Consider the following 57,671-nt stretch of genomic DNA (forward strand, 5'->3'; position numbering starts at 1 on the left):
GTTCAATTCTAATCTTCCTACATCTGTATTAGCAAGCGCTGCAGCTTTTTTTACAACTGCGAACGCTCTAATTAAACTTTCATGAATTTTGTACCCTGTAATCGGGAAATTTTCAACAGCGCGTAAAGTTTGAATTCCGTAATATGCCTCAATAGGTAATTCCTTTCCTCCCAAAAAATCCCTCTCCACTCGCACGTTCTTGTTTGTCATTGCCATTTTAATTTCTCCCCCATATTAAATGTAAAACCTAAATAAATCATATGAAGTCATTCCCAATCCTTATCAGATTTTATTGTTAAATCGTAGGCTAAAGGCTCTTCAATAATTTTTTTAATCTCTTCTAATTTATTAGTTTTCCCAAGCGTCCACATCAATTTTGCTATGATGGCTTCCGTATTCATATCTCCAGATAATATTACTTGATGTTGCGCCACTTTCCGTCCTACTTCATAGAGAAGTATGTCTTCTCCTTCTTCCAGGCATTGAGTAGTAATCACTACAGCAATCCCCATTTCAGTCAACTCTTGAATTTTCGAAAGCAAGTTCCTTCCTTCAAAAGGTAATCCACCGTTACCAAAACTTTCAATAATAACCCCTTTATACAAACCTTTTAAACAATCAAATATCTCTGGCTTTGTACCTGGATACAATTTCATAAGAAAAACATCCGTACATAAATTAGTATTTATTGAAAGTTCATTATGGGAGGACGTTGGCTTCCAATGATATTTCACTTCATCTTCATTTACCTCAGCAACATATGGATAATTCACACTTTCAAATGCATCATAACTTTTTGTTCGCATTTTAACTGCTCTCGTCCCAATAATCACCCTACCATCAAAAACAATAAACACACCGCCAACATCCTCACAGGCAAATCTAAGAGCATCAGCTACATTTTTCTTTGCGTCTGTCTTTTTAAAACTAATAGGTACTTGTGAGCCTGTTAAAACAACTGGTTTTCTTAAACCTTGAAGCATATAAGATAACGCAGAAGATGTATAAGCTAACGTATCCGTTCCATGTGTAATCACAAACCCGTCATAGTCATCATAGTGATTAAAAACAGCATTAGCTATTTCTTTCCAGTGCTCAGGTTGCATATTGGTACTATCAATATTCATTAAGATTTTACAATCTATTTCTAAGTTTCGAGATGACTTCGAAAAATAATTCAATAATTCCTCAGCAGATAATCCTGGAACAAGCCCTTCATTCCCCTCCACAGATGCAATTGTCCCACCAGTTGCCAGTAATAAAATTCTCTTCATACACAACCCCTCCATAAAATAAACAACGATATATCGTTCGCGAAATGCGCACTTATACTTATCATTATAGAACTTAATTTGAATTAATCAAGATTTTGTATTCAATACGCATACTTTTTCTATTCTTGATTCTTTTTCTATGTTATAATTAATTTAATAAAATTAGATGGGATATGAGACGAATGTTGGAACGTTTATCTGAATTAAGAAAAAATCAAAGATGGTCCTTACAAGAGACAGCAGATCGACTTGGGATTGCGAAAAGCACCTATGCTGGTTATGAAAATGGTTATAGATTACCTTCATTACAATCTTTATCTAAAATAGCAGATTTATTTGATACGTCTGTAGATTATATATTAGGTCGAATTGAACATTCACATCAAAACAAAGATGTAATTGATATTACAAGACTCCTAAACAATCCAGATCCAACACTTTTAATAGATGGAGAAGTACTTTCAACAGAAGAGATAATTGATTTTATTGCTTTTGTGAGAAGTAAACGAGAACTAAGTTCCAAAAGAATAGAAAATATTGAACCAACATTTGAAAGTTGATTCAATAAAGAACGAAGACACTGCACTCTTTAAACTTAGACAATTAATTTGTAAACGGTTTATATAGGATTAACTTGGGAAATATTATTAATCCGAATTCATTTTATCAACTTTATATTCATAAATTACATTTTATTATTTTATATACAAAAAAATATCCTTCCTAAAAACTTCCATACCAAGGAAAATCGCGGAACTACAATGATTGATCTAGTACTTCTCTCCATGCAGTTCATGCTGGCAGCACGTGCACATGTATAATCCAAATCCACTCAGAGGGAATCACAAGGAAAATAGCAATGCATTCTTTGGTTTGGAAAAAGAGCGCTATGTGTCAGTTATACTTCTACCTATTGATATAGTAGCCGACGAAGGATATGCTTCATATCTTCTCCCTGTTGATAGAATTGCAAAATGGAAATAGTATAAAACTTATATTAAGGACTAAAGGAGGCAGAATAGTATGGAAATAATCGCAGCTATTTTCGGAGGTTTCACGTCCAATAAATCAATTATCGTAAAACAAGGACTTCCTGCTATTTTAGCATTGCTTGCCCTTTTATCTGTCATATAGAACCAAAGCTTTTCAATAAAGGAACTCATTTTTGAAAAATACGCTATTCTTTCTGTAGATTTATAAGAAAGGATGGCGTTTTTGTATGTCTATTTCTGTATCGAAAGAATTTGAAAGTATAACAGATTTCAAACAAGAATTATGTCATAAAACATAGTTTTTTAGCCCACTCATTTTACTAATTTATTCTTTAACTCCTCCCTTTTTTCTTTAGCTTCATCAATTTCTAATAACATGGATTTTTTATTTGTCTGCTTAATGAATTGAGTATATAACTCTGGGAATTCTTTTTGAACTTCTTTATTTAATACTGTTTTATATTTAATCATATAAATAACTTGTAACAAGGTGTAAGTGTAACCTTTAGTATTGGTGTAGATTATGAAATTATGCTTCATGGAATGCTAATATGGTTACTGTAAGTGATAAAGCTACAGGTATAAAAACTATTAACAAAGCATCTTAATGTTTATGAAATTCTTTGCTAATAGTTTCTCTTCTCCCTAATCTCCTGCGAGACTATATTTTTTTATTGAAATTTTCTATATCTTATTTGATTTATTCTGTAACACCAGATTGGGTTACTTTTACATCAGCCGTTACACGAAAACGTAAATGTTTATAGGATTCTTCCCATTCTTGACTGTTCCATTTTCTTACGTGAGTTCTACCAAGCTTTCTAAGTCCTATAGGATCTGTGCCTTTTTTAATAAATCTCTTTATCAATGTAGTTGCTTTTTTTTCTATTTCTGTTTCCATAATTCTTTCTAATTTTTTTATTTCTTTAGGGTTATCTAGATTTTTTGTTTTTGTAAATTCTTGAATTTCAGCTTTAACTTGAATATGAGCATTTACGAATGGATGCTTACTATTCCCCGCCATCTTATATTTTGTTCTAGCTTTTATATTCTCTATCGTGGCGTAAGTATTTGAAGAACCAGGTAGTTTGAAGTGGTATGTACCTTGTTTAAAATTATCTGTCAACAATTTAAATACAAATAAATCTTTAGGGTTCACTTTATCAACCATTTTACATCTTTTAAAAAGTGCTATTCCATCTAACTCCAACACGTTACCTTTTTTAGATATCATCGGTAAATATGAATCTCTCGCATCATCATTAAGTTGGTTTAAAAACATAAAAAAATTTGTTTTTGGCTGCGTTCCGTTGTCCATATTTTGCTCCAGTAAAGAGGATAGATAGGAAGCAATTTCTTTTTCTTTAGAATAGTTCCCCTTTAATAGTGATTCCCCTTTTACATTTGTAATTGCTAAATAAATTGCATTTCCTACACTAGGATTTCGGTTCAAAGTCTCTAAAATTTCCTGCATTCCCTTTTCAATTATTTTTTTATTAAATATAATAACACGCAATTGTCCCAACTCTAGAGGTCCAGAAGATTTTTCGGATGCTCTTGCAAGAACTTCTCTACCAGTCTGTCCTGATGCTGAATAGATTTTCGTTTCACCTTCCCCGCCTCCTTTATAAGCTGAAATCGCAAAGGTTCCTTTTAGCTTGCCTTCTGCTTCAGTATCATATGCCGCAACTTGAACTAAGTCAATGTCATCCACAATTTTCGTTTTAGCACAACCTATTAAGAAGACACTTACTATAAGGAAAAGTATCCATCGCTTCATGTTTATCTCCTTAACTTTATTTTGGCGGTTTGGATTAGCCATAGTACGGGTAGGTATACATATATATATATAAAGCCAATTTGACCTGTCCAAGTATTTAATAAGTTAATTTTATTACGGTTATTCAAGAAAAATGATAAAACAAAGATGAATACGATGATAACTGGCAAAACATATTTTTGCTTTATTCCCAGTGCCTCTTTTATACCACGACTTACTCCCCATAATGTAAAGGAAACATTGGGTAATATAAAAAAAGCCCAAACAGAAACAATAATGTATTCAAATCGCTCTATAAAGGGAAATTGTATAATTTTAATCATGCTTAAATATGCCCATATCGCGCTCGCTAGTTGTTTTTCACTAAAAAACGCAAGAGTTAAAATCATAAGGTATGTGTAGACAATAGTCGTTACTAAATTTGCATAGTGCGCATATTTCTGAGACGTTCTTGCCTTTTTAATAAATGGGTAGTACAACAATAACATTTCAAATCCAAAAAAACTAAACATATTTCCTTTCATTCCTTTCATAATTTCTAGGAATGAATGCTGTGCGATTGGAAATAAATTCTGAAAATCTGCATACTGCAAAGGATAAAAAAATGTGAAGATTAGAATGCTGGGGATAACGATTCCAAAGAAGCCGATTCCAGCAACTACACGAAATCCTCCAGTAACAATGTAATAACATAAGCCTAAAAAAGCCCCAGCTATAACCCAAGATGAAATGGAAGGAAACATCCAAACATGTACTACTTCGATATAAGTATGTAGTGTTGTTGCACCTAACAATACAATATAGGATAAAAAAATGAAGTTGAACAATCCACCAATCCATTTTCCAAGTACGTCTTGATTGATTGCAATGATGTCTCCATTACCCTGATTTAAAATCTGATATATGATCCAAATCATAAGATTAACAGATATTCCAAAAAGTAGCGTACTAATCCACGCATCATTTCCAACTAATTTTGCACTAATCCTTTCAAAACCAAGCATACCAACCCCCATCTGTATAGTAATAATTAAAAAAAATACCATATATGGAGAGACTTGATACTCAATTGGGACCTGTTTCATAATGCTCCTCCCTGTTAATTTCAATCATCAAAATCATTTCGTGATTTGATTTTATTTTTCTCTACCTCTTCTGGATTAAAACGAAAACGCTGTTTAGATCTTGAAAAAATTGGGCGTCGGAACATCGCTGAGATTGGCAAACGGATAATGCTGTCTTTCCAATCTGTAGGGCGTGTAGGATAAAAAGGAAACAAATAAGGACGTCTTAATGATTCTGTACGTAATAAACGTGCTAAAAGCAAAGAGCTTGTTAAAACAATTCCTAATAAGCCCAACAGGTGTGCAGATATTATAAAAGGAAAACGAATTACTCGAATTGTATTACCAATTCGATATATTGGTGCTGTAAATGAACTAAGAGCTGAAAGTGCAACAATGATAATAAGTACATTACTTGTAAGACTTGCCTCTACCGATGCCTGTCCAATTACAATACCACCTACGATACCGACAGTTAGACCCACTTTAGTTGGTAAACGTGCCCCCGCTTCTCTCAGTAATTCAATCGTTATTTCTAAAAAAAGTGCTTCGATGACTGGAGGAAAAGGCACTCTACTTCTCGATATGATTAACGTTTCAAGAAGTTCTTTCGGAATTAGCTCGTAATGATATGTTAAGATTGCAACATATAATGGAGTAGTTAAGACAGAAAAAATAAAAGCAAAAAGCCTTAGCAGTCGAAAAAAGGAGGAAATAATCCAAGGCATGGTGTAATCTTCTGTCGTAGAAAAAAAGTCAATTAATGTTGTTGGAAGAGTGATAGCATAAGGCGATCCATCTACAAAAAGTGCAATTTTCCCTTCTGCTAATACAGCTGCCACACGGTCAGGACGTTCTGTATTCAAAAATTGAGGGAATATAGAATTCGGGTTGTCTGCAATTAACTGAATTAAATAAGTACTATCCAAAACATGGTCTGTTTTTATTTGACTTACCCGTTTTATAATTTCTTGTAGATTTTGATCATTTACAATTCCCTCAATAAATACAATTGCAACAGTTGTGTTAGAGAGAGAGCCTACTTTCAATTCCTTCATTTGTAAATAAGGTGTTGGAAGCTTTCTACGTACTAAATTTAAATTTACATCTAAATCTTCGACAAATGCGATTTGCGGACCAACAATATTGTATTCAATTTCAGCTTTTGTAATATCCCTTTTTTCTTTCTTTGACACATTTACTAACAAACAATTTAATGTATCTGTATCGAACTGAATAAGTATATAGCCATTTAAAATACTATCCTGAATATCTTCCATTTGATTTGTTATTTTTGAATTCTCAAAGGGTAAGACAGACTGAATATCTTGTAACGAATCGAAGCTCTTCTCTTTTATATAAGTCAAAACCTCTTCATGAAATATATTTACATCGATTAATGTTCTAAAATATGAAATGACTATAGAGGAATTATTAGAAGCAATTTCCAACGTTATAAAATCTTTAGATTTTTTTAGTAATTTCATTAAATCCTGCAAAGATTCTATAGAGTAAACAGATATTCTTTCATGTGGTTTCAATTGATAATACCCTTCCTTTCAGAAAGAAACTATATATAGTTTTCAGGAAATTGCTATTTTTAAAATTAGGGATGGTGATATGTAAATATATTTATTGAATTAATAATAACGCCTTTGAAAATAACTTAACCAAGATTAGTTAAAAAATGTATTAAAAGTAAAAATAAGAAATGTTTTCAAGCATAATTACGATATTAAAAACACCCTTTCTTTTGGTTCTAAAGAAAGGATGTTTTTATAACAGGCTTTTTCGAAGGTTTTAATTTAATCCTAATTATATTTTTTATAAATCCTAAAAGTGCATTCCTTATTTTGGTATAATATGTAGAAATTGTTTTTTAGAACGGTAGATACCTACATAAGCTAAGTTAAAGTGTCGATTAAGTCCCTCCATGCTTAATAAAATCCCTGTTATGATTTCTAACTGACTACACCAGTTGAGTAAGAGCCGTAGTAGAGAATAGCATTACATTCTGTATGGTTTCTTAAAAAATTTCAGTAAAAGAATATATTAATTTTGAAGTGTACAAATAGGGAGAGTGACTTCAACTATAGTCCCCTTATTCACTTCACTCTCAATAAATACCTTTCCCTGATGTGTTTCAATAATTTTATAACAGATCATTAACCCTAAGCCAATCCCCTCTTCTTTAATACTATAAAAAGGTTCTCCGAGGTATGGTATACGTTCTTTTGGAATCCCACACCCTTGATCGATAAAACGAATGCTTAATTGATTATTATCAAGTATATTTAATTGAATCAGAATTTCCCCTCCCATCGGCATAGATTCAATGGCATTTTTTAATATATTAACAAATACTTGTTTTAATTGATTTCCTTCACATGAAATCAATGGAATACCAGGGTTACGATCGATTCTAATTTTTATATTATTCATAATTGCTTGAGGTTGTAGTAGCATTAAAACTTGATCCATTAGCACACTAATATCATTAGGTTTTATTTTTAGCACCTGTGGTTTGGCTACCACCATAAATTCAGTTGTAATACTCTCTATACGCTCAATCTCTGATGATACTATATTAATATAACCCTGATTATTCTCATTTTCCGTTGATTTTAGTAATTGCATGAACCCTTTCATTACAGTTAATGGATTATTAATCTCATGAGCCATTACAGTCGCTAATTGTCCTACAACAGCAAGTTTTTCAGATTTTCGTAATAATTCTTCTGTTTTTAGCCGTTCAGTAATATCACGAGAAATACTTAGGAAAACTTTTTTACCATTTAAGTTAAAAACACGAACACTAAACTCAGTTGTTATTACTTTTCCTGTTGGAAAAACATATTCATCTTGCAAAGTGAAGGAAGTTTGTCCCTTTTTAATTTTTTCTAATAACCTTACGATCATTTGAGAATCTTGTGGTACTATATTTGAAAATGATAATGAGAGCAACTCTTCTCTACTATATCCAAATCTTCTACACCCAACAGGATTTACCTCAATAAATCGACTTGGAGCATTATCTTCATTCAGCTCTACTACATATACCGCATCAGTCGCTTGTTCGATTAGTGCACGGTACTTCATTTCACTATCTCTTAATTGCTGGTGTAATCGATGCCGTTCTCTTTCTGCTTGTTTTCTTTCAGAGATGTCTCTACATATTGCTGATAAAGCTATCACATTTCCTCTTACATCTAGTATAGGAGAAACTGTCAGACTGACATCGAGAAGACTCCCATCGCTCCGTTGTCTAACAGTTTCTAATCTAGTAACCACAGATTCACCTGTTAGAATTTTCTGAATATTATTAAGCGATTCTTCCATTAAAAAATCTGGTACACAAGGTAATCTCTTACCTATGATTTCTTGTGATGACCACCCAAATATCTTTTCATAAGCTTTATTCGCTTGTAAAATATGCCCTTCTCGATCAGAAATGGTAATAGCATCTAGATTGTGCTTTATAAATGATTCTAATAATTCTTTGGTAGCGCTTAATTCTGATTCTACCTTTTTCCTTTCGGTTATATCAACTGTAGAACCAACAACTTCAATAACTTGTCCATTTCGTTTAATCGGCCTAAGCGCAATAAGAATAATAGTTTTATCATTTGGCCAAGGTAATTCAAATATAATTTCTTTTCCTTCCCATGCCTGAAGATAGTACTTCATCAATTGTGGAACTAAATGTGGAGGAATAATAGAAGCATCAATAGTACGTAAGCTTTTTCCTACCACCTGTTCAGAATAAAATCCGTTTTGATGATAAAACTGTCCATCACATAAAGTGTGTATAAAGTGCTTACCCACTTTTTTAAATTTAAAAATTCCTCCTTGAAGCTCATGTACGGTATCTGTAAGTTCTTGCTTCGATTTTTTTAATTCTCGATTCATTTTAGATAAGTCCTGTGTTAAATAATACAATCTCTGGTAGGCTTCCATAAGAAATAGCCCAATTAAAAGTCCTAACGCTATATATAATAAGCCTCCTGTGTAAAGTAATGTAGTATTAAATAATACGCCAACTAACCACTTTATTCCAATAAAAACAGAAAAATAGAAAGATGCACTTTTAAAAGGATGTAGTTTTTTAAAATAAGTTTTAAAAGTAGAAAATAGAATCCCCATACCTAAATAAGCAATCACAGGAGGTTCCCAATACCCTCCAATGTAAAAGACACGCATTAAAATTATGCTAATTAACGTAATCCAACCAGCAATACGACCAAAGTAAATAAAAGATAGAATAAGAGGAACAACTCGAAGATCGTAGGAAAATCCCATGTATGGAAAAGAAAAGAACATTAACGTAACTGCAATAATCCCTCCATAGAGCTTTTCGAAATATCGACTAGAATTAATTGTAAACACTTGAATAAATATTGCTGCGCTAACTAATAAAGAAAAAATAGAAAGATTGATGAAATAATCTTTAATAATCATGTAATGTCCCTCCTTGCATTAAGTGTATTCGACAAAAAAGCTAAAAATCCTACAAATAGTATAAACAGTTCAAATGCATAAAATTTAAACTAGGATAAAATCTAGAAAAGTAAATAAGGAGCACAGCAGATAAGATATTTTAGTGAAAAATAGTTTAAAAAAGATATTAGCAACCGTTGACTACTATTATCTTTTTTCTTTAAGTTATCGTAATATGTCTGAAACTCTAAAGGGACGTGGTATATCATTTCATCGAACGATCATTATGCGCTGAGTTCATGAATATAGAAATTTCATCTGTAATTTTTGAAAAATAACACAAAAAAACAAAACTATCTTTAAAAATGGAAAAAGCCTATATAAATGTCAACTAATCTATGTACAAAAAAGTTCACTTAATTTTGTATAAAATTACTCCACTTAGGAAGCTAAGTAGTTCTTCAAGGTTGATAAGAACACCTGTAGATGCTTCAGGATAACTACATAATTGTATGAGTAATGTACTTGAAATCTTTCGATAAAACCATACACATAATACAACTAACTCCTTAGTTCAATATTTACTTTTTCGTTGAACAAATTCTTTTGCTTGAGCAAAGTATTCTAGGATATAAGGAGATTTTTCAATTAACTTGGTGTCTAGTTTATTGTCCAGCTCCAATTACTTTGTTACTTTTCAGATTCAGTTCATTATATTTTGTACTTTGTCTTTATACACAACATATTCTTTGCCATCCACTACTGCTACTACCGCAAATTCATCATTTGGATTGAATGAAAGCCAATCAGCCCACATGTTAGTATTAGCCCCTCCACTCCACATATTATGAACAGTGTTTTTAGTTAAATTCATAAGTTTATAAGACGCATTTGGCGCATTTGTTCCAGTCTTTATTTCAAATGTGTAGGCGTTATGAATTTTTTTATAAAAGTAGAAAACGTTTGCTGGACGAAGCTGATTCAAAAAATCCTGTTCTTTTTTCTCTGCAATTTTTATCCCTTCTTGCAAAGTGACAACATCTGTTTTTAATGTTTTCCAACTGTTTTTCGCTGCATTCAAGCTAGGGGTTAAGAATTTATATTTATTTTGATCAGCTTTTTGATCAGCTTTATCAATATGTCCCAGTACACCCGAATATTGAGAATCTAAATCCTCCCATTGCGTAGACATATAAGTAAGAGCAGTGATAGCATTATCAAGCATACTATGCATATCACTAATATTATGAAATGCAACTCCAACTACACGATTCAATGTTATTTTATAATCTACAGTCTGACGCAATTTTGCTAATTCAGGTTCTAGCCAACCTAACTTACCTCTTGCATCACCTATCATTATGCCACCAGCAATCAAGGTTGGAATAAAGGGGATTTTCACCATGTCTAATCCCTTAGATTCTATGTCTTTTTGATATTTTACTTGTCCTAAAAGGTCCTCTAGACGCTTTTGATCAGCCTCCACATCAGCACCTTGGTTTTTTAAAATCGATTGCAATGTCTCTTTATGACTTCCAAATGTTCTAACATCTTCTCCAATAGCATTTTTTAATTGAATTAATTCTTCTATTAATGCTTTTGCAGACTTTTGATTTTGTTGAATTCCTCTTTGTAAATCTGTAATCCCTTTTTTTAAAGTATCTCCATTTCCAGTATTGATCGCCTCTACTAATGTTTCATAATGATTTTCAAATTTTGTATCGTATTCTATAATGCCTGTCAATGTATCAAAAAGATGTTTTTTTACTTGTGTATTCCATGTAACAGCATGTGCTCTTGCATTCTTTTGATCTTGTACAATTTTACTAGGTAAATCTGCATTTCCATTAATAGTTATTCCTTCAAAACTCACATCTGGATTATGAATTAGTAAATAAGAATATTCATTCATAGCTTTTGCAAATAAACCAGCATCTTGCAAAGCTTTTTTCATCTGTTCTTCATTTGCTGAAAGAGATATATTTTCATTGTTCGTTTGTTCAATTTCAATTGCAAAAGTTTCTAGTGGTATGACTGCATAAGTAGTTGTTATAGTTAAAAACGCTGATACAGCGAATAGTTTATTAGGGATTTTTTTCATCATTTCGTATTCCTCCTCTATAGGGTATGGTTTAAAGTTCTAATCTTATTAAAAAGCGATGTCTTTCAAAATGAGTTCTACATCTTTTATCAGTATCGTTTGAACTTTCTTTAGCAGCCTTCAAATCATTAAGTATTAAAGAAAATTTATATAATCTGCTTCAAATTAATCGATTCTGTTGCAAATTTTAAAAAAAAATAAACTACAAGGTTATTTTTTATTCGAATCATACTTATATATAATTGAAAGGCGAAGTCTTTAATGAGACTCCGCCTTTCTGTTATATAAGGATTTATTAATTATAACTTTTCTGTTTAACAGTGTAATCATAGACTTTCTATGTTTTAGTTCACCTTACAACAGAATTAATATTTCCCTATTTTTGTGGAGTAACAGTTTCCACTTTTAATTCCTTTATTCCTTCTTTTAATGTAACAGCATCTGTTCGTAATGTTTTCCAACTGTCTTTCGCTGCATTTAAATTAGGTTTTAAGAATTTAAATTTATTTTGATCGGCTTTTTGAGCTGCATTCTCAATATGCCCTAGAACACCCGAATATTGAGAATCTAAATCATGCCACTGCGTGGACATATAAGTAAGAGCGTTAATAGCATCATCAAGCGCCTTGTGCATTTCATTAATATTACTGTAAGCAACTCCAACTACACGATTTAAGGTTACTTTATAATCCACGGTCTGACGTAATTCTGCTAATAAAGGCTCTAACTTACCTAAATTATCTCTTGCTACTCCCACTATGATACCGCCAATTATTGGTAGACCCAAAATAGCACCCTTCATTACATTAAACCCATCAGATTCTAATTGTTTATAATAGTTTACTGATCCTAATACTTCTTCTAGACGCTTTTGATCGGCATCAACATCTGCACCTTGATTTTTTAAAATTGACTGCAAGAGCTCTTTATTACTTCCAAATGCTCTAACATCGTGTCCAATAGAGTCTCTTAATTTAGTTAATTCTTCTATTAGTTGTTGTGCATACTTTTGATTTTGTTGAATTTCACCTCGCAAATCTGTAATCCCTTCTTTTAAAGTTTCTCCATCCCCTGTATTAATCGCCTCAATCATTGTTTCATAATAATTGTCAAATGTTGTATCGTATTCAACAATACCATTCAATGTATCTAAAAGCTGTTTTTTTACTTTCGTATCCCAAGTAACAGCATGTGCCCTTGCATTCTTTTGATCTTGCACGATTCTACCAGGTAAATCTACATATCCATTAATGGTAATTCCCTCAAAATTCACATCAGGATTCTTAATTAACATATAAGAATAGGCATTCATAGATTTTGCAAATAATCCAGCCTTTTGCAAGGTCTCTTTCATTCTCGCTTCATTTGCAGAAAGAGCCGTATCTCCATTGTTCGTTTGTTCAATTTCACTTGCAAAAGTTGTTACTGGTGAAACTACATTAGCGGTTGTAATAGTTAATAACGTCGATACAGCTAGTAATTTGTAAGGGATTTTTTTTATCATTTCATTTTCCTCCAATTTAGGTTTTAAATTTCAGTTCTACTCCTGTTTAAAAGCAATATCTTTTGAAATGAATTCTGCATCTTTATGAATATCATTCCAACTTTCTTTAGCAGCTTTTAAATCATCTGGTATTAAAGAGAATTTGTGGTCTTGCATAGAATCGATATTATCCAGTAAATCTGTATAATTTGCGCCCATTGTATTCCATTGCTTTTGAATATTTGTTAGAGACAATATCGCTTGATCTACAGTCTGATATAAATATGCCAATGTTTCTTTCGCGTTAGTAAGCGAAAGAACTGCTTGATTAGCACGATCTGCTTTCATACTTAATTCTCCGATTTTGTTAGAAATTTCGTTATAGGAGTCCATATGCTTAGATGCTGTAACACCAGCCGCAGTTCCTAGACCGATACCAGCTGCTCCAAGAGCTGAAAGTCCACCAACAACAGCTGGTGTTGCTGTGCCGCCAGTTACAACAATAACTACCGCTCCTCCAATAGCTGCAATAACTAAAATAGCTGCTCCCAACCCACCACCAATTGACCAAGCTAATACATCATCAAAATGTTTTTTCTGAGTAGAACGAAGTTGCTCAATTTCAGCTTGAAGTTGTGGAATCGTTGCCTGTTGACCTGCTAATATTGCAGTTAATCCACCTTTCCCATCTGGACCACCAACATTATTTTTAAAATCTGTAGAATTTTGATATAGTTTCCCTTTGAAGTCTTGTAGCATCTTAATCACATCTGTAACTTCTTTTGAATTTGTATTGATTGTAGTAATTAAATCATTTATGCCCTCTTTTAGACCTGCCTTATCTTTCTTTTGTACCGTTTCTACTAATGTGTCGTAATAATTTTGAAATTGTTCATCGTAATTTACAATATTACGAGCAGTTTTTTGAATCTGTGGCTTCGCTGTATCTAACCAGTAATTCGCATTGATTCGTGACAGCTCTTGATTAAGGTGAATATTTTTGAGCAACTCTCCCCCCTCTGAGCCTAAATCGATATTAGATAAATTTACATTTGGTTGCTTAATCATTGTTTTTGCGTATAAATCCATTACTAGAATATGAGACCCTGTTTCAGCCAATGCTTTCTTCAGTCCTTCGGGGCCTAATGCATAATTGCCTACTTTTTGTTCTTGAGCGGTCGTTTCTTGTGCAAATGCATGAATACTGTTACCGGTAGTAGCAGTTATAACAGTTGCTAATGTAGCTAAAGTTAGTACTTTGAATGGAAATTTTTTCATGACTATTCTCCTTCTTTCGCTAAATGCTTATAATCTTTATGAATTCCCAAAAAACGCAATATTAAAATTTATATACTTGTTCTTCAAGGTAACTTATTACATTTTTTAATTGTCTTAATGTATCTTTTTGAGACTGCTCGTTAGTTGTATCAACATTAGTAGATAATTTTGTAATGCTATTTTTTATTAGATTTAAATCTTCTTTATAGCGCTTTAGTAGATCCAGTTCTACATCTACTTGATTTGCAAACGTATGCAAATCATTTTGTGTAAGAAGAAGCATTGATTTTTGTAAATCAGCTATTGATAATTTCGTTGTTAAATCATATATTTTTTGATTTTGTTTCTCTAAATCATCTAAATATGCTCGCTGTTCTGCTGTTAATTTATTTACTTCAGCAAAAACGCCAAATGTTTTCTTAATCTTTTCGGTATCAATGACCTTCATCAGGTCATACTCTTGTGTTTTTGCTGCGGCTGCGGCTGCTATTTCACCTTGTTTGCTTTTCTCAATTGCTTCACGAGCTGCTTTTTTTGCTGATTCAATCTCTAGAGCAGTTTTACCTTGCTCTGTTGCTTCTTGCACTGCTTTTTTCTCAGCTTCTAGAATAGAGTTGTTAATTTCTTTTCCTTTGTTATACGCTGCCACCCCTGCTTGAGCAGCTGGTTCAATAATTTCTTTTGAAAGACTATAAACTTCTTTGAATATAGCAAATCCCTGTTCATTTAAAGCCCCTGGTATTAATGCAATTTGCTGTAAATCATTTTGAATTGATTTTTTGGTATTTAATATTTCATTTTTTAACTGATCTATTTTTCCTGTTCCATCTGTACTTAATATGCCTTGCGCAGTTGCCACATCAGTGTCAAAATCTTTTAATTTTTTATCAAGCTGTAATTTAAGATCTGTTAATTCATTGATTTGCCGTTGCGTATTTTCTTGATTCGTCATAGCTATTTCTTGAAGTACTTCAAGTCTATCCGAAAACCCTTCTCTATCTTCTTTATTGTCTACAAACGATTTTAATGTCGGGTAATAGCTATTAAATTTTGTTACAAATCCTTTACTTTTTGAATTTAATAGAATTAACTGTGGATAGAGTTCCGATGACCATTCCTTCATATCTTGTTTGATTAGGAATTGATTTGTATTTAAAGCTGTGACTTCCTCTAACTGTACATTAGGACTCATTAAAGATTGATCAATATACGTTTGAATTAATTTAGATTGCGCACCTAATTTTCGTAATGAAGAGGAAATATCCATGCCTTCCTGTTGAGTTTCCGCTTGAACGATTGGTGTTGCGAGAGTATTGATAGGAATATTTCCTCCAGTTACAATGGATGTGACTAATAATCCTGTAATTATTTTAGTTTTCATTCCGTACACTCCTTTACCATTGTTTTTATAACTTAATTCATATAACTTGTACGATCTCTCTCTTTGTAAACTGGTTAGGAAGGAGAAATCTTTCAGATAGGGTAATATCGTTAGTTTTCACTTCTAATAGGATGTAAGGATTTTATTTATCTCTCATTCGATACTCTATTTTTCAAATATAAATAACAAAAATTTACTAAATATATTTGAATCAAGCACCCTATGAATAGTAAATTATTAATTCTTCCCTAGAATTGCGGTTTAACTTACAGAACCGCGAGAATTAATACACCAATGCTTACAGTTAATCTTGTCGTAACATTGTTTAATTTTAATTTCATAATATATCTCTTAGTTTTGTCCGCAAACTCCTTATTAGACTACAAAAGGTGAAATTATGCTGTACATCGCTTATACTTTTATTGCGGAATAACTTCACTTTTGTTATGCAGAAACTTAGAACACGTTTATTACAAATTTGATTCTTGACCTTTTGTTAATAAATTGACTATTTAGAAAATTATTAACGACATAATGTTAATTACAACTTCACTATAATTCCTATTAGCGTAACCTTCTCCTTTCTGTCTGGTCATACCAGTTATGTTGTTCATTAAAACATTAAATTTTTAATGCGTAAATAGAAAAATTTTGTCGATTAAGCTCGATAATTTACTGTTAAATAAAAATATGCCCTGAAAAAAATTATATAAATATAGTTATTCGTAAATTTCATTTCTGTAATTGCAATGATTACAAATTAATGTGTATACGGTTAAAAATAACTATTTTATCTCAACCAAGAAATTTTATTTTAGAAAAAATACTTATAGAATAATATTATAGGTCTTTTTATACTTTTTTACCTTTATTTAGTTATGTATAATTGCATAAAATGTAGATATATTTAGTAATATATGTTATATTTTTGATTTTTTCACAAAACATCCTAATATCATTATTATTAAATATTTAATATGAAGATATTAATCTATAAACTTATCTTCGTTATAAACGTAGGTTCTAAATTACAAAAAAGCTGCAAAGCCTCCTTGAAACACTTTGCAGCCTTCTATCTTTTTGTTTCCTTTAGCAAAATAATGGTTAGTGAATTTTTATTTTTTAGGATACTTATACCCATGTTTAAGTCTTTACATTGGAGACAGCAGATAACAAGCTTATATTATTGTATATTTTTCACGGTACTGCCTAGGAGTCATGCTAGTGTTTTTTTTGAAAACTCTTATAAAATAACTTTGGTCATTAAAGTTAAGCCAAGCACAGATATCTGATAACGAATAAGTAGTGAGTGTTAATAATTTTTTTGCTTCTTCCACTCGTTCCCTTTGAATATATTCGCTTAAAGTGATTCCCATTTCTTTCTTAAATAGTTTAGACAGATAAGTAGGCGTAATTTCTAAATGATTAGCAAGTTCATTCAGAGATATTCCATCGTAAACATTTTTATTAATATGTTTTATACATGTAGTAACCGCGTAAGAATACTTTTTTGCATTGTATTCTTTCACACGATCTGCAAAGGTACGTAAAGCGTCCCCTGACAAACGCTTTACAGATTCTACACTATCTAATTGTTCTAGGGTTTGTATATATAAAATACTATGAGCAAAAGCAATATCTGGTGGCAGATTTCCTTCTATTGCATATCGAGTGGCTAAGGTAATCGCAATAATTCCAAGGTTTTTTTGATTCCTGAGCGGATCCTCTATTAGCATAAGTTCAACATCTTCTTGCGAAACCGCATACATATACTGTACTAACTTTTTTTTATTTCCTTCTTTGATAGTCGAAAAGAAATCATTTACTAATGCCATATTGTGCGTTTTAGGTTTGTTTTGTCGGCGTTTTAAAATATATAAATCAGGTTTCACAATTTTATTAGGAATTTCCTCTAGTACTTTATTTTTTTCCAAGACAATATCTACATCTAACTTTTCATTGAAAATCATGTAATGTAATAAAATTCCCATATCAATTAATGTAGTTTTTTTAATCTCAGATAAACACTGATAATAGGCAAGTCTTTCTTGAATGTTATCATTTGATTTAAATTCTTTCTGAAATTTTATGATCATATCATCTGAATCTTTTGGATGTATAGTAGGACCGATTATAATAGTCCCTTTAATATCATCATGATTTTCTATATGAATTAGAACAAAATTTTCAAGATAGTTGTTACTTCGGAAAAGTGGCAAGTTAAAGGGATCGTTTTCTTGATAAATATCACTAAGATGTTCTTCTTTTGAAGAATAAAAAGGACTACAAACATTATCAGATGTAGAATGATATAAAATTTTTCTGTCTGCAGATAAAATATGTACAGGGGCATTAAATGCTTTATGTGCAAGATCACACAAGTGTTGTATATCGATGGAAGTATTCATTACATTCTCCTTTATAGATCCATAAAATATATTCTGTTAGATATAATTCACGACAAATAATACTATAAAATATCAAATTAGTACAATTCACAACAAAATATTACTATATCTTTTTTATAAAAATCATATATTATTTAATTGTAGTTAGCATCTAAATATCAGAGTAGATAAGTAAATGAAATACACTAAGTTCTTTTCTTAATTCTACAAGATATAATTATTGAACTTGAGAAAACAGTGAAGTACTACAAAATACAGTGGTAGTCAATGCGAGGACCAAGCTGGAAAAAGATTTAAAATGCAGCGAAAGTTACAGGAGATACTGTACCACCGCAAGAAACAACAGTCAAAGTTCCAATTCAATTACTTATACAAATTGAATTCCAAAAATAAATACTGCTAATTTAAATGTGAAACTGAAAAACCACTTCGTTCCAAATTTTAAAAAAAGATAATAACGAAGTCATAAAATTGGAAACAGCTGAAAGTGATAAGGCTATTTTTGAAGCACTATACTTTGAAAAATACAAGGTGGAGGAATTTCAAGTACTCAATTAAACATTTAATTGAGAGAAAGGTCTTTTCATCAACAAAGAATAAGAATAAAAAAACGAATGGAATATTCAAAAAATCGGCTATATAGTGGCAACTAGTTTTATCTAATTGGCACTATATTACTGGTCGCAACATTAGTTTTAATTTCCACAAAAGAGGAAAAAATATATATACTTTACAAATACTAAGAATAGCAAACTAGATAGTTTTATTACCGCATCACATAAAGTGAAACTTTAATCAGTGGGGGTTTTCTTCATCCCCCACTGATTATTAGCCCACACCAATCAGGCTTTTACGGACAGTTGATCCCCCACCTAACTTCTTTGCTTCCGCTGAATTTTGAGGTGGGGGTCTTACTGCCCACAAATAGCGGGATAAACTTATTATTAATTTCCAAATACAATAGTTGTTAATCAACAAAAAAACTTCAATAATTAAGGTGCACAGTAAATTGACCTCAAAACAATACTTACTACAATATCAGGTTTTACTTATTCTATAAAAAAAGAAATATCTCTTAATAATCATTACCTTATATCGATTTAGACATAAATATTTTATTATATTGGCTTAAGTATTATGGAATTAAAATTGTAAATAACAACAAAACTCTTTTAAGAGCTCATACATCGTTTGTATTGAATTAATCCTCTTTCGATACCTATTCCATTAACACGACTACAAAAGGTTATTAAAAAGGAATCTGAGGTGTTTTTTCAATTTCAAAATTTATTTTTTTGTAAATTAAAGGAAAAATAATCCGTATATATACGGATTATTTTCTTAGTGTAATCTGTATTGACCTGTTAACTGTTTTTCAGCCATTCGAACTAAGCGTTTTGTAATCTCTCCACCGATCGAACCATTTGCAGATGATGATGTATCAGGTCCCAGTGTGACTCCTAGTTCAAGAGCAATTTCATACTTCATTTGCTCAATAATACTTGTAGTAGCAGAAATAAGAATTTCATTTGTATTACTTTCGTATCTTTGAATATTTATAATTGCACTTCCACTATATTTATGCATGAGTAACCTAATTTCTTCTAGTATTTTTATGAGAACCCTTTCCCTCCCCATATTCCACCAATTAAATTTGAAATACAAATGTACATTGCATTTCAATATAACAATAAAAGCTACAAAAGCAACGAATTTACTACTTTAAAGTTAAGTGTTTAACCTTGACGTACTTAAATTCTTTTTTCCAGATAAAGCATACATTATATCTTGATGCTTTATTGTCCTCTTATAATTATGTGGTATCGGGAATTTGTTTCGGTGTTCTTTCATTATAATTAAAGTTTGAAGTTCTATGCTCAATACTTTTGCGAGAACATGATAGTTATACCCATTGTTTAACAGAGAAATTATGTCATAAAACATAGTTTTTCCACCCACTAATTTTACTAATCTATTCTTTAACTCATCCCTTTTTTCTTTAGCTTGATCAATTTCTAACAACATGGATTTTTTATTTGTTTGCTTAATGTATTGAGTATATAACTCTGGAAATTCTTTTTGAACTTCTTTGTTTAATACTGGTTTATATTTAATCATATAAGTAACTTGTAACAATGAGCGTTTTAATAAACTATCTTCAATGAGATACGCTACTTTATTAAATAAATGTACATATTCCTTAATATTGGAATAACTATTAAAATGAGCTAATACTCTACTTTTTATACTAAAAGCCTTGCCTACATAAATAATATTGTCATTATAATCTTTAATGAAATAAATACCACTGTCATCTTTTTCTAATTCATTATCCAGTTCTTCTAGACTCATAAAATGTAATTCACTCATACTTTCCTCTCCTTATTAGTTTTAAATCATGAAAAACAGGCAAGGTTTCTAAAAAAGGCACTCTGCTGTCCTAGAATTTTTCATTTTATTTCTTACTAAATGTCAAAAAACTGTTTCTATGTTGCTCAACTATCAATATGATTATTAATAAAATTTTCTATCGTTATTATCTCGCAATTTTATCATGTAATTTCGAGATCGTTTCCTCATTTAAATTACTGTGTTTTATCGAATAAAGGAAATATATTACTGCCCCAATAGTAATCCAAATACTAAAGTACACCCATGTCCTTAACGGTAAATTTAGCATTAAAACCACACAACATACAATTGAAACGCTTGGTAATATAGGTACAAAAGGTACCATAAATCCACGTTTTAAATTTGGGTGTGATTTACGGAGAATAATAACTGATAGACAAACTAACGCAAACGTCACCAAACTACCGATATTAACTAAATTAACCAATTCTTTTAAATCAATAAACCCAGCTATTATAGAGCTCCCTATTCCTGCCAATCCAGTTATAAAAGTGGGTGCTCCAGTTTTCTTATTAACTTTCGCAAATGATTTCGGTAACAATCCATCACGACTCATTGCAAAGAATACTCGTGTTGCCGCATACATATTGGAAAAAATAACAGCCATAAGGCCAATTACAGCACCTGCAGCAATTGCACCAGCGACTTTTCCTTGTCCTACCACTTCCATTACATAAGCCATTGCCTCAGGAACATTTAATTCTTTATAGGAAACCATTCCTGTCATAACAAGGCATACCATAACATAAATAATTGTACATATGATTAATGATGCAATAATACCGATGGGAAGATTACGTTTCGGATCTTTTACTTCTTCTGCTGAAGTTGCTAATATATCAAAACCCGTGAAAGCGAATAAAATAGCTGCTCCACCTGTAAAAACCCCACTTAAACCGTATGGTGCAATTGGTATCCAGTTCATTGGTTTTACATAGAATATACCAACCGTAATAAACAACAAAATCATACCAATTTTAATCAATACCATTATATTATTGATTCGTTTACTTTCCCTCGTACCACGGGATAACATCCATGCTAATATCAATGTAATGATTACTGCTGGTAGATTCACAATACCACCATGTGAAGGGATCGTTACTAGAGCTTTAGGTATCTCTAATCCAAACCCTTTTATTAAATTGTGGAAATAGCCTGTCCATCCAGCAGCGACAGCCGCTGTTGCCACAATATATATTAACAGTAAAGACCAACCTACTAGATGAGCAACAAACTCACCAATTGTTGCATATGAGTACGTATATACACTACCAGATGCCGGGAGTGTGGAAGCAATTTCTGCGTAACATAATGCTATGAATCCGCATATAATTGCTGCAAGTACAAATGAAAAAATAACTGCTGGACCAGCATCTCTTGCTGCCACTAATCCAGTTAACACAAGAACCCCTGTTCCAATTATTGAGCCTACCCCTAACATAATTAAATCAAATGCTCCTAATGTTTTCGTTAAGGTCTTGCTTTGATTATGCTCTAACAATTGTGCAACGGATTTCTTTTTTAATAACTTACTCATATTCTCTGTATCCCCTTTAAAATAAGGTTTGCTCTTCTCTTTATTGTTGTATGTAAATTTACTTAGTTATTAGATAGTCTTATAATATTTCTTTTACGTTAAATAAATTTGAAACATTCTATTTTTTCTCTTTCATCCACTGTTCAACAAACATCAGCTATAATGTGTTATAGCTGATTCACTTTACCTCCAAAGATATAAATAAAAGATTTTTTCATTCCAAAGAGATAATTAGTTTTGTATGCCCGATAATGGTATGATAAACAAAAATAATTTATTTATTTAATTGAGTTTCACTAGAACTTAAGGTATTTTTCTTCCGTAATACACTAACAATATACCCACATACACCGCCTATAATAGCCGGAAATCCCCACCCTAAACCTACACTATATAAAGGAAGAAAGTGCTCAACAAAATTATGGATTATTTCACTTTCTATTCCAGCAGCTTTTAATCCATCTAACGAACTAAAAATAAATGTCAATATCAAACTCCCTTGATATACTTCAAATCTACCATTGAATACAGAGTGTAAAAATGTTAGAAATATTAAGGTAATAGCAATTGGATACATAGTTATTAATACAGGGATTGAAATCTTAATTAATTGTGTTAACCCTATATTCGCAACTAGTGTACTGAAAACAGACAAAATAATAGCAAGTTTTTTGTAAGAAACCTTTGGAAATAATTTATGAAAAAAAGAAGAACAAGCAGTGATAAGTCCTACGCTTGTGATTAAACATGCTACTATAATCATTACACCTAAGAAAATTGCACCATACGAACCAAAGTAATAGTCCGAAACTTTTGCTAAAACTTCAGCCCCATTATTTAAACGACCTAGTTTTTCTACACTAGAAGCGCCCATATAGGAAAGGGCAGTATAAATAAGAGCTAAGAGTGTAGCAGCAATAGCCGTTGCTTTTACACAAACAATCATAAGCTGCTTTTTAGTCGTAGCCCCTTTTTCTCTAATTGCATTCACAATAATGATTCCGAAAACAAAAGCTCCAAGAGCATCTAATGTTAAATATCCTTCTTGAAAACCTTTAAAAAATGAATCTGATGCATACAATTCAATAGGCGCTTGAATTCTTCCAATTGGATGAATAAAAGTCACAACTACGAGGATCCCAATAACAGTCAATTTGATAGGAGTCAAAATTTTCCCAACTATATCAATAATCTTTGTAGGATTAAGGGATAACAAGCATGTAACTGTAAAAAATAAGATTGTAAATACAGTTAATGCAACAGGATTTGCATCATTTGATAAAAAAGGTTTAATTCCAATTTCAAACGATACATTACCAGATCTAGGGATGGCGTAAAAGGGACCAATTGCTAGATAGAGAACGGTCGTAAATACAATACCAAACACCGGATGCACACGACTAGCTAAAGATTGCAAATCATTTTCACCTGAAAAAACAAATGCTGTTATTGCTAACAATGGTAAACCAACTCCAGTAACTAAAAAGCCTGCATTGGCTATCCATACATTATTTCCAGCCATTTGACCAAGCATAGGTGGAAAAATTAAATTTCCTGCTCCAAAAAACAATGCAAACAGCATCAATCCTATAATAATGATAAAGGAAGTAGGAACTTTATTTGACATAACAACTCCTCCGATTATACATTTGTATACACTTTTTGTTTTTCTATAATTTATATATTAATCTATTTAATTATAACCTAGAGCACCGTTGCGGAAGGCAATGTATGCCCCCGCTCCCTATAAGAGAATAGCAACAAACTTTTAATTTAAATAACTACTTACATTAATGGATGTGAAGTTACGCCTAAACAAAGCCTCTCACTTACTAGTTAAACGAGACATTTCCATAGATTTTTGCGTACAACGTTTCATTGCTGAAATGATAGCTGTTCTTAAACCTTTTTCTTCTAGTGTTGCTACAGCTTCTATCGTCGTTCCACCTGGAGAACAAACCATATCCTTCAATTCACCTGGATGTATTCCCGTTTCCAATACCATTTTTGCAGAACCTAATACAGCCTGAGCCGCAAATTTATAAGCTTGTTTTCTCGGCATACCGTCAAGTACAGCAGCATCTGCCATGGCTTCTATAAACATATACACATATGCTGGAGAAGAACCACTAATAGATGTAACAACATCCATTAGTTTTTCATTTACGACCTCCGTCTGGCCGAAAATATTAAATATATTTAGTACCTCTTTTATATCTTTTTCTGTAACCATTTCATTAAAAGATAATGCAGACATTCCTTCCCCAACAAGTACTGGTGTATTAGGCATTACCCTAATAACCTTTAACTTTCTATCAAATTCATTCTCAGTGCTCTTAATACTTTTTCCTGCAGCAATAGTTACAACAATTACATCATTTTTTATTTGGTCTTTTATTTGGTTAATTACCGATGTGTATAGGTCTGGTTTAATTGATAAAATTAAAATGTCAGCACTGTTAGCGACTTCATTATTATTAGTAGTTATAGTTATGCCATATTTATCACTAGCATTTTTTAAATTACTGACGTTTAAATCTGAACAAATTATTTGATTTGGAGACACTATATTTTTATTAATCATCCCACCTATCATAGCAATACCCATGTTGCCACATCCGATAAATCCTATTTGTTTATTCATAATAATTTGATCTTGCTCCTTCTATTCTAAACTTTATTGATTTTGAAATTATTATTCTAAATAAGGGCTATTACAATTACTGGGTTTATCAATAGAATTTAAAAATTCTCCTTCCTATAATGAGCTATGCTTTTGTATGTACTTTACAAGCATGCATTTAAAAAAATGAAGAGACTTTCTATTCATAGAACTATTAAAAACAAGAGTAAAATGGCGATAATTTTTCGGAATTAATATTCTTTAACTATTCACCATTTTAAATAGAGCTTACATATTCCTCTTATAATTACTTATTTTCAAAATTTATAGTTACGCTTAATAAAATGTATTTAAATTCCAAATAATTATCGCCGTAGATAGCATGAAACAAAGTAATGCAGGGATTATCATTAAAATAGATTGTTTTGCTCGAAAAATATGAGCATGAATAGCTCCGACCATGAGAACTGCTAATAATGTATTTGCTCCTAGCGCTAAGTATTGATTCCAAATACCACCGATTATACCTATTGCTCCAATAATTTCAACAAAACCAATTATAGACATAAACCATAATGAATATTGATATTGTCGCCAATGTTCTACCTGAAAAGATATACGGAAAATTTTTATGAATCCCCCTACTACAATAAAAATTGCTAAAACTACCTGAAGAACAATCATCATTTAAACTCGCTCCTTTTAAGACTTTGTTAATTTTCATACTTCACAAGGAATAAATATATGCGTTTTACAAATATCAGAAAGGGAGATATACATAATTTAACTTTTTATACGCTAAGAACTAAGTAGAGAACCTTTACTATTAATCTATTAAAAGAAGGGTTTATTGTTTTAAATCAAAGTTGTAAACAAATCCTTTACATGTTGCAACAAACCACTCTAATAATAATTAATAGTCATTAAGTGATTTTCTGTTAAATTTCTTAAGAGCATAGATTTATTCACTTTCTTACAACTAACTTATATGAATAGCCTGTCAGTAAAGGATTCAAACTACTTTCAAGCTGATTCTAATAGAAACGTATCTTTAATTTGATAACTAATACTACAAAATCCAATCAAAAACACATGAAACAATTAAAAAAACTTTAAGAATATAGTAAGCTACCTTAGGCGAGATAGCCTGATTCAATTTCATATAATCTTTACTACATAATATTTTCTTAAGAAAAATATTTATTTTAATATATTTACCTCTTTTGTTAACCTGAATAGATTGTTTTTAATTTCAGACATGCTGATATTTTTTCTTGAAACACCGGTTTCCACTGCAGCACGTGCAACAGCATATGCTACATGTGGCACCACCCTAGGATCAAATGGATTTGGAATGACATAGTTGACATGAAGCTCTTCTTCTGAAATTAACTCAGCTATTGCATAAACAGCTGCTAGCTTCATTTCTTCATTAATTTCTTTTGCTTGTACATCTAAGGCTCCACGAAAAACTCCGGGGAAAGCTAGTACATTATTTACTTGATTAGGAAAGTCAGAACGTCCTGTACCAACTACTAGTGCTCCTGCTTTTTTTGCTTTATTAGGCATAATTTCAGGTGTAGGGTTAGCCAGGGCAAAAATAATAGGATTATGATTCATAGAACGAATCATATCCTCATCAACTACATCTGCAGCTGATACGCCAATAAATACATCAGCATCAATAAGGGCCTCTGCTAATTTTCCCCGCTTCTGTTCTATATTTGTAATACGAGCTATTTCTTCTTTAAGCGCATTCATTCCAATAGGTCGCTGTTCATATATTATCCCTTTTGTGTCACACAAAATAACATTTTTTACATGCATATGAAGTAACAGCTTAACAATGGCTATCCCAGCAGCACCAGCACCATTTACAACGATTTGTACATCTTCAATTTTTTTATTTGTTAACTTAAGTGCATTAATTAGGCCAGCAATCGTTACAATAGCTGTACCGTGTTGATCATCATGGAAAACAGGAATATCACAAGATTTTCTTAGACGCTCCTCAATTTCAAAGCATTGAGGTGCTGCAATATCTTCTAAGTTTATCCCACCAAAATTTGGTTCTAATAATTTAACAACCTCAACAATCTTATCCGGATTATTAGTGTTTAAACAAATAGGAAAAGCATCGATCTCAGCAAATGATTTGAAAAGTAAAGCTTTTCCCTCCATCACTGGCATAGCTGCTTTAGGTCCAATATTCCCAAGACCTAATACTGCAGTTCCATCAGATATAACCCCAACTAGATTCCCTTTCATTGTATAATCATATACTTTGCTTTCATCTTTATAAATCTCTAAGCATGGCTCAGCAACACCTGGTGAGTAAGCGAGACTTAAATCTGTTGAATTTTGTACTTTAATTTTAGAATAAACACCAATCTTCCCCTGTTTTTCTTTATGCATTTTTAATGCTTCATTCCGTAAAGGTGACATATAATTTCGCTCCTATAATTAAGTTAAGAATTAATTAAATCAATATTTTATTAACTCTATCTTAAACTTGATATTGCATGATATAAGTAAGACTTCTAATATAATCATTATTTATTTTTATAACCTTTTAACATATCTTTTGCATAACGATTGGGGTATAAAGTATTTAACATATTGTATGGACTTCCTTTCCAATATCTTCTTAATGGTGTCCATAACTTATGTTTAATTAACCACCTTTGTGTGTAAATAGATAGTAATTGCTCCTCTGTTAGTTTTTCCTTTTCTTCAATAGTCCACTTCAGCGCCTCTAATGCTTTTTTTTCAGTCCAAAATCCGGTAGGTGTGAATTTATATTCCCATTCTTTATTTTGACCAGGATATAACTCATTGATCATGGAGTACGGACTGTTATTCCAGAATATTTGACAAGGAGAAATTAATTTATGAATAGTAAGCCATTTTACACTGTAAACTTGTAATAATTGAAAAGAAGTTAATTTTTCTTTTTCTTCAATAGTCCACCTTAATGCTACCAATGCTTTTTCTTTAGTCCAAAACTTGTTAGGAGTCATACTAAATTCCCACTCTTTAAATTTATTAGGATATAAAGAATTTATCATTGCATAAGGGCTACCATTCCAATACATAACTAATGGTGCACTGAGTTTATTTTTCTCTAACCATTTTTTACTATAGAATTTGAGTAGTTCTACTTTACTTAGCTTTTCTTTTTCTTCAACAGTCCATTTTAATACTTCAAGAGCTTTTTCTTTAGTCCAAAAATTTAATGGTGCCATACCAAACTCCCACTCTTTAAATCTATTAGGATATAAGTCTTCAATCATCTTATAGGGACTGTTATCATAACCATGTTTGAGCGCGCCGAGTAATCGATATTTTATAATTAAAGGCGTATTCCATTTTTGTTTAATATCTTCTTCATTCCATTTTAAAATTGTTTCAATTAAATATTTTGTGACCCTTTTAGATAGCTCTCTATTGCTATCTTCTTTCCATGTATTCGGTGGAAACCTACTTCTTTTACCGTCTAATATTTCTTGATAGATCTCTTCTATTTGCACTGCTTTCGCTTGCACTTCAAACTCCCTCCTACTCAAGACATATAGCGATTTCTCTTTCCTAACGTTAAATAACACGCCAATAGTAACTATTGTGATCTTCTTTATAGCGCAAAAGAAATGCATAGGATAAAGAAATAATGAACTTTTAATAAAATCATTTCTTTAATTTATAATAAGAAGGACATAAAAAAACAAAAAGTTACAAAAATTTTTAAATTAAAATTTTTGTAACTTTTTGTTTTTGTGTAAATATAAGGTCAATTAAGACGTCTCATCGTTTTAAACTTGACGCTCCATAATCTTGTATAGTTACATTTATATGATATTTAATCGGTACCTTACTAAATGTTCGATCCCAATCTTTTTTGACTTTCTCCCATGTTCTCGGGTGTTTAATTCTTAATTGGTTACCAAAACCCACAATATCGACTTGATATTCTTTTTGTATTTTTTTTGTAACATGATGTACTAAGTACTTTACTTCTTTTTCAATAGCTTTTTCTTCTCTTTTTAAAAATTCACTTTCAAAATCTTTTCCTGATTGCATCCAATTTTCAGACAAACGTCCTTCTGATTCAATGTTTACATCAAAGGAAATATTATTTCCGTTAACATGTGGTATGATTTTGCTTTTTATTGACTTTACTTCGTATATAATAAGTTTCTTTGATTCTTTATCAAAAGTTTTTACCACACCACCATTCCTTTTTCCGTTTATCCATACTACTCCTTCCAATTCCTGCTCATTTAAAAAGCCCATCAACTTTTTTGTCTTCCCTTTAATTACAGCAGCTCCTGCAAATTTTGTTTCTCCCTTTATTGAGATTACATTTTGCAAAAGAAAACTGGATCCTGACCGCATCTTTCCTCCTAATTTAGCGAGCGATACAGGAGGTAAAATCCTTGTTGTTCTATTTCGATTATCTGCAATTCCAGACAAACGAAATGCTGGGATTTCCCCGTTTTTGTTTGATTCCAGTACCTCCTTCGCTAGACCCTTGCTAATTAAGATCATACAGCTAAGCCGAACCTCATTGTCACGGAGATACTGTTCAAGTAATTGTTCTAAACTGTATGTACGTAAAAGACTATCACTAATAACAATGTTTTTTAAATGTGGGCTGAACATTGTGCTCTCTCTTTTCAATGAAAACTCACGAATAATTTGATGAATGGAATCACCGGTCTCAGAAACATTTATATACCGTTTTTGTTGTCCGTTCCCTTTACTTTGCGCTTGCGAACTAACAATTTGATAAGTAGCTGTTATGAGGTTTCTTTTTGGATACCTTCCTTCCTCATCCTCTTTCTCAATTATTGACTCCTTCCCTTTATCTAGTGCTATACCTGCAGTTAAACTCAACTCTTCTATTTCTTTACTGCTCCAACATCCTGTTAAAAATAGAAGCAAAAGCGTCCCTAACAAAGCCAAATAGAACCGCATATAATTAAATTTCGTTTTCACACTATTCCTCCTTTTAATCGCTTAATAATAAGAAGGAGCAGTGGCAGTAAACCAAATAAAAATAAAGCCGCATTACCGAGCATATCCCCCAATTTAAGCAAATGATTTACATTTTTCGAAGTCATAGCAATGATGTAAATGATTGGAATCAAAGCAAAAATAAACGGATGAATACTCTTTTTAAAGAGTTGCGCTAATCCTAATGCAGCTGCATAGTAACTAATTGTATATGTAGCAAATATTTGCATAATCCATATTACAAGCAGTAAAGACTCAAAACGTTCAAATATCAAACCAGAAATTTCAAAACTGCGCATAAGGTCAATTGTTGGCCATGTTCTTGTTACAACCCCATCAATTGATAATGCACCAATGACCATTACAACAGTTATTACATAAAAGATTAACGGAATAGAAATTCCAACTAAAATAGCTTTTACTGCTTTATTTCGTTGTTCCATAAACACCAAAAGAATTAACATGATTTCAGGTCCTGTATATGCGAGAGACGTTGTTTTTATCCCATCTATCACTGGTTTAATTCCCAAACCTAATACGGGACGGAGATTATCTATCTCGAATATTCCGATACTCATAAAGGAAATGAGTAAAAAAATAAAAATAGTAATAGGAAATATTATTTCAAACATCCGTGCAATTGAATTAATACCACTCATAATCAAATAAAGACCTATCCACATAAAAGGCATAACAATAGCCCATGTGGGGGTTCCTTCCAGCAAAAAAAAGCTTATTACTTCTGCCATTGAACGAATTTGAAAGGCTGAAGTTGTAAGAAAATACCCTATAATAAGAAAACTAAGCAACCTGCCTATCCATTTCCCGACAATATCTTGACTGTATTGATAAAATGTTTTATTTGGAAACTGCTGACTTAATTTGACCATAATTACTCCTGAAACCATTGCGAGTATCCCACCTAATATCACACTTAGCCATACATCTGGTGTTTTCACTTTTTCTACAGATGCTCTGGGCAGAGTGAGGATTCCTGTTCCAAGTATGTAATTTACAATAATAACAACTGCTTGTGAAGTTGTTATTCGGTCTTTAGGTATAGTAATCACTGAAGGCCACTTCCTTTCGTCATCAGCTACCTTTTGCGGATAGTTTTTTTTGTATGCATTATTTTTGGCCGACGTCTCATTATTTTTAATGGCATGCGAACCATAAAATCTTTCCAGTCACTAAATCGATACGGAACAGCAGGGCTAGTATAAGGAACTCCAAAACTTTTCAGTTTCACTAAATGACTGCAAAGTAAAAGAAAGAAGAGAATAACTCCATACAAGCCAAATATCGCAGCACAAAACATAGCTACAAAACGAAGAATGCGTAACGTAATTCCCACACTATATTGCGGGATAGTAAAAGAAGAAATAGCTGTTACCGCAACAACGATAACCATTATTGGACTAACAATACCTGCTTCTACGGCAGCCTGACCAATTATTAACCCGCCCACAATTCCCATTGCAGGTCCAATAGGTTTAGGCAAACGTAAACCTGCTTCCCGTAAAACTTCAATAGCCACTTCCATAATCAATGCTTCTATTAGAGCGGGAAAAGGCACTCCTTCTCGCGATCCGATAATAGAAATAGCGAGCTTAGTGGGAATTAATCCTGGCTGAAATGAAATGAAAGAAATATACAGTGCTGGGGCAAATAATGAAACAAAAGCTGTCATGAAGCGTAATAAGCGGAGAAGCGTACCAGGAATCCACCTTTCATAGTAATCTTCTGGTGATTGCAGTAGCATACTAAATGTAACTGGAGCAATTAAAACAAATGGTGTTCCATCTAACAAAATAGCTACTCGGCCTTCCATCAAAGCACTAATAACACGATCAGGTCGTTCTGTATTTTGAATCTGCGGGAAAGGACTGAGATAATTATCTTCAATGAGTTGCTCTATGTAACCAGATTCGAGTACACTATCTATGTCAATTTTCTGAATCCTGTTTTTTATTTCTTCCACCAATTCTGTACTAGCAAGATCTTTAATAAATGCGACAACTAGCTCTTTCTTTGCACGCTCTCCTACTGGTAGCTTTACTAATGATAAGTTCTCATCCGCACAATGCCGTCGCAAAAGTGAGGTATTGTCACTTAATACTTCAGTAAACCCTACCCGTGGACCTCTGACTAATGCCTCCGATACTGGTTCTTCCATGTTTCGTTTATTTGCTTTTGTTGTACCAAGAATAAACACATCTGCTAAACCATCAATTAAAAGAGCTGTTGAACCTATCAATACTTTGGATATCAAATCTTTTATGTAATGGACTTCTGCTACTTCACTAATTGTAAGAACTTTATTTTTAATATATTCTTTTGAAACAGTCCCCTCCACATAAGAAGATTCATTTTTATATTCGTCAGAAAAATCATCCATTAGTAATTTCATAATATGTTTGTCAATTATCTCTTTATCTGATAGACCATCAACAAAAATGATCCCAGCCTGAATATCTGTGCGTCCAATATTAAACTTCCGAAAGCGAACATCAGAATTATGTCCGATTTGTTGCTTTATAAGTTCTAAGTTAGAGGCAAAATCATTTGTGAAATGAACGGTTGCATTTTGAGAAGGTTTATACCCTTGTTTCGTTTTACTTTGAATATTATTTTTTTTCACTTGTTTGTCTCTTGACTTCCACCAACTCATTCTTCCCACTCTTTCTCTGACATACGAACCCAATGAAAAAATCTTGAGATAGTATACGGAATTAAAAACAAAATAAAAGCTTGTACAAAGACTTTCCAATCTGGAAGATAAGAAGTAATTATGTTCCACATTTTTATCACCCAATTTATATACTCTGCTAGGATTGAGATTTCTAAAGAACGATATGTACTTAATAAAAAATAACTATAAGATTAAAGAGCAGAAAAGCAAGACATTATACTTATTTAGTACCAATAGCCTAGTTAGTATAAAAACATTTCTGACCTAAAATATCATTTCCAATTATAATTTGTTAAATATTATCTCCTTTTCCCTTATTTATATGCCCGCATTTGAATTTTAAATAATATAAGGATTAATGATATTTCCTCTTAAAGAAAAAAGATGCTAGAAGATAGCATCTTTTTTAAAATTCAACTTACTATGTATTTATATTTTATTTTGGAAATACTCATTTTTTTAAATGAATATTAATGTTTAAAAAATACATATTCTTTTGTTCTAAGTTAGTACATTTCTACCGAATCGATACGGAATTTTCTGATTTTAAAACCAATATGAAATTAAGGAAAATACTCTCTTAGAAAAACTATATAAAACAAATAACATTAAAACAACTATCAATCTATTAATTGAAAGTAATAATGAGCAAGAGTTTATCATCTTAATTCCAAGTGTATTCGTTTTGCTTCAAAATAAAGAACTTGAATAAATTTTTTCGTATCAATACGAGCAGGTAATGTTGGTTCATTATTCAATTCTGTCATCTTTCTCCTTACGGTAGTAAAATCAAAAAATCTAGAAGCATAATTTTCGAACTTCGGGTTTAAAAAATCAGTAAGTCCAAGGGATGCTAAATGGTTTAATGATTGATAAATTGCTCTCCGAATCCGTTGTTTGGAAGCTTCTATGAACCTTTTTAATTCGGTATCTTCAGCTGAATCCCCAAGTTTTTTTTGAGCTAAATTCATAAAAATCTCTTTTAGTGAGGGAAACCCTTGTTCCAACGTGTTATCTTGTTCATATTTATATAAATAATCTAGCATATCCATTAAATCTTTACTTCCACTTTCACTGGCTATTCCTAATTCAGACAAAAGAAAATGAATGGAATTTTGAAAATGATTAAAAGTATTTAAATGTTTTTCATTACGGTATTTTTCTTGCGCACTTGAATTACTATCCAATTTTAGTACCGTATTAAGCGATTCTTGAATGTTTTTTATCGATTTTTCCAAACGAATTCTTTCAATGACTTTCCGAGCAACTGTTAATACTTCAATCCGGTTAATTGGCTTAATAATATAGTATTCAACGCCAAGCGAATAAGCTTCAGCAATTAATTCTTTTGATTCTACTTGAGAGACCATGATGATTTTCCCTTTAAACGAAGGCTTTATTTGACGAATTGTTTTTATTCCATCTTGAATCGGCATTAACAAATCGATAAATAAAATATCTATATTTTTAAGGATTGGCATGTATTGCTCTAAAGATAAACCATCCTCAGCTTCTCCTATAACCTCTCCAAGATCTTCATCCTCGATAATTTGAGCCAACATTGAGCGAACCGCTTTTTCATCATCTACTATATAAAAATACATAGAATCACCCTTTCGAAATTATATGATCAATCCCTAATCTAATTATAAAAATTGATCCTTTTCCTTCGGTTCTGTCCTCAAGCGTAACATCACCTTCAAGTTGTTCGACCATTTCTTTAACATACGATAGTCCGATGCCTGTCGATGGATTGCCTAAATCATCATATTTAGAAGTAAAACCAGGCTCAAAAATTGAATCTTTATATTTTGAAGAAATACCGGGACCATTATCGCCTATTTGAAATTCAACAAAATGGTGGTCTTTATTAATGTCAATTGTGATGGTTCCCATACCTTGGATAGCTTCTACAGCGTTTGTAACGATATTATTTATAATAGATAAGATTGTATAAATATGATAATGAGAATGTACACCATCAATTTTATACACAAATTGAATGTCTTTCTCTAGTAACTGTGCATATTTCGTATTCGCCCGTATAATGATATTTACCAGTTCATGTACAGACATATAATCTGTAAAACTTTCATCAGAAATTAGTTTTGAAAGCCCCGCAAAAATACGTTGATTATCCTTTTTAACATCATGGACCTCACCAGCAATTTGTAATGCCTGTTGCCTTAAATCCTGAAACTGAAAATCCATCTGTTTATGCTCAAAAGAATCTAAGGTTTTATATAAATCATAGGATTTTTTTGTTATATTCTCAGCATCTTGTAATGTTTTTTTTAAATGAACAGCATCTTCATATAAATTAGAGATGAGCATAAGCATATGTTCATTTTGTTTCTTTATGTGTCTCTCCCTTGATTGTGCTTCATACAATTTCATCATATTGAAAAAGCTTAGAACTATAAAACTATGGGAACATGCGATAACAATGATCTCATTTATTGCCTCGGATGTGATCGATGTTTTTAATACGAAATATTGAATCATTAATTCCACACAGTCTGACAATATTTCAATAATACAACCAATCAAACCAATCATTAGTGGTTGATGATAAAAACGTTTGATTTTTGCTAAATGAAAGAGATACGAATACGTAAAATAAAAGAAAAAACTAGGATAGTGAGTATGAAAAGCGGCTAACCAATCCATATTTCCCTTTATAATGACATCCATTGAGATACGAAATACTACAACGACTATCGCTGTTAAAAAACCCGGTAAAAATGCTGGAACTCGTCGAAACAATAACAAAAAAAAGAAAAATGTTGGTGCACCAAAGCTCATTCTAAATGTTTCATTTAAGGGAAATGACTTTATTTCACCTACTAAGGGTACTGTAAGTATCATTAAAACGAGAATATAAATGTCTTTTTTTACTAAATTACTAAGATTCAAAATAATCACTTCTCACTTTCGCCTAACAGTCAGTATACAAACCTATTTGCATTAATACAACACTTACTCTATTTTTTTCAAAAACTGATAAATAAGATATAAACGAAAGCATTACAGATTGTGAGTATTCATTACACTCTTCTACTTTAGAAAGATACTTTATAACTCAAAAATGTTCAGACACAATATAAGGTCTGAACACTTTTGGACTCGCTCTAACATCAAAATATCTGTGCTCCTTTTTAAAATATACTTAAATCCCATTCTTTTGCAATATGTTCTAACAACATAATTCCTGGTAAACTATTCCCATATTCATCAATGGCTGGTCCGTAAATACCAATACCACATCCATCTTGGAACGATAAATCCTTCCTAGACTTTGAGGGAACAAGTGTCATAATTCCGCCGGATACCCCACTCTTAGCTGGTAATCCAATGAAAGCAGCAAATTTTCCAGAAGCATTGTACATTCCACAAGTAAGCATTAAAGCTTTTGTTAACCTAGCTACTTCTTTAGGGAGCACTTGTTCTTTGCGAATAGGATGATATCCATCATGTGCTAGTATAAGCCCTATTAAGGCAATATCTTCTGTATTTATTTCAATCGAACATTGTTTTAGGTAAACCTCTAGTGTCTCCTCCACATCTGATTCTAGAAAACCATTCTCCTTTAAATAGTATGCTAAAGCTCTATTACGATGAGCCGTTTCCCATTCTGATTGAAATACTATTTCATTAATAGCAGGACGCTTCTCTATCATTTTTTCAATTAATACGTATAGAGATTCTAATTTTTCTTGCACCGATATCCCTGGCAAAAGTGAAGTTATCGTAATCGCTCCAGCATTAATCATAGGATTAAAAGGTTTTCCTGGTTTATGTATCTCTAAACGAATAATCGAATTGAAGGCATCTCCAGTTGGCTCTACGTCAACTCGTTCTAATACATAAGAAATACCGCGACTTAAACAAACGGCTATAAATCCGATTACTTTTGATATACTTTGTAATGTGAAAGGTACCTCCCAATCTCCTGACTTTATCATTGTTCCATCTGGCTTTACTATACAAATACCTAACTGCGATACATTTATTTCTCCCAGAGCGGGAATATAACTGGCGCTTCGTCCCTTAGCTGCATACGTTCGATAATGAGCTACCCATTGATCTAAGCAAACTTTTTCTTGACCCTCAATTTGAACGATAGAATCCTTTATCATTTAACAATATTCCCCCGTACTATTAACTTTATATAGAATAATTTTTTCTTTAATATCATCAATAATATTTGCACTAGAACCAAGAAAGATATTCAGACATATTGCAGTCTGAATATCTTTCTTATTACACACTTTTCTTTTTTGAAGTTTCCTCATAACTATCCCAACATTCAACATTTTCAAGCCCTTTAATGTTTTCTTTATAAAAAACAGGATCTTTACCAGCTTTTTTCTGGTTTATATAATCTTGTAACGCCGCAAATGCTACTTTTGAAAGTAAGGTAATAGCAATTAAATTAATAATAACCATAAAGCCCATAAATAAGTCCGCTAAATCCCATACAATTTGAATCTTTGCAACAGAACCAAATACAATCATAGCCAACACACTTATTCTGTATATCATTAACCACACTTTACTTGTATGTAAGAAGCGAATATTTGTTTCACCATAATAATAGTTGCCAATTAACGCACCAAATCCAAATAAAAAAACAAAGATAGCAAGACAACCCGATGCCCAAGAACCGATGTGTTCACTTAATGCTGCTTGTGTAAGTGCAATACCATTTAACCCCGGTTGTTTATATGCATCAGAAAGCAAAATAATAAAGGCAGTGCTAGTACAAATGATCAGTGTATCCGTTAATACACCAAATGCTTGAATCAGTCCTTGTTTCACCGGATGACTTGTTGTTGCTGTTGCAGCAACGTTTGGTGCACTTCCCATACCAGCTTCATTTGAAAATAAACCACGTTTAACTCCATTCATAAGTGCTGCACCAATTGAACCTCCTGCTATTTGTTTAAAACCAAATGCGTTTTGAACAATAAGAGAAAGAACTTCCGGCATTTTTGATATGTTAGTAACTACAACAAATAATGCAACTCCAATGTATAATACCGCTAAAAATACCACTTTGTATTCAGCCATTTTTGCAATACGTTGTACACCACCAAAGATAATCGCAGCGAAAGCAATGGCCATGATTATCCCGACTGTTAGACGATCTGTACCAAATGAGTTTTGAAAAGCAATTGTAACTGTATTTGATTGTACTGAATTGAATACAAGACCAAAAGTAATTGTGATTAAAATAGAGAATAATACTCCCATCCAACGTTTATTCAATCCTTTTTCCATATAATAGGATGGACCACCGCGGAAGCCAGTTTTATCTTTTACTTTATATATCTGTGCTAATGTACTTTCAACAAAACTGGATGCCGAGCTAATAATAGAAATAATCCACATCCAAAATACAGCTCCAGGACCTCCTAATGCAATCGCAATTGCAATTCCTGTAATATTCCCTGTTCCAACGCGAGCTGCCATACCAATACAAAACGCTTGAAAAGGAGAGATTTGATCTTTAGAACCACTTTTCCCCTCCATTAATACACGGACCATCTCTTTTAACATTCGAAACTGTACAAAATTCAATTTAAATGTAAAATAAATTCCGCAAATAACAAGCATAATAATTAACAATTTAGACCACAAAAAATCATTCGTTGATCCGACTAAATCTACAAAAAACCTTTCCATATTATCACTCCATACCCCAAATTTATCTATCATAATCTATATAAAATCACCTATATTCCCTGGCATAAATACCTCATTCATATTCAAATACAACAAGGATAAAAATTTTCTATATTAATAGGGTTGGCCTGTTTAAGCAAACGTCACAACATGTAACTGTAAAACTGGAATTTTGAAAAACTTAACGTTTATACACACGGTGCTCTATCCCCTTCTGTAAAACTAATATTCTTATCCACTAATGTTGTTGTACTATTATGTTTGTTTCGTTTACCGGTGATTTACATTTAAATCATAATAATCAATAGTGATTAACTGGTTTTTTGTTAATTTTCTCAAGAACATGGAAATATCTCCTTTCTCACTACTAATCTCAAAAATAGGCTAGGTAAAAACTTCACGAAAAATCTATTAAGCGCTTTCAATATTCAACTAAGAGAACCTTGTCTTTAATTTATAATTAAAAGTACAGAATGTTACGAAAAAGTACAGATTTTTATAAAAACAAAAAATATTTTAAGGTTTTTTCATCTAAAAAACACTGAGATTTTGTGAATTTTATACAGTATCCAAACGTCGCGGATTCCGTTCTACCTAACCTTTGACAAGCCTCTATTTTCTTCATAAAAACATGCATACTTTTTCTCTTTTAGAACTTCATATAAAGTATTTGAAATCAAGAATCGATAGGGTATTATAAGAATATTTTAAAAATAAAACATTTAATTTATTTATGGTATCATACAAAAAACATTTGTTTTCTCAATTAATCCCCTAGTGGGATTCGTCTATATTGTACATATTTACAATATTAAAGACACTAAGCAAAAAAGGATTTTGTTGAAGGGATGAAACATTACAAAACTCTTATTTAGGACCTTATGATATCCTCTTTTCTAGCAATATCGAGTTAACCAAAAATATGATTTTTGGCAGCTCCACAAATAAAAAACTACTCATATTATTATTTTTTGAAAACGTTATTAATATTATTCCATTTAAGTTTCAAATGTTAGAACAACCAATTGATAAGAAAAGCTATTAATTTTATTGCAATATAAAAAAATTTGTTGAATACCTATTATTAAATGTATATTTCCCTTGCGTTTCATTCTACTAACATAGATTACAGGTGGTGTATTGTGAAAGAAATAGTATTCGTTCAAAATAAAAAAAGACTCCTTATGAAATTCGGATTTTTAAAAAAGGATATAGTACTTACCATTTCACTGATACTAGCAATTGTAAGCTGCTTTATATATTCGCCAAAGATCGAATATATTAACTTTGAAGTGTTAATTAGCTTATTTAATCTAATGGTGGCCATTAAGGCCTTTGAACAGCTAAAGATATTAGACAAACTTGCCGTTGCCATTTTAAATAAATGCAATAACAGCAGATCAATATCTATTATTCTAATTTTGTTATGCTTTATTTGCTCCATGTTTGTAACAAATGATGTCGCTCTCCTCACTTTTGTGCCAATAACACTTGTCATTAGTAAAAAAACACAAATGAACATGATGGATACAATCATCCTGCAAACAATTGCGGCAAATATCGGCAGTAGCTTGATGCCTATGGGAAACCCACAAAATTTATACTTATATTCTTACTATGGAATTAAGCTCATCCCATTTTTAGGTTCAATCCTACTTTTAGCTGTACTTGGAATCAGTTTGTTATTTATATTTACTCAAAAACTTCAAAAAACAGATTTGAAAATAGAACTACCTGTTATTACCGTGAAAAATCGAAAAAAAGCTACCATCTGGATTTTGATACTTATCACTATCATTGCATCTATTTTTGGTGTCATTAATTATTACATTGCGCTAATAGTTACATTGATGGCAGCATTTACGTTAGATAGAAACTTACTATTTAAGATTGATTACTTTCTTCTAATAACCTTTGTCTGTTTTTTTATTTTTATCGGAAACATTTCCCATTCCGATGCGCTGGAGACATTTGCTCGCGCTAATTTAAGAGGAGATACTTCAGTCTTCTTTAGTTCCATATTCTTGAGTCAATTGATTAGCAATTTTCCTACTTCAATTCTTCTATCAAACTTTACTTCTGATTGGAAAGCTTTATTACTAGGAGTAAATATTGGAGGGCTTGGAACAATTATCGCATCTTTAGCCAGTGTAATTTCCTATAAACTATTCACTCAGGCCAATGGTAAAGAGAGTAAGGCATATTTAATTAAATTTAGCATTTACAACTTTTCATTTTTAATCATACTTACATGTATACAATACTTTATCTTTAAATTTCTAAAAATTTTTTGAAAAATTGATTGCTTTAGAAAAACCCAAATATCTCAGCATTAAATTGAGAAATTTGGGTTTTAATATAGGTATGTTTAAAGAGATACAACAAAGTTACCATCAATTTAATATTTTGAGATGTTCTCAAAGCGAAACTCTTTTAGCTTTTACGTTATTTATTAGATTTTAGTTCATTTTTTATGCACTCAGTTATATAATAAATGACTGAATTTATAGGGTAATAACTTTCAATTAATAATAGAAATATAGCTTACGACAATGTTATTTCATTTTTGAAGTCCTCTTCACAAAATCCTTAATGTCCCTCAATTTTTTTCCGCTAATATTATCTTTGATGGTTGAATCTATTTCATTTTCAATATGAAAAGTTTTATCCTTAACCTTTGTTTCAAATTTATATTTATTTTTATCCCAATTTATTAGATTGCTCTTTAGGTGTGCAATATTTCTTAAATCAAATTCAATCATAAAAGGTTCTAAAGCTGGATAAAAATGTCCAAGTTTATTATTTTCTTTTAAAAAAACTATATATGTCTCCTCGGATTTTGGTTTTATATACAATGGATCTTTATTTTCTACTTTTTTAGTAAACACTTTCGTAGCACCTTTCAGAATGACTCCATTTTTATCAATGATTTCATTACTTTCCTCTAATACGAGATTTTCTGAATATCTATGATTTATTAAGATTTCATTCTTTACATAGTCCCCTTTTAAGATTTCTTTGACATGAAAACTAAACAAATGGCCTTCAACATCTTCACTTTGAATCTCATGTGATAAACTGTTTGCCATATTCCATTTAGAGTATAAGCCGTCATATTCACCTAGTACAATTACGTCTGCTTCTTCAACCATTTCGCTTAAATGATTTGTAGTTTTGAATGTCTTATTTAATACTATAGTTTCAGAATTCGATGACACGCTAGACACTCCTGCCACATCTATACTGGACCAAATTGTTTTACCAATAATAATTAAAAAAGTAAATATGAATAAACATAGACACCATTTCATTGCTTTATATTTATACATTATAATAAAGTCTCCCTAAATTATATTTTCTCAATACAAAATATTCTAAATGTTAATGAAATATTAATCCAAAAGAAGAGAATGGTGCTATAATTCTCTTGTTAAAAATAATCTTTGGAGGGATAATATGAATTTTAAAAAAGGGATTACTGCATTTTTATTAGGTACTGTGTTTGTTTTTTCAAGCGTTGGAGTTTCAGAGGCTTATGTAAAAGAAGGATGGAAGCTACCTTCAAAATCAGCTACATATAAATGGGGAGACAGATTAGACGATGGTTCAAGTATCATCAAATCCGGTTGGCAAGCTGCCGATTCAGCCTGGTACACTGCTTCTCGTATTAATTTTACAGTTTCTGCTTCTTCTGTGAACACATTAAACTCTTGGTTTGAAAGTTCCTCTACTTATTATGGAAGAATGAAGACATCTTATAATACATCTACTAAAAAAGTAACGAAATTTGCTGGTGATATTAACGCAGGTAATACAAATATTACAAAATCAAATGTTGCTAAAAGTACAGGAGTCCATGAGTTTGGTCATGCAATAGGAATAGGTCACAACAGTGGTACTTCAATTATGAACAGCAATCGTAATCGTACTACTATGCATGTCCCTCAAACTGACGATAAAAATGGCGTAAATGCAATCTATTAACAGAAAAAGGAGATGGTTTCTTAATGTTAAGTAAAAAAACAAAAACTATAATAATTGCAATACCTTTGGCTACAGTAATTGGTTTTGGAGGATATTCAGTATTTAATAGTCACTTCTCCCCTGTTGCTGGTGAAGATAATAATACTGAAACTGTTATTCTCAGTAAGGATTTCCCTGCTACAAGTGACTTAAATCAAATGATTAATGAAGCAGATCTAGTTGTAATCGGTGAATATGAAGGTCTTGACTCTAAATGGAATATGGCACGTAATCCAAGTAATCCATTGGAAGAAGACAAAGAAAATTATGTTGAAGGACATCTATATAATTTCAAAATTTCCGAAACAATTAAAGGTATGACTGAAAATAAACAAATAAAAATCAATCATCGTTTCGCTGAAACTGTAAAACTTGAAGATTCTAATGCAGTTGTTGCACCAGATGGCACAGTTACAAAAAAAGCTACTAAAGTAACTACTAAAGAGGTGCAAAATAAGGATCCTTTATATATCGAACCTAAAGTTAATAAAAAATATATGATGTTTTTGAAGAAAGATCAATTATTTGGTAACTACTACGGAGCAATTGAACCATTCGCAATTACCTTTGATGAAAATAACAAAGCAGATCTTCAGACAAACATAGAAACTATTAATGAAAGTAAAATGTCTTCCAAAGCACAACTTGCAGGAAAGACAATTGTATTAAAAAATGAAATACATGAAACTATTACTGATAATATTAGCGGTAAGACCCTTGATGAATTAAAAGAACAAGTAAAACAAAAAAACAAGTAATAATTATAACTTATAATGATTTTTCCTATTTCATATGATAATTAAAATTAATTTATAACTGTTATTACAGATTAAAGAAAAATCAACTTAATCTAACCCACTATGTCTTTCGTATTATCTAAGACTATAGTTACAACTAGTTCAATTTCTAATTTTGCAAATGCTGCTCCTACATAGCGCATGTGCCAAGATTTATCTGCATAACTAGTTACATTCTCCTTTTTTCCAATGTTAATAGCTTCGTAATACAAACTGTTACACAGCAAAAAGTTGAGATGGACTCAATTCTTGAATTTGAACAAGTATATCAAATGATTTACCTAATGATATATCAACAGTTTTTGGTATATCAGGCCCTTCGGTAGTTATCCCAGCGAAAATTGGATGTTGTTCACTTAACCAAGTTTTTGTCACTCCGTTTGCCTTACGTAAATCAATAAAAAATTGATCTTTTTTAACTTGTCCAAAGATGTAGTTTTAACAGTTTGGATCATCTGATTTTAATGTTCCATAGGGGCCAAATTCACCGCCACTATTAATTGGCCACAGTAATAATTTATTTCAAACCCACAAAAAATAGATTACCTGTACACTAAAAAGTATAGGTAATCTATTTTTTGTGAGATTAATAAAAAACTAATTTATTTTTTGAATTCTTCCATCAATAATAGACTGAATTGGTTCTTTTGATTTTTTTATATAATCTACTAATGCTTCAAAATCAGTTGGTCCTGTTTCAGCATCTTTACCGTTTTTAAAGGATACAAATCCATCTCCACCTGAAGCTAGAAATGCGTTCGCAACGACGCTGTAAGTTTTAGAAGGAATAATTTCTTCTCCATTTGTTAAGCGAATACTTGTTACTTTTTCTCCATTAGGTTTGTTTGCATCCCAAGTGTATTGGATCCCTGAAATTTGAAGCATTCTTGTTATGTCTTTTTGCCATTGTTGGTTTAAAATATCACGAATGTCTTGACCTGTTAAATTTACTTTTATTAATTGATTTCCGAATGGTTGAATACCATATATTTCTCCCCATGTAATATCACCAGCATCTAAGTCATTACGAATACCACCAGGATTCATAAGTGCAATTTGGGATTGCATTGTTGTACGCTGGGCATCAGTAACTAAATTTCCAAGAGTAGATTCACCAGCCATATTGAGTTTGCGATCTAGTGGCGCAATAGACTTACCTACAACTTCATTGACAAGAGGTGCGATTTTTGCTTGATATTTCTCCATCTTCTTCTTTATTTTTTTATCAGGCTCCATGCCTTCATGGTAAGTTGTAACAATTTCTGCTTTTTTCTCAACAATATCTTGTGTTTTACGATCAATCTTTACATCAACATCAGCAAAAGCCATACCATAAGAATTTGCTTGTACGACAAGTTTATTATTGACAGTTCCATTTACATAGGTGTGGCTATGCCCACCAAAAATAACATCGACTTCTTGATCAGTCTGATTTGCTAATCGGACGATATCACCATTTGTTACGCCGTTCCCATCTGTTGTACCTCCGTTATGCGCAAGAACAACGATAGATTTAACGCCTAGTTTTTTTAATTGCTTTACGGATTTGTTAATAGCTTCAACTTCATCTGTAATTTCTACATTCTTTAGCATAGTAGGCATAACAAGGTTAGGAACATCCGTTGTTACGACTCCGATAAATCCAACAGGAACTCCTTGTACCTTTTTTATAGTGAATGGTGGTAAAAATAATCGACCCGTGGATTTATTATAGAAATTTGCGGCAACATATGGGAATTTTGCTCCTTTAAAATTTCCTGTTTTCTCATGGTATCCACCATAAATAAGGCGGTTCATTTCCGCAACACCTTCATCAAATTCATGATTTCCTATAGTTCCAACATCGAATTTCAAATCATTTAGAAATTCAATCGTAGGTTCGTCTTGTAATAATGCTGAAACAGGAGTACTTGCTCCAACAACATCGCCAGCATGTACCTTTAATGTATTCGGATTTTGTTTTTCACGATCACGTAAATAAGCCCCTAAGTACTCAATTCCCCCTGCATCTTTATTGTTAATTTTTTTTACAGTGTCTAGTTGCCCATGAAAATCGTTAATACCGAGCATTTGTACATCTATGTAGCGGTTTTGTTCTGTACTTGCTTGGGCTGAAGGCACAGCGAATACACTAGTAAAAGTAACTGTACTTAATGCTAAAGCAACTGGAATGATTTTTTTCAACATAAAATTTCTCTCCCCTAATTAAAATTTGACATAATACAATGTTATTTTAATATATTAAGAGAATTATTTCTATAAAAATTCTACCAATTATAAAAATTAATAAGATTTTATTGTTTTCTGACAAGATATTTCTTCCTCAAAAATGTGAAGGTGTAAAACGACAATTTTAAGTGGGAGATGAATATTTGTAGGCTGTAGCCTACACTTTTTACTTAGGATATAAAGGCTCCAAATCAACTTAAGAAACTTCACTACCCAAAATAAGAAAATGTGCATTTCTTTGTTTTGAGGATTATTCAAAATATTATCTTGATAGTAATATAGTAATCCACCTAAGAGACCTAAAAAAACTCTAATCCATACATTTTAGCTGTTAAGAAGATTTCGATTCTTTAAATTGATTACAGTGGTGCACTATGCCGCATTTAAAAAGATGCTCCTGGATTTATCCAAGAGCATCTTTTTAAATGCTTTATTTTTTACTTGTTTATCAACTATCTTATGATATTTAGTACCTCTCATATTTTTAAATAAAACTAATTTACTAATCGTATGAAAGACTACCTAACCATTTTTACGGCACTCCTAAGTATCTCCTATTGTGCTTACGTCTAATTAATAAGGATCTGATTCATTGCTTTCCTTTACTGCATCTTTTGTTGCTTCGTTTGCAGCTAATGAACCTTGGCCATATTTTGATTTACTTACTTCGTGGCCTGGAAGTTTGGCTTCCGTTTTAGCTTCTTTCATTTTCTTTTCAATACCTTCTTTGACACGACGGCCATAATCCTCATCAGCTTGCGTGAAGTGTTCAATCATCGCATTCTGAATTCTTTTGTCACATACTGCAAGTGCTTCAGATAGATTTTTAACCAATTCATTTCGTTCCCACTCCTCAAAACTACGATATGTGTGACCTGCTTGACCATAATTATTAGGACGATCGATTGGTGCACTCATAGCAGCCGCATTGTAAGTTGGTTGGTGTGGGTGATGCTTTTCTTGTTTTGCATCTTTATAACCACCCAGCATAGATGGCTCATAGTTAATATGCGGATTTTCTCCAGACTCTTTCGGATTACGCATATCCATTTGACCACGATGTTGATTTGTACGAACAGGTGCTTTAGGTGCATTTACAGGTAATTGCAGATAGTTTGCACCAACGCGATAACGTTGAGTATCTGAATAAGAGAAAGTACGACCTTGTAGCATTTTATCATCTGAGAAGTCCATGCCATCAACAAGTACTCCTGTACCAAAAGCAGCTTGTTCAATCTCTGAATGGTAATCAACTGGATTACGATCAAGAACCATACGTCCTACTGGTAACCACGGGAATTGCTCCTCTGGCCAAAGCTTCGTATCATCAAGAGGATCAAAATCGAGTTCTGGATGATAACCATCCTCCATAATTTGTACAAATAGCTCCCACTCTGGATAATCTTTGCGCTCAATTGCTTCATATAAATCTTGTGTTGCATGACTAACATTCATTGCTTGAATACTGTTTGCATCTTCTTGTGTTAAATTTCGAATTCCCTGCTTCGGCTCCCAGTGATATTTCACCAATACAGCTTCGCCTTTTTCATTTACCCATTTATAAGTGTTTACACCAGATCCCTGCATATGGCGATATGTTGCTGGAATACCCCATGGAGAAAATAAAAATGTAATCATATGCGTTGCCTCTGGGGTACGAGAAACAAAGTCAAACATCCGCTGAGGATTCGACACATTTGAAACTGGATCAACCTTAAATGCGTGAATCATATCTGGGAACTTCATCGCATCACGAATAAAGAAAATCTTCAAATTATTCCCTACTAAATCCCAGTTACCATCTTCCGTATACATTTTCACTGCAAAACCTCGTGGATCCCTTGCTGTTTCTGGTGAATCCTTGGCTCCAGCTACTGTAGAAAAACGAACCATTAACGGTGTTTTTTTACCAGCCCCTGAAAATACTTTCGCACGAGTATATTTTTCTGCCGGCTCATCTCCAACTTTTCCATAGGTTTCAAAATACCCAAATGCTCCAGCTCCTCGCGCATGTACTACACGTTCCGGAACCTCTTCTCGATCAAAATGAGAAATTTTTTCGATGAAATGATAATTTTCAAGTGTTGCTGGACCACGATTCCCAATTGTTCGGATGTTTTGATTATCCTTCACAGGGTGCCCCTGTCGTGTTGTCAATGTCTCACGTTTCACGTCTTGTTCCTCTAGAGAATTCTTGTCCTGGTTTTCTGCCATAATTGAAAACCTCCTCAAAATTATTCACCTTTAGGTATTTCCATTTATTAGAAAAAATATGATAGAATTGCAACTTATTTATAATGTATCAATTAACAATTATATAGTTGTAATCAGTCCTTTAAAAATAATAGGAGTGCTTCATTAAATTCTTTGGCATGCGTTGCATTTAGCCCATGTGGACCACCCTTTATTAACGCTACTTTAGAATTAGGAATTGCTTCATGTGTTAATTTCCCACTATATTCAAATGGTACAGTTGCATCTGAATCACCATGAATAACAAGGGTAGGTATATTAATCTTGGCTAAATCGCCTCTGAAGTCTGTTTTGCTGAAAGCAGCTATACAATCTAGCGTTCCTTTAGGTGATGCACCCGCAGCGATATCCCTATTGTAAAGTCGAAATGGTTCACTAACTAAGTCAGTTCGATCTCCAGCAGCAAAAAATCCTTTCGTAAACTCATCAAGGAATGCTAGGCGCTCACTTTTTACTCCATTTTCAAATCCTTGAATTGCTACATCATCTAATACACCCTGAGGATGATCTGCTGACTTGTAAAGGTATGGTGGTACAGCTCCTGCAAATACAACCTTCTCTACTCTATTGGTTCCATATTTTCCAATATATCGGGCTACCTCGCCTCCACCCATAGAAAAACCAACAAGTGTGACATTTTGAAGCTCTAACTGTTCTAATAGTTGATGTAAATCAGAAGTAAAGGTATCATATTCATACCCTTCCCACGGCTGAGATGATTTTCCAAAGCCTCGACGATCATATGTTATAACTCTGTATCCAGCCTCAACAAGAGCGGGAACTTGGTATTCCCAAGATCGACCACTTAACGGCCAACCATGAATTAGTACAACTGGTTTTCCTATACCATAATCCTCATAATATATCTCAATTGGCGCTTGATTTTCGGTTCCTACAGTAATTTTTGCCATTGTCCTACCTCCTTTAATATGTATCCTTTTCTTCAATAATTCGGATAAATCTCATAACCTATTTATACACATTTATATTGTGAACACTAAGCTTGAAACTCTATTGTTCTGATGAATTCATTTTCTGGTTATGGAACAATTCCTCATCTTATACTTTTCCATCACGAAGTATTTGCTAAACATTCCTCATATTCAATTCTAATAACAAAAATAGGTGACTATCAATATCGTTCTATCTATAGAATGTATAGGTAAAATCAATCTATTTTATAGTGAAAAACAACTATAGTTATGACCTATACAAATTATAGATAATTTAGAATTGATTAACCAATTCGTTTTCAAATACTATAAATTTGTATAGCACTTCATGTTCCGTGAATGCTGCTATCACTCATATTAACGGTCAGTTTATTTAAAAACTAATCGTAACAAACGAAGAAATTTAGGATAATATTCTACTGTTTAAACTTTCTTCGATTACTTAATTTTTAGGAGGAATACATAATGACTGATCTCTATTCTCGTATTAACAAAGATGATGCTGTCGTTCTTTTAGTAGATCATCAAACTGGTCTTATGTCCGGACTAGTACGTGACTATGGTGTTGATGAATTTAAGAACAATGTTTTAGCTCTTGCTCACACTGCTAAGTTTTTTGATTTACCAGTTATTTTAACAACTAGCTTTGAAAACGGACCTAACGGACCTTTAATGCAAGAATTGGTTGATCTCTTTCCTCACGCACAAAAAATAGCTCGACCTGGACAAATTAATGCATGGGATAATGATGATTTTGTAAAAGCAATCGAAGAAACTGGAAAAAAACAACTTATCATCGCGGGCGTAGTTACGGACGTTTGTGTTGCTTTCCCGGCACTTTCCGCTATAAAAGCTGGATATGAAGTATTTGCTGTTACTGATGCTTCAGGAACTTTCAGCAAACAAGTTGCAGATGCTGCCAATACGCGTATGGCACATAATGGCGTACAACTTATGAACTGGTTTAGCGTAGCTTGCGAATTACAACGCGATTGGCGAAACGATGTTGAAGGTTTTGGCAATTTACTTGCTAGTAATCTTCCAGGTTATCAAAATATAATTGGAAGCTATTTAGGAGCTCAACGAGATCTTAGTAAACAAAATGTATAAATGTATTCCAAAGAAATAGCTTTAAATCACTTTTTTTAAAGTGGATAGTATAAATGTAGTGCTGATTAAATCAGCACTACATTTTAAATTAAAAAGTATAGCAGAGCTTTTATTTTTATGATTACAACTTCAATTAACAAAAAACAAATTGCTTTCAAAAAAACAATTAAAAAAGGAGCGTTTTATTATGAGTAATTTAGAATTGTTAAATCCGGAGAACAGTGCCTTAATTTTGATTGATTTTCAACCTCAAATGACTTTTGGAGTTGCAAGTATTGATAGACAAACATTGATTAATAACGTTATGCTGCTTGCTAAATCAGCAAAAACTTTTAACGTACCTACTATTCTTACTACAGTTGAGACACGCAGCTTTTCTGGTTATTTTTGGCCGCAAATTCTTGACATATTCCCAAACCATGAAATTATAGAACGCAGTTCAATGAACTCTTGGGAAGATCCAAAATTTGTTGAAGCGGTTAAAGCAACCGGTAGAAAGAAATTAATATTTGCAGCACTTTGGACTGAAGTTTGCCTTGCATTCCCTGTGCTTGAAGCAATTAAAGCTGGCTATGAGGTATATGCAGTTGATGATGCTTCAGGTGGTACTAGTTTGACAGCACATAACGCTGCTATGCGTCGTGTAGAACAAGCTGGTGCAATTCCAGTAACAGCAATTCAAGTTTTACTTGAATACCAACGTGACTGGGCACACAAAGATACTTATGATGCTGTAATGGAGATTGTAAAGGAACACACTGGCGCTTATGGTCAAGGTGTAGAATACGCATATACCATGGTGCATGGCGCGCTTCCAAGCAGGAAAATATGAAACAAGAAGGAGTAGCTGTCGAAGAGACTTATACAGGGAACACGATGGATACTGCTGATCCAGTAACAACGATTGTTACATGGGAAATTCAACAAGGTAAAGAAAAACAGTTTGAAACATGGAGACATGAAATCGAAGCTGCCGCTACTAAATTCCCAGGGCATTTAGGCGTAAACCTAATAGTCCCAAATAACGAATTCAGAGAGTATACTGTTATTTTTCGCTTTGATACATATGAGCATCTACGTGCTTGGCAAGAATCAGATGTTCGCCGAGATTTGTTAAAAACGGCAGAGCAATTTCAAGTTACTAATCCAACTTACAAAACTGAAAGCAGTTTGGCTTATTGGTTTGTTACTCCGAAAACACCAGTTCCACCGCCAAAATGGAAAATGTCTATTGTTACCCTTCTGGGTGTATGGCCTCTTAGCATGTTAGTTCCTAAATTGATAGGACCTATTATAAAACATATGAATCCTATTATGTCCGCTTTTTTTGTTTCTGTATGTATAGTGTCCTTGCTATCATGGGTAGTTATGCCGATTTTCGGTAAATTATTTCATCCATGGTTACAAAAAAATAGGAAGTAAACGAGGTGTAAATATGAATTTACCGGATATGATCTTATATAACGGAAAAATTACTACCCTTGATCCCTCTCAACCAGAGGTATCTGCTATCGCCATAACTGATGGTTTAATAACTGCAGTAGGTGGAGATGAGCTTCTTGATAGTGCCACAGAAAAAACAAAAAAAATAGACCTTAAAAGAAAGAGAGCTATTCCAGGCCTGAATGACTCTCATATACACGTTATTCGTGGCGGTCTTCATTATAATATGGAATTACGATGGGAAGGTGTGCCTTCAATTACCATTGCTCTCGAAATGCTCAAAGAACAGGCAAGGCGTACACCTGCTCCTCAGTGGGTAAGAGTAGTTGGAGGTTGGTCTGAATTTCAATTTAAAGAGAGACGGATGCCAACTTTGGAAGAGATTAATGCTGTTTCTGAAGACACACCTGTCTTTGTGCTACATCTTTACGATAGAGCACTTGTAAATCGTGCAGGGCTGCGTGCACTGGGATACACAAAAGATACCCCAGACCCTTCAGGTTGTTTAATTGAGCGGGATAAACGAGGTAATCCAACGGGCCTTTTAATTGCCAATCCTAACGCTTCTATTCTTTATTCAAGTTTGGGTAAAGCTCCAATACTTAATTTTGACGACCAGATTAACTCAACTCGCCATTTTATGCGCGAATTAAATAGATTAGGTATTACAAGTGCCATTGACGCAGGTGGTGGTTTCCAAAATTATCCTGATGACTACAAAGTTGTTGAACATTTAGCCGAGAAGGAACAATTAACTTTGCGTATTGCTTATAATCTATTTACACAAAATCCAAATCATGAATATGAAGACTTTGCTTCATGGGCAAAAATTGTTTCTCCAGGTCAAGGAAATGATAAGTATAAAATGAATGGTGCCGGAGAAATGTTAGTATTCTCGGCAGCCGATTTTGAAAAATTTCAAATGCCACAGCCCGAACTAGCTACGATGATGGAAGCTGACTTAAAGAAAGTAATTTCTCTATTGGTAGAAAACCGTTGGCCATTCCGTTTACATGCAACTTATGACGAGTCAATCACACGATTCTTAAATGTATTTGAGGAAGTCAACAAAGAAATTCCTTTTAATGGTCTACGATGGTGGTTTGACCATGCAGAAACAATCTCAGATCGTAGTATGGAACGTGTTAAGGCTTTAAATGGTGGTATCGCCATCCAAGGCCGCATGGCTTTTCAAGGTGAATACTTTGTTGATTTATACGGAAAGGAAGCTGCAAAGCGTACTCCCCCAATTTACCGTATGTTAGACCTAGGTATACCTGTTGGCGCTGGTAGTGATGCAACCAGGGTTTCCAGCTATAACCCTTGGGTCGCTCTTTACTGGATGGTTGCCGGAAAAACCATTGGTGGTCTTTCGATATACGATGAAAAAAATAAACTTGATAGAAAAGTAGCCCTGGAATTATATTCAAAAGGAAGTGCTTGGTTCTCTGGTGATGAAGGTAAAAAGGGAACCCTTTCAGTAGGTCAGTTTGCTGATATTGCTGTATTGTCTGCTGACTACTTTACTGTGCCAGAAGAAGAAATCAAGAACCTTGAATCATTACTCACCATTATGGGTGGGCAGGTTGTTTATGGAAATGATGAATTTAAAAGTTTATCACCTGAATTGCCGCCAGCATCACCTGATTGGTCACCGACGGGAGTTTATGGTTATGGTGGTGCTAACCTAGCCCACACTATACTTTCTCACGATGCCCATGATCACAAGTTACATAGTTGCAGTAACCCTCTCCATCAACACACTCATACCGTAATAGGAAAAGATGGAACTAAATGGGGTATTGGTTGTACTTGCTTTGCTTTCTAAGTCAAAACCACCGGTATAATGCCGGTGGTTTTCTTTATGCAATAAGGATACGTAAAAAGAAATAGCAATATATCCCTAATGGAATCTATTACTATGCGATAAGACCGAAGAGTTAATTGATTAACTTGACTTGTTTTTAACAGCCTTATCTCCTTGCAAAGTCTGCCCTTTTCCCTTAAATAAAAGTCCATGGTATTCCCTTTTGAAGTGACTACACCACACATATAAATCTACTTGCCCTTTGACTGTAATTTAGGTCTTCTCCCAAGAATTATGTATCATGTTTAATTCTCACACTATAATCATTATTATTTTTATTATACTAATACTTTTTCAGGATTATTTAACTTCTGCATAAAGATACGTGCTGCAAAACTTAAAAATTTATCATCAAAGTGAATAAGATTAATATCTTGACTTGGTGTTGGGTCAATAATACGAACTATGCTCAAAGTATCATTATTAACAAAGTTAACCAGTGAAAGAGGTATTATGGCAACCCCATGTCCATTGTATACAAGGCTCAATAGAGAAATAGAAGATTTTGTTTCTATATTTGCTTCAGATAAAGATAACCCTAAACTCTCACAATATATTTTAATAGATTCACGACAACTACATGAAACCATTATTCTACTCAGTCCTACTAATTCTCGAAAAGAAACAAATGATGTTTCATTCAAAGGATGATTTTTTGGAATGACAAGGACAAGCTCTTCGCTATACAAAAGGGTGCTTGTTAATGTATCTGGAATTTGAGCACTACGCGTGATGCCTATATCAATATTTTTATCAACGATTTGATTTACAGCAACTTCAGATTCTATAATTTTTACTACGATGTTAGGATAATGTTGTTGAAACTTCATAATATAAGGTGTTAAATAAGTGAGATCCTCTAATAAACCTCCTATAGTAATTACACCTCTTTTTACCCCCTTTAATTCAAAAATTTCATTATAAACGTCATCAAATTGTTGCATGATAAATTTTCCTTTATCAAATAGCAGCTTACCCGCTTCTGTCATTTTGATACCTCTTCCAACTCGATGAAACAAGGGTGTATCAAGTTCACCTTCTAACACACGGATTTGTTGGCTTAAAGTCGGCTGTGAAATACCTAGAACTTCCGCAGCTTTAGTAAAACTATTATTATTACAAACTTGAATAAAATACTCTAAATGACGTAATTCCATTCTTGATACCCACTCTCCGCTTTATGAAAGATTTATAATGAAAAGGACGATATGTATACGTTAACATAACAACTTTATTCCCTACTGTACTAATTGAAATTATATGATTTATTCATTTTGTATTATAATACATTTACTACCACTTATTAATTTTTCCTCCTATTTATTTAATTTATATTTAATTAGGATATTACTAATCAGAAATAGCCTCTACAAACTTACAATTTCTGTGCGTAATATCCTAACTTTTTCAACTGTTTCATTATCATTTTTTCTCAATATAGTCCAAACTACCAAATATTTGCCGAATCCCCTCTTTATGCTGAGGAAAAATAGTATCCACCAATTCAATACCTTCTGAAGTAATTGACGCATACGTGACACGGCGGTCTTTAGGACATGGTTTTCACCTCTTCTTTTCCAACCTATCCACTACATACGTGATACTACTACTTGCAAGTAATATTTTGTCCCCAATTTTTTTATAGGCTGATCGGCTTTACTGTATAATAGCTCAAGCACTGCAAATTCAGTTGGATTAAGTCCATAAATTTTTATATCCTTTTCAATACGTTTAGTGATTGACTGTAATTCCTTTGATAATATAACAAATAACTTTAAAGATAGACTCTCATCGTTAATCACCCTCGTAATTACCAATCCTTTACAACTTATCTTGAATTCGAGATTCATTATATTATCGTCAAAATATTATGTCAATCATTCATTTTAGCTTTATCAAGCCACTTATAATTTATTTCTCAACATAAGACATATGGAATTAGAAGAAAACAATTGTTACTATATAAGTATCTCAATTACGTTATTTCTTTTAAATAGAGCTTGTTTTCTAACACAAGTTCTCTTTTGTCGTATTCTAAATTGAATCCGGACAAATTTCAGATAATGAGTCTGCCCATGTATATGATATAGTTTTTAAACAAAGATTAGAGCTCTCCTACAAGAAGGAGAGCTCTAATCTTTCATATAAATATTCACCATTTTTATCATTGCGAGGACATCAAAACTTTAACTTAATGGGGATATGATACTACCTCAATTAATAAATATTACTAACCCTATATCTAGATTAATATCTATCATATTTTTTATAAACAGGATTAATTGGATTTAAAAAAAGATTTCTTTTTCTTTACTCGTAATAAATCACCTGTCCATCCTTTGAATCGCATATACATATACATACCTCCTGTTGTGAAAATAATAAATAAGAGAGCAATTAAATAGCTATATTTCCATTCTAGTTCAGGCATATATTTAAAATTCATCCCCCACAATGCTCCTAAGGCCGTCAAAGGCGTACTTACAGCAGTTAATACAGTAAGAGCTTTCATAATTTCATTTCCACGATGAGAAGAGACAACTTCTTGTAAATGAATCATCGTGTCTAATTCTTCTTGGTACTCTTTAACAAGTTGTAATCCACGCTCTAATTTCAAGTATGTTTGTTTATAACAAAGAGTCTTTGTTATATTTTCTAACCAAGCTTCCTCTATGCCTTGTAACACTTCTTGTATTAAGCGAAACACATGTGTGTTCATAAATAATTCATGACGAATATGATAAATTTTTTCTAAAACTGCTATGTTATTATGATGATAAAAATCCCATAATACATTTCTGAAATTGTTTTCGAAATAGTCAACCTTTCGCAAATAGTGAGATATAAACATTGACAAGATAGCACATAATCCTTCAGCGGAACTATTACAATTTTTTGTACCCATAGGGAAAGTATGTATTAATTTTTGGAAATCCTCTTCCTCTTTTTCTTGGACCGTTATCAGTATTCCATGAGCTACGAAATAATGAAGAAATTTTTGAATTTTGGCGTCCTTTTTATCTTGATCATATAAAAACGAACCATATACACAAGTTTGACTTAGTGATAACGTATAAACATATAATCCATTTTCACAAGGAGAACTTATTTTCTTTACAAATTGAGAGAAATAAGATGTTACATCACGAGGGATTATAGAAGAAAGTTTTTCAAGCTCACTAGTTTTCACATGATACCAACTCCATTTTGGCATTTTTATGCATTCCATATTATTCTTCCTTTCTGAATAGTTTTATGTTTGATCGAATAATATTCTTAATATGAAATTTGTATGTAGGTATTCATGTCTTGGAGGAAAAGTTTTTAGATCAACTAGATTACACAATAAATGGCATAGGAGGTCTTATTCTATTAAAAGGAAGACCCCCTATATATTAGCTATTTTTATTCTCAAATTTAAACATTTCCTCTATACAAGCACTTTTTATCTTTTCTTATAAAGAATTTATTATATATGGAAAAGAAGCTACATAATTTGGCACGTCTATTCAACGAACTCTATTTCGGTCGTTATTATAATTTAGATTCATATACAGATTGATTGGTGATATCGTCAAATACTTGACTTCCAATAATGTAGTATCCATGAAGTGCAGCCTCTTTCGAAGCGTCTACCATACGGAAAGAAGAAATTTCACCTTGTATTTTTTCAATTCGTTTTTTGTGGAGATCTACTATTCCTCCTGTCCAAATAATAGTATCATACTGCTCTAACTTAAATTGTTCTTGTAATACACGCATGACGTCTTGGAAGTGTGCATCCAACTCTTTTTGAATCAAAGTATCAACCTGACTTGTCTGAGGATTTTCTTCTCGATCTCCATATCCTTTTTCTAATATGTTTGGCATGTCGTTAATATGCAAGTGATTACTTTCACCCGCATGATTCTGCACGATATTCTTAATATTTTTCAAAGGCTTGCTACATCCTAGTTCTGTCTCATAATGATTTAAAATGACATTCTGTTTCATATCTGTCATTTCTAATGTACGAAATCCACCGTCAATAATTAAGATGCGATCTCGTTCCTGAATGATTCCCTCTTTTAAGAAATAGGCATGTAAAGCGACCGGTTGCTGAAGAATCAAAGCATTTTCCACTGTAATATTAATAAATTTCCCATCAATTTGCACGGAAGTTTCTTTTTTTAGTGCACGTTGTAATTGTTCATGCTGACTACCAAAACAAGTAACGGGAAGCCCGGTAACAACTAAAGGTAACACGACATTTTCTTTATAATCCTTTGCAATGCAACCAAATATTTGTTGTTTAAACTGTTCGCTTTCATAATAATTTTCTATTTCTTCGTCAAATGGAGGAAGAAATGAAGCGTCAGATTGATGTGCTTCATTTCCCATGTAGTATGCAAAGTCTAAGTCTATAAAACTTACCTTTGTTAAATCTTCACTTTCAGCATGATTAGGTACAGGGGCTAGTGTGGAAGCTTCACTCTTAATCGTTACCTCAGAATCTACATCCTGTCGATATGCCCGCTTAGTAAAACCAATTCCTACATCAATTGCATACAGAGATTTCATACTTTTTTCCTCACTTTCTCTTTTTAGAATTAAATCTAAGCACTCTCTTCTTTCCCTTCTTTCCTATATTTCTTTTCATTTTTCGTTTTTTCTCCGTCTATGTCCTTACTATTTTCATTTATTTCGTTATCCTTTTCATCTTTTTTCTTTTTGTTATTTTCGTTTTCTGTTAAATCTTTAATAGTAGAAATGACAACCGGTGTGGCTGTAAGCAGTTGTGGTAATGTTTGTTTTGCAACATTAGCTGCAGTTACAGAGAATTGTTTACTT

Annotated in this window: 42 protein-coding genes and 7 pseudogenes (1 of these 49 running past the window's edge); 11 read left to right on the forward strand and 38 right to left on the reverse strand. The window is 32.5% G+C overall.

Going from position 1 to position 57,671, the window contains the following annotated elements:
• Together ACQVV1_RS26120 and ansA are read right to left on the reverse strand one after the other, a co-directional pair.
• A pseudogene (locus ACQVV1_RS26120) lies at positions 1–216 on the reverse strand (hypothetical protein); the annotation flags it as partial.
• Positions 217–266: 50 nt separating this feature from the next.
• Positions 267–1,274, reverse strand: coding sequence for an asparaginase (gene ansA, locus ACQVV1_RS26125; protein ID WP_431169715.1), 1,008 nt, complete (start codon positions 1,272–1,274; stop codon positions 267–269).
• Between the two features lie 182 nt (positions 1,275–1,456).
• Here ansA and ansR point away from each other — a divergent pair, with 182 nt between their 5' ends.
• The 3 genes and pseudogenes from ansR to ACQVV1_RS26140 form a co-directional block, all read left to right on the forward strand.
• A complete protein-coding gene (gene ansR, locus ACQVV1_RS26130) occupies positions 1,457–1,834 on the forward strand; it encodes an HTH-type transcriptional regulator AnsR (RefSeq protein ID WP_242253096.1) in 378 nt (125 codons plus the stop codon).
• A 186-nt stretch (positions 1,835–2,020) separates the two neighbouring features.
• Positions 2,021–2,258, forward strand: a pseudogene (locus ACQVV1_RS26135) (nitroreductase family protein); the annotation flags it as partial.
• 45 nt (positions 2,259–2,303) lie between these two features.
• Positions 2,304–2,408 (forward strand): annotated as a pseudogene (locus tag ACQVV1_RS26140) (DUF1304 family protein); the annotation flags it as partial.
• A gap of 173 nt (positions 2,409–2,581) precedes the next feature.
• Here the strand turns inward: ACQVV1_RS26140 and ACQVV1_RS26145 are convergent.
• The 11 genes and pseudogenes from ACQVV1_RS26145 to ACQVV1_RS26195 form a co-directional block, all read right to left on the reverse strand.
• Positions 2,582–2,758, reverse strand: a pseudogene (locus tag ACQVV1_RS26145) (nucleotide excision repair endonuclease); the annotation flags it as partial.
• 208 nt (positions 2,759–2,966) lie between these two features.
• On the reverse strand, positions 2,967–4,046 hold the full coding sequence (locus ACQVV1_RS26150) for a Ger(x)C family spore germination protein (protein WP_242253095.1): 1,080 nt from the start codon (positions 4,044–4,046) through the stop codon (positions 2,967–2,969).
• Positions 4,047–4,048: 2 nt separating this feature from the next.
• Positions 4,049–5,131 (reverse strand): GerAB/ArcD/ProY family transporter, encoded by a 1,083-nt coding sequence (locus ACQVV1_RS26155; RefSeq protein WP_242252678.1) that lies wholly within the window; start codon positions 5,129–5,131, stop codon positions 4,049–4,051.
• A gap of 20 nt (positions 5,132–5,151) precedes the next feature.
• Positions 5,152–6,651: a spore germination protein gene (locus ACQVV1_RS26160; RefSeq protein WP_242252676.1), complete on the reverse strand. Its 1,500-nt coding sequence runs from the start codon at positions 6,649–6,651 to the stop codon at positions 5,152–5,154.
• A 511-nt stretch (positions 6,652–7,162) separates the two neighbouring features.
• Entirely contained in the window at positions 7,163–9,568 is a 2,406-nt protein-coding gene (locus tag ACQVV1_RS26165; RefSeq protein ID WP_309259038.1) for a PAS domain S-box protein, read from the reverse strand.
• Between the two features lie 433 nt (positions 9,569–10,001).
• Positions 10,002–10,229: pseudogene (locus ACQVV1_RS26170) on the reverse strand (hypothetical protein); the annotation flags it as partial.
• A 21-nt stretch (positions 10,230–10,250) separates the two neighbouring features.
• A complete protein-coding gene (gene hblB, locus ACQVV1_RS26175) occupies positions 10,251–11,651 on the reverse strand; it encodes a hemolysin BL regulatory component HblB (RefSeq protein ID WP_431169716.1) in 1,401 nt (466 codons plus the stop codon).
• A 373-nt stretch (positions 11,652–12,024) separates the two neighbouring features.
• A complete protein-coding gene (gene hblA, locus ACQVV1_RS26180; RefSeq protein WP_000591969.1) occupies positions 12,025–13,152 on the reverse strand; it encodes a hemolysin BL binding component B in 1,128 nt (375 codons plus the stop codon).
• Positions 13,153–13,188: 36 nt separating this feature from the next.
• Positions 13,189–14,409, reverse strand: coding sequence for a hemolytic enterotoxin HBL lytic component L1 (gene hblD / locus ACQVV1_RS26185; protein ID WP_071736086.1), 1,221 nt, complete (start codon positions 14,407–14,409; stop codon positions 13,189–13,191).
• Positions 14,410–14,470: 61 nt separating this feature from the next.
• Positions 14,471–15,790 carry a hemolytic enterotoxin HBL lytic component L2 gene (gene hblC / locus ACQVV1_RS26190; protein ID WP_431169717.1) on the reverse strand — a complete coding sequence of 440 codons (1,320 nt, stop codon included), beginning with the start codon at positions 15,788–15,790 and terminating at the stop codon, positions 14,471–14,473.
• A 1,178-nt stretch (positions 15,791–16,968) separates the two neighbouring features.
• Positions 16,969–18,198, reverse strand: a complete 1,230-nt coding sequence (locus ACQVV1_RS26195; RefSeq protein ID WP_242252668.1) for a helix-turn-helix domain-containing protein — start codon at positions 18,196–18,198, stop codon at positions 16,969–16,971.
• A 438-nt stretch (positions 18,199–18,636) separates the two neighbouring features.
• Here ACQVV1_RS26195 and ACQVV1_RS26200 point away from each other — a divergent pair, with 438 nt between their 5' ends.
• Positions 18,637–18,756: a peptidase gene (locus ACQVV1_RS26200; RefSeq protein ID WP_163254307.1), complete on the forward strand. Its 120-nt coding sequence runs from the start codon at positions 18,637–18,639 to the stop codon at positions 18,754–18,756.
• A gap of 783 nt (positions 18,757–19,539) precedes the next feature.
• Here ACQVV1_RS26200 and ACQVV1_RS26205 read toward each other — a convergent pair.
• From ACQVV1_RS26205 to ACQVV1_RS26275, 15 genes are all read right to left on the reverse strand, one after another.
• A complete protein-coding gene (locus ACQVV1_RS26205; RefSeq protein WP_286676874.1) occupies positions 19,540–19,758 on the reverse strand; it encodes an alpha/beta-type small acid-soluble spore protein in 219 nt (72 codons plus the stop codon).
• A 168-nt stretch (positions 19,759–19,926) separates the two neighbouring features.
• On the reverse strand, positions 19,927–20,568 hold the full coding sequence (locus ACQVV1_RS26210; RefSeq protein WP_242252666.1) for a nucleotide excision repair endonuclease: 642 nt from the start codon (positions 20,566–20,568) through the stop codon (positions 19,927–19,929).
• Positions 20,569–20,734: 166 nt separating this feature from the next.
• Positions 20,735–22,150, reverse strand: coding sequence for an amino acid permease (locus tag ACQVV1_RS26215; RefSeq protein WP_242252664.1), 1,416 nt, complete (start codon positions 22,148–22,150; stop codon positions 20,735–20,737).
• Positions 22,151–22,424: 274 nt separating this feature from the next.
• Positions 22,425–23,777 carry a branched-chain amino acid transport system II carrier protein BrnQ5 gene (gene brnQ5 / locus ACQVV1_RS26220; protein WP_242252662.1) on the reverse strand — a complete coding sequence of 451 codons (1,353 nt, stop codon included), beginning with the start codon at positions 23,775–23,777 and terminating at the stop codon, positions 22,425–22,427.
• Between the two features lie 198 nt (positions 23,778–23,975).
• Complete coding sequence (proC, locus tag ACQVV1_RS26225; protein WP_242252660.1) at positions 23,976–24,794, reverse strand: pyrroline-5-carboxylate reductase; 819 nt, start codon at positions 24,792–24,794, stop codon at positions 23,976–23,978.
• 315 nt (positions 24,795–25,109) lie between these two features.
• Entirely contained in the window at positions 25,110–25,460 is a 351-nt protein-coding gene (locus ACQVV1_RS26230; RefSeq protein ID WP_242252658.1) for a DoxX family protein, read from the reverse strand.
• Between the two features lie 513 nt (positions 25,461–25,973).
• Positions 25,974–27,218 carry an NAD(P)-dependent malic enzyme gene (locus tag ACQVV1_RS26235; RefSeq protein WP_242252657.1) on the reverse strand — a complete coding sequence of 415 codons (1,245 nt, stop codon included), beginning with the start codon at positions 27,216–27,218 and terminating at the stop codon, positions 25,974–25,976.
• A gap of 107 nt (positions 27,219–27,325) precedes the next feature.
• Positions 27,326–28,318, reverse strand: a complete 993-nt coding sequence (locus ACQVV1_RS26240; RefSeq protein WP_063224989.1) for a DUF4046 domain-containing protein — start codon at positions 28,316–28,318, stop codon at positions 27,326–27,328.
• Positions 28,319–28,574: 256 nt separating this feature from the next.
• Positions 28,575–29,768 carry a Ger(x)C family spore germination protein gene (locus ACQVV1_RS26245; RefSeq protein WP_242252656.1) on the reverse strand — a complete coding sequence of 398 codons (1,194 nt, stop codon included), beginning with the start codon at positions 29,766–29,768 and terminating at the stop codon, positions 28,575–28,577.
• On the reverse strand, positions 29,765–30,856 hold the full coding sequence (locus ACQVV1_RS26250) for a spore germination protein (protein WP_242252655.1): 1,092 nt from the start codon (positions 30,854–30,856) through the stop codon (positions 29,765–29,767). Before ACQVV1_RS26250 ends, ACQVV1_RS26245 begins: the two co-directional genes overlap by 4 nt.
• 26 nt (positions 30,857–30,882) lie before the next feature.
• Positions 30,883–32,457: a spore germination protein gene (locus tag ACQVV1_RS26255; RefSeq protein ID WP_063224986.1), complete on the reverse strand. Its 1,575-nt coding sequence runs from the start codon at positions 32,455–32,457 to the stop codon at positions 30,883–30,885.
• A gap of 680 nt (positions 32,458–33,137) precedes the next feature.
• Positions 33,138–34,082, reverse strand: coding sequence for a response regulator (locus tag ACQVV1_RS26260; RefSeq protein ID WP_431169718.1), 945 nt, complete (start codon positions 34,080–34,082; stop codon positions 33,138–33,140).
• A gap of 4 nt (positions 34,083–34,086) precedes the next feature.
• A complete protein-coding gene (locus ACQVV1_RS26265) occupies positions 34,087–35,403 on the reverse strand; it encodes a sensor histidine kinase (RefSeq protein ID WP_063224984.1) in 1,317 nt (438 codons plus the stop codon).
• Positions 35,404–35,636: 233 nt separating this feature from the next.
• Entirely contained in the window at positions 35,637–36,617 is a 981-nt protein-coding gene (gene glsA, locus ACQVV1_RS26270; RefSeq protein ID WP_063224983.1) for a glutaminase GlsA, read from the reverse strand.
• Between the two features lie 124 nt (positions 36,618–36,741).
• Complete coding sequence (locus tag ACQVV1_RS26275) at positions 36,742–38,166, reverse strand: alanine/glycine:cation symporter family protein (RefSeq protein ID WP_063225007.1); 1,425 nt, start codon at positions 38,164–38,166, stop codon at positions 36,742–36,744.
• A 1,142-nt stretch (positions 38,167–39,308) separates the two neighbouring features.
• On the opposite strand from ACQVV1_RS26275, the gene ACQVV1_RS26280 reads away from it, so the two are divergent.
• Positions 39,309–40,460, forward strand: coding sequence for an anion transporter (locus ACQVV1_RS26280; RefSeq protein WP_242252654.1), 1,152 nt, complete (start codon positions 39,309–39,311; stop codon positions 40,458–40,460).
• Positions 40,461–40,721: 261 nt separating this feature from the next.
• Here ACQVV1_RS26280 and ACQVV1_RS26285 read toward each other — a convergent pair whose 3' ends face one another.
• The gene (locus ACQVV1_RS26285; RefSeq protein WP_242252653.1) at positions 40,722–41,495 is read right to left on the reverse strand and encodes a hypothetical protein; all 774 of its coding nucleotides are present in this window, start codon (positions 41,493–41,495) and stop codon (positions 40,722–40,724) included.
• Between the two features lie 127 nt (positions 41,496–41,622).
• Between ACQVV1_RS26285 and ACQVV1_RS26290 the strand changes: the two genes are divergently transcribed.
• Positions 41,623–42,150, forward strand: a complete 528-nt coding sequence (locus ACQVV1_RS26290; protein ID WP_001009604.1) for a matrixin family metalloprotease — start codon at positions 41,623–41,625, stop codon at positions 42,148–42,150.
• 23 nt (positions 42,151–42,173) lie between these two features.
• Positions 42,174–42,947, forward strand: a complete 774-nt coding sequence (locus ACQVV1_RS26295; RefSeq protein ID WP_242252652.1) for a cardiolipin synthase — start codon at positions 42,174–42,176, stop codon at positions 42,945–42,947.
• A 255-nt stretch (positions 42,948–43,202) separates the two neighbouring features.
• Here the strand turns inward: ACQVV1_RS26295 and ACQVV1_RS26300 are convergent.
• The 4 genes and pseudogenes from ACQVV1_RS26300 to ACQVV1_RS26315 all read right to left on the reverse strand — a co-directional run.
• Positions 43,203–43,484: pseudogene (locus ACQVV1_RS26300) on the reverse strand (erythromycin esterase family protein); the annotation flags it as partial.
• Positions 43,485–43,583: 99 nt separating this feature from the next.
• Complete coding sequence (locus ACQVV1_RS26305) at positions 43,584–45,173, reverse strand: bifunctional metallophosphatase/5'-nucleotidase (protein ID WP_063224977.1); 1,590 nt, start codon at positions 45,171–45,173, stop codon at positions 43,584–43,586.
• 615 nt (positions 45,174–45,788) lie between these two features.
• A complete protein-coding gene (locus ACQVV1_RS26310; RefSeq protein ID WP_431169719.1) occupies positions 45,789–47,429 on the reverse strand; it encodes a catalase in 1,641 nt (546 codons plus the stop codon).
• A gap of 113 nt (positions 47,430–47,542) precedes the next feature.
• Positions 47,543–48,379, reverse strand: coding sequence for an alpha/beta fold hydrolase (locus ACQVV1_RS26315; protein ID WP_431169720.1), 837 nt, complete (start codon positions 48,377–48,379; stop codon positions 47,543–47,545).
• Between the two features lie 507 nt (positions 48,380–48,886).
• Between ACQVV1_RS26315 and ycaC the strand changes: the two genes are divergently transcribed.
• The 4 genes from ycaC (at position 48,887) to ACQVV1_RS26335 (ending at position 52,802) form a co-directional block, all read left to right on the forward strand.
• Positions 48,887–49,531, forward strand: a complete 645-nt coding sequence (gene ycaC / locus ACQVV1_RS26320; RefSeq protein ID WP_000131219.1) for an isochorismate family cysteine hydrolase YcaC — start codon at positions 48,887–48,889, stop codon at positions 49,529–49,531.
• A gap of 187 nt (positions 49,532–49,718) precedes the next feature.
• Positions 49,719–50,363, forward strand: a complete 645-nt coding sequence (locus ACQVV1_RS26325; RefSeq protein ID WP_000067162.1) for a hydrolase — start codon at positions 49,719–49,721, stop codon at positions 50,361–50,363.
• Positions 50,360–50,953, forward strand: coding sequence for an antibiotic biosynthesis monooxygenase (locus ACQVV1_RS26330; RefSeq protein ID WP_242252648.1), 594 nt, complete (start codon positions 50,360–50,362; stop codon positions 50,951–50,953). Before ACQVV1_RS26325 ends, ACQVV1_RS26330 begins: the two co-directional genes overlap by 4 nt.
• Positions 50,954–50,966: 13 nt before the next feature.
• Complete coding sequence (locus ACQVV1_RS26335) at positions 50,967–52,802, forward strand: amidohydrolase (RefSeq protein ID WP_242252646.1); 1,836 nt, start codon at positions 50,967–50,969, stop codon at positions 52,800–52,802.
• A 317-nt stretch (positions 52,803–53,119) separates the two neighbouring features.
• On the opposite strand, the gene ACQVV1_RS26340 is transcribed toward ACQVV1_RS26335, so the two are convergent.
• The 5 genes and pseudogenes from ACQVV1_RS26340 to ACQVV1_RS26360 all read right to left on the reverse strand — a co-directional run.
• Positions 53,120–53,998 (reverse strand): LysR family transcriptional regulator, encoded by an 879-nt coding sequence (locus tag ACQVV1_RS26340; protein ID WP_063224972.1) that lies wholly within the window; start codon positions 53,996–53,998, stop codon positions 53,120–53,122.
• A 218-nt stretch (positions 53,999–54,216) separates the two neighbouring features.
• Positions 54,217–54,691: pseudogene (locus ACQVV1_RS26345) on the reverse strand (MarR family winged helix-turn-helix transcriptional regulator).
• Positions 54,692–55,119: 428 nt separating this feature from the next.
• Entirely contained in the window at positions 55,120–56,070 is a 951-nt protein-coding gene (locus ACQVV1_RS26350; RefSeq protein WP_242252643.1) for a magnesium transporter CorA family protein, read from the reverse strand.
• 305 nt (positions 56,071–56,375) lie between these two features.
• Positions 56,376–57,401 carry a ParM/StbA family protein gene (locus tag ACQVV1_RS26355; RefSeq protein ID WP_242252642.1) on the reverse strand — a complete coding sequence of 342 codons (1,026 nt, stop codon included), beginning with the start codon at positions 57,399–57,401 and terminating at the stop codon, positions 56,376–56,378.
• Positions 57,402–57,436: 35 nt separating this feature from the next.
• Positions 57,437–57,671 carry the 3' portion of a hypothetical protein gene (locus ACQVV1_RS26360; RefSeq protein WP_063224968.1) on the reverse strand. Its footprint extends 167 nt past the window's final position, so 235 of the gene's 402 nt are visible here — the last part of the coding sequence; the start codon falls outside the window, past its right edge; it ends in the stop codon at positions 57,437–57,439.

Origin of the sequence: Bacillus basilensis, from assembly GCF_050630465.1 — a bacterium.
Lineage (GTDB): Bacteria > Bacillota > Bacilli > Bacillales > Bacillaceae_G > Bacillus_A > Bacillus_A basilensis.

Excerpts from the sequence above, each read along its gene's own strand:
- ansA (WP_431169715.1), bottom strand. The coding sequence starts at position 1,274 with ATGAAGAGAATTTTATTACTGGCAACTGGTGGGACAATTGCATCTGTG.
- ansR (WP_242253096.1), top strand. The coding sequence starts at position 1,457 with ATGTTGGAACGTTTATCTGAATTAAGAAAAAATCAAAGATGGTCCTTA.
- ACQVV1_RS26150 (WP_242253095.1), bottom strand. The coding sequence starts at position 4,046 with ATGAAGCGATGGATACTTTTCCTTATAGTAAGTGTCTTCTTAATAGGT.
- ACQVV1_RS26155 (WP_242252678.1), bottom strand. The coding sequence starts at position 5,131 with ATGAAACAGGTCCCAATTGAGTATCAAGTCTCTCCATATATGGTATTT.
- ACQVV1_RS26165 (WP_309259038.1), bottom strand. The coding sequence starts at position 9,568 with ATGATTATTAAAGATTATTTCATCAATCTTTCTATTTTTTCTTTATTA.
- hblB (WP_431169716.1), bottom strand. The coding sequence starts at position 11,651 with ATGATGAAAAAAATCCCTAATAAACTATTCGCTGTATCAGCGTTTTTA.
- hblA (WP_000591969.1), bottom strand. The coding sequence starts at position 13,152 with ATGATAAAAAAAATCCCTTACAAATTACTAGCTGTATCGACGTTATTA.
- hblD (WP_071736086.1), bottom strand. The coding sequence starts at position 14,409 with ATGAAAAAATTTCCATTCAAAGTACTAACTTTAGCTACATTAGCAACT.
- hblC (WP_431169717.1), bottom strand. The coding sequence starts at position 15,790 with ATGAAAACTAAAATAATTACAGGATTATTAGTCACATCCATTGTAACT.
- ACQVV1_RS26195 (WP_242252668.1), bottom strand. The coding sequence starts at position 18,198 with ATGAATACTTCCATCGATATACAACACTTGTGTGATCTTGCACATAAA.
- ACQVV1_RS26210 (WP_242252666.1), bottom strand. The coding sequence starts at position 20,568 with ATGAGTGAATTACATTTTATGAGTCTAGAAGAACTGGATAATGAATTA.
- ACQVV1_RS26215 (WP_242252664.1), bottom strand. The coding sequence starts at position 22,150 with ATGAGTAAGTTATTAAAAAAGAAATCCGTTGCACAATTGTTAGAGCAT.
- brnQ5 (WP_242252662.1), bottom strand. The coding sequence starts at position 23,777 with ATGTCAAATAAAGTTCCTACTTCCTTTATCATTATTATAGGATTGATG.
- proC (WP_242252660.1), bottom strand. The coding sequence starts at position 24,794 with ATGAATAAACAAATAGGATTTATCGGATGTGGCAACATGGGTATTGCT.
- ACQVV1_RS26230 (WP_242252658.1), bottom strand. The coding sequence starts at position 25,460 with ATGATGATTGTTCTTCAGGTAGTTTTAGCAATTTTTATTGTAGTAGGG.
- ACQVV1_RS26235 (WP_242252657.1), bottom strand. The coding sequence starts at position 27,218 with ATGTCACCTTTACGGAATGAAGCATTAAAAATGCATAAAGAAAAACAG.
- ACQVV1_RS26255 (WP_063224986.1), bottom strand. The coding sequence starts at position 32,457 with ATGAGTTGGTGGAAGTCAAGAGACAAACAAGTGAAAAAAAATAATATT.
- ACQVV1_RS26260 (WP_431169718.1), bottom strand. The coding sequence starts at position 34,082 with ATGTATTTTTATATAGTAGATGATGAAAAAGCGGTTCGCTCAATGTTG.
- glsA (WP_063224983.1), bottom strand. The coding sequence starts at position 36,617 with ATGATAAAGGATTCTATCGTTCAAATTGAGGGTCAAGAAAAAGTTTGC.
- ACQVV1_RS26275 (WP_063225007.1), bottom strand. The coding sequence starts at position 38,166 with ATGGAAAGGTTTTTTGTAGATTTAGTCGGATCAACGAATGATTTTTTG.
- ACQVV1_RS26285 (WP_242252653.1), bottom strand. The coding sequence starts at position 41,495 with ATGTATAAATATAAAGCAATGAAATGGTGTCTATGTTTATTCATATTT.
- ACQVV1_RS26290 (WP_001009604.1), top strand. The coding sequence starts at position 41,623 with ATGAATTTTAAAAAAGGGATTACTGCATTTTTATTAGGTACTGTGTTT.
- ACQVV1_RS26295 (WP_242252652.1), top strand. The coding sequence starts at position 42,174 with ATGTTAAGTAAAAAAACAAAAACTATAATAATTGCAATACCTTTGGCT.
- ACQVV1_RS26305 (WP_063224977.1), bottom strand. The coding sequence starts at position 45,173 with ATGTTGAAAAAAATCATTCCAGTTGCTTTAGCATTAAGTACAGTTACT.
- ACQVV1_RS26310 (WP_431169719.1), bottom strand. The coding sequence starts at position 47,429 with ATGGCAGAAAACCAGGACAAGAATTCTCTAGAGGAACAAGACGTGAAA.
- ACQVV1_RS26315 (WP_431169720.1), bottom strand. The coding sequence starts at position 48,379 with ATGGCAAAAATTACTGTAGGAACCGAAAATCAAGCGCCAATTGAGATA.
- ycaC (WP_000131219.1), top strand. The coding sequence starts at position 48,887 with ATGACTGATCTCTATTCTCGTATTAACAAAGATGATGCTGTCGTTCTT.
- ACQVV1_RS26325 (WP_000067162.1), top strand. The coding sequence starts at position 49,719 with ATGAGTAATTTAGAATTGTTAAATCCGGAGAACAGTGCCTTAATTTTG.
- ACQVV1_RS26330 (WP_242252648.1), top strand. The coding sequence starts at position 50,360 with ATGAAACAAGAAGGAGTAGCTGTCGAAGAGACTTATACAGGGAACACG.
- ACQVV1_RS26335 (WP_242252646.1), top strand. The coding sequence starts at position 50,967 with ATGAATTTACCGGATATGATCTTATATAACGGAAAAATTACTACCCTT.
- ACQVV1_RS26340 (WP_063224972.1), bottom strand. The coding sequence starts at position 53,998 with ATGGAATTACGTCATTTAGAGTATTTTATTCAAGTTTGTAATAATAAT.
- ACQVV1_RS26350 (WP_242252643.1), bottom strand. The coding sequence starts at position 56,070 with ATGGAATGCATAAAAATGCCAAAATGGAGTTGGTATCATGTGAAAACT.
- ACQVV1_RS26355 (WP_242252642.1), bottom strand. The coding sequence starts at position 57,401 with ATGAAATCTCTGTATGCAATTGATGTAGGAATTGGTTTTACTAAGCGG.